A 57,671-nucleotide genomic window follows, 5' to 3' on the forward strand; every position below is an offset into this window, starting at 1 on the left:
GATAGTTCTATCGGCAGATTTTTGTAAAAGCTACTGTAGTCGGAAGCCTCGATTGAGGTTGCAAAACCTGAAAGCGAAAGGATAGCCCCGGCAAGCAGAGTGCAGCTTGAACAGATTTTCATGTTTTAAGGATTTAATTTATTAAATTGTTAATTGTTTTTTATTGTCACTTTTGAAAAGTCGTATAAGTGCAAAGATACGAAAAATCCTTGTTAATCCTTATCACTCCTTGTAGCTTCTGGCCGGAAGATAACAGAAAAGCGCAAAGAGAGCTGCGGCGAGAGCAATCGTTCCGCCTACGTAACCGATATCGGCCATCATCCCGTGTTCACAGACGATGCCACCTGCAAACGCGCCCGCACCGATGCCAAGATTGAATATACCGGAATATATGCTCATGGCCACTGCCGAATTGTGGGGAGAAAGCACAATGATTTCATTCTGAAATGCGATATTGTAGACAGTGATCGCAAGTCCCCACAAAACACATATCAGCGAAAGGGCCACCAGACCAAGCCGCGCGCCCGGAAGCAGAAAAAGCATAATCACCGGCAATGATATGCAGGCGGCGGAAATTATGAAACGCGGATGGCGGGGAAAATAGCGTGTCATAAGGAAACTGCCCGCAAGCCCGGCGATGCCAAAAAGACATAGCGTAAAAGTAATCGCCTTGGCCTCGATGTGCAGAATACTGTCCATGAACGGCTCGATGTAGCTGTAGCCGGTGTAGTGGCCTGTAACAATCACAGCCGTGATAAAGTAGACCATCAGAAGTGGACGCGACTTAAGAATATCTTTGAGCATCCGGCCTCGGGATTCATCCTGACCGCTGCGTGCAATCCTTGGGAAAAAGAAATAAAGCCCTATAAGTATCAGAAAAGAGAGCAAGCCGAGAAATCCGAGTGTCACTCTCCAACCGGCAAGCAGACCCAGCACACGACCGAGAGGAAGACCGATGACGAGAGCCACACCTCCGCCGGCGACAAGGGCACTCAACGCTGTCGAACGACGGCCGTCAGGACTTACTGCTACAGCCATAGTCGGAGCGATAGACCAGAACAGGGAATGAGCCGTAGCGACACCGATGCGCGACAACATGAGAGTCCAGAAACCGATGGATAATACCGAGCCGATGTGACTGACGAAAAACAATGCCACTACGTAGAGAAGCAGCCGACGAAAATCCATCCTCGCACACCAAAGCATCAAGGGCAATGACAGACAGGCAACAACCCAAGCATAGATGGTTATCAATAACCCGGCGTGAGCCTCGGTCACACCGAAGTCTGTTGCAATATCACTGAGAAGTCCGATAGGTGTAAGTTCGGATGTGTTGAAAGTAAAACCTGCGATAGTCAGCAGAATCAAGGGGAGAAAACGTTTCACAATTTGCTACCTTAGAAATTTTAGATCTTTTTCCTTAAAAAATTTGAGGTGCAAAAATACAAAAAAATCCACACCCGACGACTCTAATTTTATTATAGAAATCATCGGATGCGGATTCAGGTTCTTACGATTAGTTCTATATCACATTTTATAGTTCGGAAGGCGGGTGAGCAGAGAAATAATATTGGTGAGAATCTGTCGCAGATCGCCTTTTTCATCCGAACGTTCGCAAATGCTTTTTACTTCAATCAATGCGAGTGAAAGCGCTCCGCAGGATGTCAGATAAGGAAAGACCGGGACAATCATGATGCCGGATTCCTTTAGGAAATCAAGCGAAAATAAGAGCATGATATCGATGACGGTCATGGAGAACAATGCAAGGTAGTAACGGCCGATTTTATCAACCGTTCGTCTAAGGCCGGAGGAAGTGCATTTTTCACCGCGCAGTCTTGCTTTACGCAGACCGCTGATGAGATCGGCTATGACGGAAGCCAAAACACAGAGATAGTCAATAAGCAGGAGAAAAAACATGTTGAGTGGAGAATTGGGAGATTGAAATTTCAAGGAGACAGGAGAGAAAATTTTATGGCATGGGCATGGAAAAGGGATGCTGCAAAGTTAGTGATTGCAACATCCCTTTTTGGTGCGATAATACAAAAGATAATCTCAATTCTCGTCAACAGCATGGAGCGCGCCATAGACTATCGAAGCTTTGGCCGGTCCGATAAGTTCGGCTATAGTGTCGAGATCAGCCTCGCGCAGACGCTTGACACTTTTGAAATGTGTCAGCAAAGCAGTACGTGTCTTCTCGCCGACACCCTTTATCCCGTCAAGCTCCGACACGGCCTGCGACTTGCTGCGACGGTTGCGATGGTGTGTTATGCCGAAGCGGTGAGCTTCGTCGCGCAGATGCTGGACGACACGCAGAGTCTCGCTGTTCTTGTCAATGTAGAGGGGTATGCTGTCACCGGGGAAATAGATTTCTTCAAGACGCTTGGCTATGCCCACGACGGCAATTCTACCACGCAGTCCCATGTCATCGAGCGCTTCGACGGCTGCCGACAACTGTCCCTTGCCACCATCGACCACTATAAGCTGTGGAAGCGGTTTGTCCTCGCTTACCAGACGTGAATAACGACGCGTCAGAACCTCTTTCATGGAAGCGAAATCGTCAGGTCCGACAACCGTCTTGATATTGAAATGACGGTAGTCTTTCTTGCTCGGCTTTGCATCCTTGAAAACGACACACGATGCCACAGGATTCGTACCCTGTATGTTCGAGTTATCGAAACACTCTATATGGTGAGGAAGCTCGGAGAGATGAAAATCGGACTGCATACGTTGGAGTATTCGCTCGGTTCTTGTCTCAGGGTTTCTCTTCTCCATAGTATTGATACGGTCGACACGATGCTGGCGTGCATTCTTCTGAGAAACTTCCAGCAGCTTTGCCTTGTCGCCACGCTGTGGAATGACAAACTTGACCGAAGGCATCTCGACATCCGGCTCTTCGGCAACAATCACTTCATCGAATTTCACACCAAGCGACTCGGCGATCTCCGACATCGCATATCCCAGAAGCTGTGCCCGCGATTCATCGAGACGGCGTTTGAATTCCAATGTGACAGATTTCACGACTGCTCCGCGACGGACGTGCATATAGTTAATGTAGACATCGGAATCCTCGTCGTCAATGCCAAAAACATCAATATCCTCTATGGTCTGTGAGACAATCACGCTCTTGGCCTGATAACGCTTTATGAGGTCATACTGCTCCTTCAGTTCCTGTGCCTCCTCAAAGCGGAGCTCCATGGAAAGTTTCTCCATTTCGCCGCGCAGATAAGCGAGCAGTTCGCCAGTCTCACCGCGCAGGATCGCACGTATCCTGTCAATGTCGCGGTTATATTCTTCAGAGGAAACAAGCCCGTTGCAGCAGCCTTTGCAGCGCTTCAGATGATAGTCGAGACACAGACGCCCCTTGCCGGCCTTTATCCAGTCAAGGGTCATCGGCTGACGGCAGGAGCGCACACAATATATTTTTCTGACAAGTTCGAGTATTGCGCGTGCGGAACCCGAGTCAGTGTAAGGTCCATAATATTTCGAGCCATCCTTGATACGCTGACGGGTCATGAAAACTTTAGGAAAAGGCTCGTTTGTCACCACTATCCAAGGGTAGGATTTATCATCTTTAAGAAGGACATTGTAGCGAGGCTGATATTCCTTTATCATGGATGCTTCCAGATTAAGCGCATCCTGCTCGGTCGGGACTACAATGTAGCTCATGTCGACAATCGCACGGACAAGGAGATTTGTGCGCAGACTGTCATGAGTCCTGTTGAAATAGGAGCTGACACGTCTTTTCAGATTCTTGGCCTTGCCGACATAGATGACTGTACCCTCGGAGTCATAATACATGTAGACACCGGGAGTATCGGGAAGTATTGAAATTTTTTCTGTAAGGGAAGCTGATTTCTTATGCTTGGCCATAATCAAAAAGAGTGTTTATATACGAGGCAAAATGAGAATCATCCCGATGAATGATCTCACTTATACCTTACATCATAATATTATTTACCCCACACCTTGCGACACTACAGACCGAAAATCTGTACCACTCGCTAATTGTGGGGTTATAATCGCACATAGTCTCAAAAGACTATGCAGGGAAATAAAGTCGGAAGAAATCTTGGAAACGAAGTAAATCAATATGTAATCAAAGATGTCACCTCGGCTTCTGCCGGAAGATTTTCGCGACCTTTAAGGTCGAGCAGCTCAATGATAAAATTGATGTAAATTTTCTTCGGATTCATTGACTTCACAAGCTCATAGGCAGCCGCCATCGTACCGCCTGTGGCAAGGACGTCGTCATGAATCACAACCACATCGTCGGGGGTGATGGCATCACGATGAATCTCTATCACGTCTTTGCCATATTCCTTGTCGTAGGAAGTGCTGATAGTATCGGCAGGAAGCTTGCCGGGCTTACGTACGGGGACAAATCCGGCACCAAGTTCGAAGGCAAGAATCGAACCGCCGATAAAACCACGGGACTCAATTCCGACTACTTTAGTAACGCCTTTGTCGCGGTAAAGTTGAGAAAGATCCCACCCGATGATATGAAGACCGCGCGGATCTTTAAGAAGAGTTGTGATGTCGCGGAATATGACTCCTTTCTGCGGGAAATCATAGACATCACGAATGCGTCGCTTTAAATATTCCATATATTATATAAGTATTAAGTTTTAAGTATTAAGCAGCAGGTATTAAATAGAAAGGATAGAAGAATATCGCTTTGTATTATCACAGTTTTCTACGGGAAATCTCACGCGATTTTACCCGTTTTGTTTCACGTGAAACAATGATTTTATCGCCCTAACATAAGCAACAGAATGTTTATATCCGCCGGGGAGATACCGGGAATACGGGAAGCCTGAGCGATTGTTTCGGGATTGATTTTTTCAAGTTTCTGGCGTGCCTCAGTCGACAGGGTGGTAAGTTTCGAATAGTCAATCTTACCTCGGAGAGCAAGGTTTTCAAGACGACGAAGTTTGTCGGCAATCTGGCTTTCGCGCTGAATGTATCCCTGATATTTTATAAGGATTTCGGCAGCTTCGATAATTTCCTCCCGACGGCTTTCCTCTATATTTTCAGCAATGAAGTCACCTAAGGGTGTTATCACTTCCGATAGCTTCTGAATGTTCAGCGCAGGACGCAGGATAAGGTCATAAAGTTTCACACCCTGCTTCAACGGCTGCTCACCGATTGATTCAAGATATGGATTTACAAACGCGCTTTTCACCGAAAAGTCTTTGCAGAACTCAATCAGAGCATCGCGCTGACGACGTTTGCTCTCCATGATTTCAAAGCGGTAATCGGTAGCCAGTCCGATGGCGTGACCACGCGGAGTCAGGCGCATATCTGCATCATCCTGACGGAGAAGAATGCGATATTCTGCACGCGAAGTAAACATGCGATAAGGTTCGTCGACTCCCTTTGTGACAAGGTCGTCGATAAGCACTCCGATATAAGCTTCATCGCGCGCAAGAGTGAAGGGGGCTTCTCCTTTGACCTTCAACGCAGCGTTGATTCCGGCAACCAGCCCCTGTCCGGCAGCTTCTTCATAGCCGGTCGTTCCGTTGACCTGTCCGGCAAAATATAAGCCTGAAATGAGCTTTGTCTCTAATGTGTGATAGAGCTGCGTGGGATCAAAAAAGTCATATTCGATAGCGTAGCCCGGACGGTAGATCTGCACATTTTTGAGAGCCGGTACAGTCTCAAGCGCCCGGATCTGTATGTCGACAGGAAGAGAGGAAGAGAATCCGTTTAGATAGTATTCATTGGTCACTTCTCCTTCGGGTTCGAGGAAAAGCTGATGTTCGTTCTTGTCGGCAAAGGTGACAATCTTGGTCTCGATGCTGGGACAGTAGCGAGGCCCGATGCTCTTGATCTGACCGTTGTAGAGCGGAGAATCAGGAAGCCCCTCACGCAAAATCCGATGTGTCTCGGGATTTGTATAGACAGTGTGACACGGACGCTGATGCAGTCTGCGACGGACATTCGAGAGATAAGAGAATTTGTGGAAATCATCGTCACCCTCCTGAAGAGTCGTAAGACTCCAGTCAACCGAGCGGCCGTCAATGCGCACCGGTGTACCTGTCTTCATGCGGTCGGTTGCAAAACCGAGTTCGCGCAACTGCTCTGTGAGACCATATGATGCAGGTTCTGACACACGTCCGCCGGGAAGTTTCACCGGGCCTGTGTGCATTAGTCCGTTAAGAAAAGTACCGGCTGTCAGGACAACGGTTTTCGCATTGAAAGTCACTCCGAGACAAGTCCTGACACCAGCCACGCACCCGTCTTTTATAACAAGTTCATTGGCAGAATCCTGCCAGATGTCAAGGTTTGGAGTATTCTCAAGAATCTCGCGCCACAGACGGGAAAAAGCCATGCGGTCGCTCTGTGCACGCGGACTCCACATTGCCGGCCCTTTCGAGCGGTTAAGCATGCGGAACTGTATGGCACTTTCATCAGTGACAATGCCCATCATTCCGCCGAGCGCATCAATTTCTCTTACAATCTGTCCTTTTGCAATGCCCCCGACGGCCGGATTACAACTCATCTGGGCAATCTTGTTCATGTCAATAGTCATAAGAAGGGTGCTGACACCAAGACGTGCAGCAGCGTGAGCAGCCTCACATCCGGCATGACCCGCTCCTATGACAATGAGGTCGTAGTCAAATCTCATCTAACTTTTTTAGTGCTTTATTTTCAAAAGATTCCATTATCTCACGTTCGCCCGGCCCTTTATCGTTTATGCCGCATAAATGGAGCACTCCATGAATAATCACCCGCAACAGTTCACGGGTATATGTCGCTCCGACTAAAACTGAATTGGACTCGACGGTGTCAAGTGAAATAAACATATCGCCTGAAATCATCCTTCCGCGAGAGTAGTCGAAAGTGATGATATCCGTAAAATAATCATGATTGAGAAACTGACGGTTGACCTCGATAATCTTGGGGTCATCGCAAAAGATATAGGTCAAGGGGCCGACAATACGATTGTGAGAAGCAGCCACCGCTACAATCCACTCTTCGAGCCGTGCGGTGTCAAAATCAGGCATTTTTGTAGTGCCGTCGGTCAGCCACTCTATTTTCTTCATGTTACAAAGTTAGTCAATTTTTCATTTAACGTCAAAATTTTTAGATTCGTCATTTTCCCGAACATAAAAATTGAGCTTATTTTACTAAATAAAAGCCTTTTACGCCAATTTTAAGGCTCTGAGATTTTAATATTTTCAATCGCCCGCATAAACGGGCACGAATTTTACAACCTCAAAAGGCAAAATCGACAATAACTAAAAATAAAGACACTAAATTTTAAATATTAGACAATATATTCTATATTTTAATTTTCAAAAACAGTCCCCCTCCCCTACCCTATCGTTGAAAGCAGAGTCGTATCCGAAGAAACATCAAGTGCTACTTCCGACGAACAGGTCATGGGGATGTTGTGGTCAACATGGCCAATCGGGAAACCGAATGCGACAGGGAAATCGAATGGCTCGACAATTCGTGAAATCATGGCCTCCATTGTCGGGGAATTGCGGTCAGGAGCATAATCGGTAAACTGTCCGACAATAAGTCCGCCCAACGAACCGAGCGCTCCGCTCAGTCGGAGAGTGTAGAGTATACGCTCCACCTTATATATAGGCTCGGCAATATCTTCAATGAAGAGGATAGTTCCGGGACGGATCACATCAAAGGGAGTCGAAACCAGTCCGGCAATCACTGCGAGATTTCCTCCCGCCAACAAACCTTCTGCTTTGCCGGGACGATTCAAGGGATGAGCCTCCACCTCCACTTCAGGTACCGCTCCTTCAAGTTTCTCAAAGAGCAACTGCGAATCACCGTCTTTGCCTGAAAACTGCGCTATGTGTTTTGTCATCGGAGCATGGAGCGATTTGATTCCTTTACGGGTCATCAGCGCATGGAGAGCAGAGATGTCACTGTAGCCGACAACCCATTTCGGATCGTCGCGCAACGGCAGGCGGTCAAGACGGTCGAGAAGATGCACAGCTCCATAGCCACCCCTCGCGCAGATGATGGCACGTGTATCAGGATCGAGAAAGGCTGTCTCCAGATCGGAATAGCGCTCGTCGTCAGTGCCGGCATAAGTACCTTCGCGATTAAAGGTGTTCTCGCCGACATAAGGAATCCATCCCCGGTCAGCAAGGACAGGGAGACAGTTGTAGACAATCTGCGGCTTGATGATTCCGGCTGGTGAGACTATGGCTATACGGTCACCGCGTCGAAGCGGACGGGGAGTCAGAATGGAAAGCTCTGCCATGAGAAAATATATTATTCACGAGGCCGTGACGGCCACTTGTTTTTTACATTACGCGACCTGAACCGGGATTCCTGTTTCAGACGCTATGCGCTCCCCTATCCTCTCAAGCTCCTGACGGTCGATTTTTTCAAGAGTCTCGGCCGGAGTCTTGCGGTCGATGGAGTAGATCATGATTTCACGGGGAGCTATGGTCGTGTAGGCTTTGACAAGGGCATCGACTTCCGCCGTGGTAGTGTTGTCGATTTTCACTCCGTCATATTCTCCACGCAGAAACATAGTCTGGACAATACACTGGCCGTGAAACTTGGCAATGTCAGCTATTGCTTTTTCAGATGTGAATGCCGGATTGTTCGGGCGGTCGATCACTTTCATTGTATCCGTAACAGCCGAATCGAGTTTAAGAATATTGTTGTCGACTTTCCTTAAAGCCTCCTCGACCGAGGGACGGTCAAGACGAGTGGAATTGCTCAGTACACTGACCTTGGCCGACGGATAATACTCGTCGCGGATGCGCAGAGTGTCGTCGATCACTCCTCCGAAATCAGGATGGAGCGTAGGCTCGCCATTACCCGAAAAGGTAATCACATCAAGCGGCTCTCCGGCAGCACTCATGTTTTTCAGACGCGATTCAAGCTGTCGTGCCACCTGCTCGCGTGGAGGAAAGCCTGTTGTCCCCTGTCCCTGCGCATTAAAACCGGCCTCACAATACAAGCAGTCGAACGAACATATCTTACCGTCATCGGGGGTGAGATTGACACCGAGCGACACACCAAGACGCCGCGAACGTATAGGGCCGAAAATAGTGGAATGGAAAAGTACAGTCTGCATGATCTTATATTATGAAACCATTGGTTGGACCTACCGATAATTATTTATAGAGAGTCTGCAAATATGGCTTCGCAGACACTTGAATAGCAAAATTAAGCATTTTTTTCGGGGCTCTCCTTTGTTTTCGGGATAAAAATCACCATCTTTGCATTTATTAAATCATCCAACTCTTTAACCAAACACCATATCCCATGAATTTCGCACGTGACTCTTTCAGAATTTTCGCTGACACGACAGCTCTCTACCACAAGACTGACGATGTTGATGCCCGCGTTGCAAACCCCTATCAGGATGGCACAATCGAAGCTACCCTCTTTGCCAAGAACTGGATTGATGCCGTGCAGTGGCATCTTGAAGATATAATCCGCGACCCCAACATTGATCCCGTCGCAGCGCTTGCCCTAAAACGCCGCATCGACAAGTCAAATCAGGACCGCACAGATATGGTAGAGGAGATAGACACTTATTTCCGCGAGAAATATGCCGATGTGACACCATTGGCCGATGCAACGATCAACACCGAAAGCCCGGCGTGGGCGCTTGACCGCCTGTCAATTCTCGCACTGAAAATCTATCACATGGCTCGCGAAGTAGAACGCACCGACGCTTCGCCCGAGCACATTGCCAAGTGTCAGGCTAAACTCAACGTGCTTCTCCAGCAGGAAAACGACCTGACAACTGCCATCGACCAGTTGCTCGATGACATCGCTGCAGGTCGCAAATACATGAAAGTATACCGCCAGATGAAAATGTATAACGATCCGTCGACCAATCCCGTCCTCTACAAAAAATAAATCCGAGATAGATGTGAAACACAAAAACAGCAGGAGCGACATTATGTCATTCCTGCTGTTTTTGTGTTTCACCGCTCCCATCCTCTCTCACAGAAAGAAGCAGAGGCGGAATACAATATTTTTACACAGTGAGGATTTCTTTTTCCTTAGCTGCGAAAAGTTCATCAATCTTCTTGAGATATTTATCGTGGAGTTTCTGGACATCGTTTTCTGCATCCTTTTCCACATCTTCGCTCATACCCTGCTTCACAGCCTTCTTAAGACCGTCGATAGCATCACGGCGTGCGTTACGCACACTAACTTTCGCAGTCTCGGCCTCGGCCTTGGACTGCTTTACGAGAGCGCGGCGGCGTTCCTCGGTCAGCGGGGGAATGGAAATACGAATAATTTCACCGTTGTTTTCAGGAGTAATGCCCAGTTCGGAATTTATGATGGCTTTTTCAATTTCCTTGAACATAGCCTTTTCCCACGGAGTGATGGTGATGGTACGAGCATCGGGAACAGCTACGTTGGCAACCTGAGATACAGGCACGTTTGAACCATAGTAGCTCACGCGTACTGAATCGAGAATCTTCGGATTAGCCTTGCCTGCACGGATGTGGGCAAGTGCCTCATCGAGATAAGCCACGGCCAACTCCATCTTTTCTTGGGCCGGATTTAAGTAATCAGAGGGTTCCATTTTATAAGTATTAAGTTTTAAGTGTCAAATATCGGGGTCATGGAGACTATCCTGTTAATAGACGAGTGTGCCGATCGGTTCGCCCTTGATGACTTTCAGGAGATTGCCGGGGGTATCCATGTCGAACACAACGATAGGAAGATGATTTTCCTTGCAGAGAGCAGTAGCCGTGAGATCCATCACTTTAAGTCCGCGGTTGTAGACTTCGTCATAAGTGATTTTATCAAATTTGGTTGCTGTGGGATCTTTTTCAGGATCGGCGGTATAGATGCCGTCGACACGTGTGCCCTTGAGCATGACATCAGCTTCGACTTCTATGCCTCGGAGCGCACTGCCGGTGTCGGTAGTGAAAAACGGATTGCCTGTTCCTCCGGCAATGACAGCGACCTCGCCGCGCTGGAGGGCTTCTATGGCCACGCGGTTTGAATAATAATCGCCGATCGGATACATGTTGAGAGCTGTGAAAACTTTTGCTGGCTGACCGATAGCATCGAGTGCCGACGAAAGGGCGAGCGAGTTGATGACAGTGGCAAGCATACCCATCTGGTCGCCCTTCACACGGTTGAAACCTTTGGCCGCACCTGAAACCCCACGGAAGATGTTACCTCCGCCGATTACGATAGCCACTTGAACACCCATCGAACAGATTTCCATAATCTGACGGGCATATTCATTCAGACGGTCAGTGTCGATGCCATAGCCCTGCTTTCCCATCAGCGATTCACCGCTGAGCTTGAGGAGGACTCTTCTGTATTTTGGTTCCATTGTTTTTAATGAATTTTATACCGTTGTTTATTGATGTTTCAACAAAGGTAATGATTATTCCCGCAATAACACAACCATTGGACGCTAAAAATTAAAATACACATATTTTATATGTGGAAAACGCCGCAATATTCATGACAATTTGATTTCAAACTTTACACAATTTGGTTACAAATTTTCTCAAAAGATAAATATCCCCTATTTTTGCATATAAAGTCAACCGTATACTATCAGTTATTCTTTCTCCTTACTACATTCGTGAGTAATTTTGAATCAAAAACCATACCCGCTATTCTGCTCATAGATGACGACAGAAACATCACAGCCCTGCTCGAAAGTAACCTTCAGAGCGAGGGTTATCGTGTCACATCTGTAGTCCGGGCGGAAGATGCGCTAACCCTGCCGCTTGACACATTCAATCTCGTCATAACAGAAGTCAGACTACCCGGAGAGATCGACGGACTTGAACTACTTGAAAGAATGAAGGACGACCGCATGACCCAACATATCCCGGTGGTCTTCTGTACAGTTCTTGACGGTGAAAACGACATTATAGCCGGACTCAATTCCGGAGCAGACGATTATGTAATCAAGCCATTCTCACTGCGTGAATTCATGGCAAGAGTCCGCTCAGTGCTGCGCCGGCACAGAAATTTCGCACCTGCTTCAAATGCCCGGACAATCGAATACCGCACGCTTATACTCAATGTCGATTCACGCGGACTTATCATCGACGGAGATTCCATTTCGCTCTCACCGACCGAATTTTCCATACTTACCCAGTTACTGCGCTCACGCAACAAGCTCTTCACACGTGAAGAAATATTCACGACCGCTTGGCCCGGCGAGGAAATGAACAATCCGCGTCTCGTTGATGTCAACATCTCCCGACTGCGTAAAAAGCTTGGCAGCTACGGTCAGAATATTGTCAACCGTTCGGGACTTGGCTACGGATTCATGGACATCTGACAACGGTAACGCACATCTGAATATGAAAAAATCAAGTGCCATAAATAAAAGTCAGTCCGCACCGCTTCCGTCATCGACAACGCCGTTCATCCTTGAGGCCGGATGTGATGAAGCCGGTCGCGGATGTCTCGCCGGACCTGTATTCGCTGCAGCCGTAATTCTTCCTGACGGTTATACAAACGAACTTCTCAACGACTCAAAAAAACTGACGGCCCGTCAGCGGGAACTTCTCCGCCCTATCATCGAGCGCGACGCTGTGGCTTGGGCTGTAGCGTCGTGTGACCACAGCGAGATTGACAGCATTAATATTCTCAATGCCTCCATACTGGCAATGCACCGTGCGCTCGACAAACTCGAAGTCGTTCCCGGCGCTATAGCTGTCGACGGCAACAGATTCAAAGCCTACAAGGATATCCCCCATGCCACAGTAGTGAAAGGTGATGCCAGATTCGGCAACATCGCTGCAGCATCAATTCTCGCGAAAACTTACCGCGACGAATTTATGGATAATGCAGCAAAGAAATATCCCGGCTACAACTGGGAAGTCAACAAGGGCTATCCGACACGTGACCACAGAGCGGCCATTGCAGAGTTAGGACCTACCCCAATCCACAGAATGACTTTCAGACTGCTCCCTGACGAAGCTGCCCAAAAGAAGAGCAAGAAAGAAATCTGATTTTTCAACAGCAGTTTCAATAAGCTGTCAATAACTTCCCACAGCACTTATTTCCGATCATCCTTGCTTTGGCCGTTACCGGCTTTCAGCTTTCTCGCGGTAGTGTAGGCAAGAAGTTCCGATCTGTAGGATTGCATTGAAATTTCACGGCCGACTTTACCTTCAAAAATACCCCCTTCTCTGACAAAACTGTGCCAGAATGCTTTAAGGCCGTGGATAAATGGCGAAACAACACTTATATTCTCATCGCGCACAGAAAGGACTTTGGCCTTCATTGCGGCGTGTGAAGCCACTACTCTTTCATATTGCTCGCGTGTGTCACAACGATGGTGAAGTATGTCGCCGTCAATAAACTCAGGTCTGACGGAATCACGGAAAATGACCGTCTCCGAAACATCACGCAAATTCCAGTTGGCATAACGCTTGTCAAAAAGTCTTATCTGACGGTCGGGATACCATCCGCAACGTCTCACAGGTATACCGCAATAAAAGTTCAAGCGGGAGATACTATAGACCCTGTGGCCGAAACCATCATCTTTCAACTTTTTTATCGACTCCTGAAGTGCCGGCGACAAAAGCTCGTCGGCATCAATAGAAAGTATATATTGATGTGTCGTAAGGGATGTCGCATACTGCCGCTGCGCACCGAAACCGTCAAACTTACGAGTGCTGACACGACAGCCGAATTTTTCACAGATCTCAACCGTATGGTCGGTAGAGCCGGAATCGACCACTATTATCTCATCAGCCACACCGCGCAATGATTCCAGACAAGCACCTATATGCTTCTCTTCATTATATGCAAGTATGGTAGCTGATATTTTATTCATTAATGACAAGTGCAAACTTACCAACCACAAATGTAAAATAAATATTTCAAACGAGAGATATTTTAGCTAAAAAAACGCATCTGTAACCGATAATAAATCTTTTTTCATTATTTAATCCGCATTACAGATAGCTGTATTTAAGATTTCGAAATCTATCGGATACATATTATCTAAAAAATTAACAATTTCTTTTTACGTATAAATCACCTGTTTAAAAACAAAAAGCTACAAAATCGACTCCTATTAACCTATTTTAACTTAACGGGGGGGGGGATTTTGATAATTACTTATTACCTTTGCATCACTTAATGTCAGTAGGCTTATAGCTACTATCAAAGCAACGCATAACACAAAGTCAACTAAAAAGTTAGGTTAAATGCGGTGAGGGGTCTGTGAAGTTCCCTCATCTTTTTTTATGTTCCTATTCGAACCGAGCGTGTCGCACTCACGGACAATATGCTTTTTCTTTGGCCTTCCGTTTGACATGGTCATTGATGCACAATAAAGTGGTAAAAAAAACAAAATGGCAAAATGCCAGCAAACGACACTTTATTAACAAAAATTAACTAATGGGGGGGGGTAGTTTCAAACTTTATTATTACCTTTGCATCACTTAATGTCAGTAGGCTTATAGCTACTATCAAAGCAACGCATAACACAAAGTCAACTAAAAAGTTAGGTTAAATGCGGTGAGGGGTCTGTGAAGTTCCCTCATCTTTTTTTATGTTCCTATTCGAACCGAGCGTGTCGCACTCACGGACAATATGCTTTTTCTTTGGCCTTCCGTTTGACATGGTCATTGATGCACAATAAAGTGGTAAAAAAAACAAAATGGCAAAATGCCAGCAAACGACACTTTATTAACAAAAATTAACTAATGGGGGGGTAGTTTCAAACTTTATTATTATATTTGCAACACTTAAAAGTCAGTAGTTTATAGCTACGACCAAAGCAAAGCAACGCATAACACAAAGTCAACTAAAAAGTTAGGTTAAATGTGATGAGGGGACTGTGAAGTTCTCTCATTTTTTTATCTATATTCTTAAAATTCACCAATATCGGCTGTTAAATTTAATATTCATCATCAGTTATTGACAACGGCGACAAGTGTTCAAAGCCTATTAGAAAAATATCTAAAGCTTATAGCCAACTCCAATCCAGACCGAATGTGTGTTGCCGGGATTATCCACATCTATTCCGTGATGGGTGTATGGATGACCGTCAAGAAGACTATAATTCGAATAGCTGTAACCGAGATAAAACACATACCTGTCAATGGTGGCATTGATTCCTGCGCTGACATTCCAATAGGCCCATGAAGCGTTCCGACTACCTAAAGCCGGGACGGCGAGAGTTAATCCCGGAGAGGCAAAAAGATGAATCCCGAGATCCTGCGACTCGAATCTTAACAGGGCCGGCGAACGGAATACCACCGACGGTTTAAGCAACAATCTTGTGCAGTAATCATAATCACTGTCATCTATGAAATCATAGTCCAAGACATCGCCGATACCGTTTCCCCACCAGTCGGAAAACTCATGAATTTCGGAGTCGAGGCCGAGTGTTGCGCTCAACCCAACGTAGGGTACAGGCATCCACATGACACCGCCGTGAGCCTCCCAGCCATTGGAGTTGAGCCCTCCTAAAAACAGCCCCTCCCATATGTAATTTTCCGAGCCGTCGCGGGCATCAGACACGCTCGGAAACAACAGGCAGACGAGAGCAGGAAGCGACCGCAAGATAGATGTTTTTTTCAGTTTTTCCATTGACGAAATCCGACTTGTTTTTTACAAACTAATAAAATAATGAAGGTTTTCAACACAAGCCTGACGACAGCCGGCGCAGCGTAGAGAAGCCCTTTTCATATATGACTTGACAACGCAAAAATAATACTATTCCAAGACCTGAAAAAATCTCATCCGATAGTTTTCAACACTGTTAAAAACAATGTTGAAAACTGTAAATAACAAATCAAAGACTTTTTAAAGAATAACCTTGCATATATTATCACCCTGCTGATATATGACTTATATCATTTCCTCAAAATAAGTTATATTGAATCTGTCAAACGGTTTTCAATACCCTTTTCAACATAAAACGGTTGGAAATGACATGAAAAGTTTTTAACTTTGCACATTATTAACACAATGTTAATAAACTCGGTAAGTAGCCGAAATCAAGAGAGTTAATATGTAGATAACTATGAATAAAATGTAAGTCAGACATCAATAACCCATAATAGCAAGAAAATGGCTTAAAAGTTATCAAGCTTATTAACATCAACTATATTTACTCTTTAGAAGTTTTGATAAAAAATTTTTTCCACAAAATAAAACATAGAAATAAATGAATGTTGAAAACGGGTTTGTAGATGTCCCGGTCAAAGCCGGTCTTGACCTCCCCGCCGAAATCAGGAAATTGAAGGAGGAAAAGAATGCAGCAATTCTGGCCCACTACTACACGGTTGGAGAGATTCAGGATCTGGCCGATTTCGTCGGCGACTCCCTTGCTCTCGCACGGATTGCCGAGACGCTCGACAATGACATAATAGTTATGTGTGGAGTCCACTTCATGGGAGAGACTGTTAAGATTCTCTGCCCCGGAAAAAAGGTGCTTGTTCCCGACCTCAATGCCGGATGTTCGCTTGCCGACAGCTGCCCCGCCGACGAGTTCGAAAAGTTTGTCAGGTCTCATCCCGACCACACCGTAGTCAGCTATGTCAACACCTCTGCGGCGGTGAAGGCTCTCACGGATATAGTCGTGACTTCGGGCAATGCGATGAAGGTTGTCTCGTCGCTTCCGGCCGATGAAAAAATCATCTTCGGTCCAGACCGTAATCTCGGCAATTACATCAATTCGCAGACCGGACGCGAGATGTTGCTTTGGAGGGCGCTTGCCATGTCCACGAACAGTTCTCGCTCGAAAAGATTCTTGAACTTAAAAAAGAACATCCGCAGGCGAAGATTCTCGTTCACCCGGAATGTCCGAAGCCTATCCGGCTCGTGGCCGATAAACTCGGCTCGACAGCCGTGTTGCTCGAATATGCGGTCAACGATGATGCCGATGAATTTTATAGTTGCCACCGAAAGCGGCATTCTGCATGAAATGCGCCGCCGTTGTCCTGAGAAAACATTCATCCCTGCTCCGCCCAACGATTCGACCTGTGCCTGCAACGACTGTTCGTTCATGAAGCTCAATACTCTTGAGAAGCTCTACAATACGCTTGTCTACGAGCAGCCTGAGGTTCACGTCGACGAGAGCATCATTGACGAAGCCCGCAAACCGATCACCCGGATGCTTCAGCTCAGCTAACCATCATTATCCACGCAATCATGGAATACAATCATAAAGACATCGAGTCACGTTGGCAGAATTACTGGCGTGACAATAAGGTCTACAAGACCTCAATTGATCAGTCGCGCCCGAAATACTATGTGCTCGACATGTTCCCCTACCCTTCAGGCGCAGGTCTGCATGTCGGTCATCCCTTAGGCTACATCGCGTCTGACATCTATTCGCGTTACAAACGTCTCCGTGGATTCAACGTTCTCCACCCGATGGGTTATGATGCCTACGGTCTGCCCGCCGAGCAATATGCGATCCAGACCGGACAGCATCCCGAAAAGACCACCACAGAAAATATCGCGCGCTATCGTCAGCAGCTCGACCGCATCGGTTTCTGCTATGACTGGGACCGTGAGGTGCGCACATGTGATCCCAAGTTCTACAAATGGACTCAGTGGGCTTTCATGAAGATGGTCGAAAGCTACTATGACACCGAGCTTAACAAGGCTCAGCCCATTGCCAAGCTCGTGGAACATTTCGAAAAGGATGGCAGCAAGGGAATCCACGCAGCCTGCTCAGAGGAACTCGATTTCACAGCCGACCAGTGGAAGGCTATGTCGGAAAAAGAGAAAAGCGATGTGCTCATGAACTATCGCATCGCCTATCTTGGCAATACGATGGTCAACTGGTGTCCGCAGCTCGGAACAGTGCTTGCCAACGATGAAGTCAGCGAGGGGCTTTCAATCCGAGGCGGCTATCCTGTTGAACAGAAACTGATGTATCAATGGTGTCTCCGTGTCTCAGCATACGCACAGCGTCTGCTTGACGGTCTTGACGATCTTGACTGGACCGATTCGCTCAAGGAGACCCAGCGCAACTGGATCGGACGCTCCGAGGGCGCTGAGATGCGCTTCCCGATTGTAGGCTCTGACATCGAGCTTGAAATATTCACTACCCGCGCAGACACCGTATTCGGTGTGACTTTCATGGTCATGGCACCCGAAAGCGAATATGTCGACATGGTGACCACTCCCGAACAGCGTAAGGCTGTCGATGAATATCTCGAAAGCATCAAGCACAAGACCGAGCGTGAACGCATGATCGACAAGAAGGTGTCAGGTGTGTTTACAGGCAGTTATGCCGTGAATCCGCTTACGGGCAAGGAAATACCCATCTGGATCAGTGATTATGTACTTGCCGGCTACGGAACCGGAGCTATCATGGCTGTACCTGCCCACGATAGCCGCGACTATGCTTTCGCCCGTCATTTCAATCTTCCTATTATACCTCTTATAGAGGGATGTGATGTTTCAGAACAGAGTTTCGAGGCGAAGAGCGGCAAGATGATCAACTCAGCTTCAGCGGACTTCTCGCTCAACGGTCTTGAAGTGCCTGAAGCTATCGCCGCAACGAAGAAGTATATTGCAGAGAAGGGAATCGGCAAAGTGAAAGTCAATTATCGTCTGCGCGATGCTATTTTCAGCCGTCAGCGTTATTGGGGAGAGCCTTTCCCTGTGTATTACAAGGACGGCATACCTCATCTGATGGACGAATCGGCTCTTCCTGTCCTTCTTCCTGAAGTTGATAAGTATCTTCCAACAGAAACAGGCGAACCGCCGTTAGGACGCGCTAAAAACTGGGTGACACCCGATGGATATCCTATCGAACTTAACACAATGCCCGGTTTCGCCGGCTCGTCGGCATATTATCTCCGCTACATGGATCCCGACAACAACGAGGCTCTCGTATCGAAGGAAGCTGATGAATACTGGCGTAATGTTGACCTCTATATCGGAGGAACAGAGCATGCTACCGGCCACCTCATCTATTCGCGTTTCTGGAACAAGTTCCTCTATGATCTCGGCTATGTCGTGGAACACGAGCCTTTCAAGAAGCTTATCAACCAAGGTATGATTCAGGGCCGTACAAACTTCGTGTACCGCATAAAGGATACCAATACATTCGTTTCGCTCGGTCTCAAGGATCAGTATGACACCACACCTATCCGTGTCGACGTTAACCGTGTCAGCAACGATGTGCTTGACCTCGATGCTTTCCGTGCATGGCGTCCTGAATTCAAGGATGCGGAGTTTATACTCGAAGACGGCAAGTACATCTGTGGATGGGCTGTTGAAAAAATGTCGAAATCTATGTTCAATGTTGTCAATCCCGATGATATCGTGGAGCGTTACGGCGCTGACACATTGCGTCTCTATGAGATGTTCCTCGGCCCTATCGAGCAGAGCAAGCCTTGGGATACAAACGGTATCGACGGCGTGAACCGCTTTATAAAGAAACTGTGGGGACTTTTCTACAAGGGCGATAGCTGCCTCGTGGACGATAGCAAGGCTTCTCCCGATGCACTCAAGGCCGTCCACAAGCTTATCAAGAAAGTTACAGGCGACATTGAGAATTTCTCTTACAACACATCTGTCGCAGCTTTCATGATCTGTGTCAACGAACTTTCTTCGCTCAAATGCCACAGTCGCGAGGTTCTTGAACCGCTTGTAATACTCCTTGCTCCGTTTGCTCCCCACGTAGCAGAAGAGCTCTGGCACAGCGCTCTCGGTCACGACACTACTGTCAACGATGCTAAGTGGCCGGAATGGAATGAGGAATATCTGAAAGAGAACACTGCCAATTATGCCGTTTCTTTCAACGGTAAGGCTCGTTTCACCATTCAGGTACCTGCCGATATGCCCAAGGAAGAAGTAGAGAAACTCGCGCTCTCACACGAATCCTCGGCCAAGTGGCTTGACGGAAAGACTGTCCGCAAGATAATCGTCGTCCCCAACAAGATTGTCAATATAGTAATCGGATAATATATTAACCTGACGAAAGACAGGTAAAGGGTACAAAAATTCAGAAATGCCATAAATTACATATTTTTATTAGCCTGAAACTAATAATAAGTGTATGTAATTTATGGCATTTCTGAATTTTTGTACCCTTTATTCCTATACCCTTTATTAACGAGAATCAAAGCACGATTCTCTGAGGGCACGATATGTATTAGAGTTCCAGTGGATTCCAGCCGTCCTCGCCGGCGAGGACGGTGGTTATTGCGTATGGTGTCGGGTCGGAGAGCTGACGTGAGTATGATACGCGGGCCGATGGGTTTGCACCCTCGCCTGTGCTGTTGTATTCGGCGTAAGTGACAGTCTTTTCGTTGGATTCCTTGCCCCAGTTGTTCCAGCCTGCGGGTGAGATGTGCTTGCCTAACTCACAATTGATGAATATAGCCTGTGCGTATGGTCTCCACGGGCGCGAAAGAGGCACGTTTGTCACTCCATTTTCAGCGGTCAGCTTGCAGTCGTGGAACACATAGCCATATTTGCTGTCTTCGGGGGTTGCGGGAGCTGTCACATATCCTTTTCCACGGCTGTGGATCTGACAGCGGTTGAAGACAGCTGTCGCCTTACCGAAAATAAAGTCTACAGTGCCCTCTATGTAGCAGTCCTCGTAGTATTGACGTGTAGGATAGCCGTAGGTGTAAAGAGTGTCCTGACAGCCGAGGAAACGGCATTTACGAAAGATTGCACGGTCGCCGCTGACAAAGCATGCCACAGCCTGCCCTACAGGTCCGGAGCTGTTTTCGAAAGTGAGGTTCTCAGCGATGAAATCGGGTGCATAGATATAGCATGATGCAGAGCCTGAGGTCGATTTTTCCTCGCCGAAACGATTGGGTTTCGAGGCATAGTCATCGTAAGTGATGACCGCACCGTCTTCTCCTGTGAGAGTAAGATTGATCTTGCATTCAGGAATGATAAGTTTTTCCTTGTAGCTGCCCTTTTTGATGAGTATGTTCGTACGGTTAGCCTTCCGGAAATCAGGCACTGCGTTTATTGCCTCCTGTATGGTTGTGAAGTCGCCGCTGCCGTCCTGAGCTACTACAAAATCATATTTGCGTTCGGTTGCACAGGCGGAAACGATGCTTACGAGAAGCATCAGTAGGGATAATGATTTTCTTAACATGGGATGAAGTAAGGTTAAAAATATTGTTTATAAGTTATTCGATACCTTTGAGGAGGTCGGGACGGAGGCGGCGTGTGCGTTCGAGAGCCTGTTCGTGCTTCCAGTCGTCAATCTTGGCCTTGTGACCTGACAGGAGTATGTCGGGGACGCGCCATCCTTTGTATTCTGCCGGACGAGTGTAGACCGGCGGAGCGAGGAGATTGTCCTGATAGGAATCACTAAGGGCACTCTGTTCGTCGCCTATAGCGCCGGGAATCAGTCTGATAACGGCATCGGCGATGACTACTGCAGGAATTTCTCCGCCTGTCAGCACATAGTCTCCGATAGAGATTTCCTTTGTAATCAGGTGTTCGCGTATGCGGTAGTCGATTCCTTTGTAGTGACCGCAGAGTATAATAAGATTTTGTGCAAGAGATAGGTAATTGGCCATCGGCTGGTCAAACTGTTCGCCATCAGGTGATGTGAAAATTACCTCGTCATAGTCGCGCTGCGATTTCAGGTCGGCAATGGCACGGTCGACGGGTTCAATCTGCATAACCATTCCGGCCTCTCCACCGAAAGGATAGTCGTCGACTTTGCGATGTTTGTTGGTTGTGTATTCACGGAGATTGTGAACCACGATTTCAGCCAGACCCTTGTCCTGTGCGCGCTTTAATATCGAACAGTTAAGGGGAGATTCAATCATCTCGGGGAGTACGGTGAGGATATCGATTCTCATATTTCAATCTATCGTTTGATTCAGTTAATCTTTGATTTGATGCGCCAAGGTGTTGGATAGAGGTTATTGGAACGGTTGCCGATGTTCTTGACGAAGCCGAGTGGACGGTCTCGGTGGGTGAGCAGGATGAATCCGCGCGGAGTGCCGTCAGGAAGTGTGATGGCATCACCAGAAAGATGGGAAATGGCTGTCTGACTGTCGATTTCTACTGTAGGGAAGGCATCTTTACGCAGACAAGGTGATAATGCCAGTGATTGCGAAGGGATGAGGTCGCGGCCTTTGACATTGCCCATAAGTATTCCTTCGTGGATGACATCAAGCTCTTTTTTTATTTTTCGGAGAGTGTCGGCATGCAGACTTGGAAAAGCATTGATGCGGTCCTCATCAGCATATATTTCCATCTCTGCGGCGGCTTCGTCTGTCAGCCATGATTTGGCAGACGTGAGCTGCGGTGTGGATTTGGCGTTTTTTGTCTTGTTTTTGCCTTTCTGTCTTTCACAGCGCATTTCGCCGGGCTTGCGGAGTATTGCGACAAAAAGTCCCTCGCCGCGAAGACGATGTGGCATAAAACGGTAGCAGTTTGCATCTGTACCTATTCCGCCGGCTATCCCCCATTCGGGGGCAATGTCAATAGCGATGCTTTCAGCTCCGAACTCATTGATGATTCTTTCGACCATTTCTTCATTCTCGCTGCGGTTGAAGGTGCATGTGCTGTAAATCATGATTCCGCCCGGTTTCAGGGATGACCAAAGATTGTTGACTATATCCCATTGGCGTTCGGTGCATTCGTGGATCAGACCTGCCGACCATTGCGATATGGCATCGGCATCTTTTCTCATCATACCTTCTCCCGAACATGGGACATCGGCTACGATGAGGTCGAAAGTATCTTTGAGACGGCGGAATGCAGCTGTGTCTCCCGGGTTACGACACACGACGGATAGGACCATTTTATAAGATTCTCACGCAGCACAGCAGCCCGCGAGGGAACATATTCATTTGCCACCACCAGTGAGCCGGCCGGTAGTGAGTCAATGACACCTGTCGTTTTGCCTCCGGGGGCAGCACACGAATCAAGGACGCGGACAGGAGAACCGGCATTACCGAACATTTTTTTCACAATGTAGCCGTGAAACATCGATGAAGCCTCCTGAACGTAGTAGCATCCCTGATGTAAGGCAGGGTCAAATGTGAATCGCGGGCGTTGGTCAAGATACAATCCGGCTTCACACCAAGGAATTCTGCTTCCTTTAAACAGGATATCTTCCTCGGTTACATTCTTGATGACGTTGAGCCTCACTGACGTGCATGGTTCACCTTCGGTGAGAGCAGCCTTTAGCTCGTCAAGACCAAGATCGGCAAGAATTGCAAGAAATTGTTCAGGTAGAATGCGTGAAGGCATAAGAACAGTGTTATTGGATAGCTTATTTTTTAAGTTTTACCAGTTGACGGCCTTCGTATGACTCGAATTTTTTAACCCATTCCTCTGAAATCGGCATTGATGTGTTGGTCTTTATATCGAATCCGGCCATGATGGTGCGACAGGAGCATTTGACCTGATGGTCAGGAACGGAATAGATGCGTTGTTCGAGGGTTATGCTTTTTTCGCCGATAGCCACGGCCGCTGTCTCGACTGCGATTTCCTCATTAAAAAATGTCGGGACACAGAAATTGGCGTTAATATTGACAATCACCACCCCCATCTTACGTATATCGACTTCCTTGTCGCCGTTGACGGCCTTGAAATAACGGGCTTTTGCAAGATCCATAAAGGTCAGGTAGACGCTGTTGTTGAGATGGCCAAGCATATCAATGTCATTGAATCTCATCTGGAGAGGCATGTGGTGTCGGAATGTCTCGATACCTGCTTCACATCGGTTTGTGCTCATTGTTATGATTAATGAAATTAGTGAAACTGAACATCATTGATAACATCGGCACCTACCATACGGTTGATAGCCGATATAAGTCTGTCGCGATTGAAGGAGAGTTCGTTTTTGAGAGGTGCTGAAGTCATGTAGACATGGAGCACGCCATGATCCACGAAACGGCGTGTGGTATAGCGGTTTATTGACGGCCCAACAACGTCGACCCACGCAGCAGCCGCACGCTGTTCGTTGAGAGAATCGGTCAGACCTGCGCGTGCCATAGCTTCGTCGATTATTCCGGCTATATGTTTGGGATAGGTACGTTTCATGATTCTGTCGGGGTGAAAATACCGTTTTCGACACTCCACATGCGGTAGTCGCCGCCTGTGCGGTGCATTATTTCGTCGAGATGTGTGCGGTTGGTATCGGTTATGAATATCTGGCCGAATGAATCGGAGGTGACAAGTTCCATTATCCGTTCGACACGCGAGGCATCGAGTTTGTCGAATATGTCGTCGAGCAGTAATATTGGGCGCATACCTGTTGCAGAATGGAGGAAATCGTATTGTGCGAGGCGCAAAGCTATGGTGAATGTCTTGCATTGCCCCTGTGAACCTATTCGTCTCATAGGCATTCCTTCAAGTTCCATGCCTATATCGTCGCGGTGAATGCCGACCGAGGTGTGTTTCACAATCTCGTCATGCCGGCGTGCTTCGTCAAGAAGTGTCTGCATTGTCGCACCCTCACGGTTAAGTCCGCTCTGATAACTGAGCGTCACAGTCTCTGAGCTTCCGGCGATTGCCTTGTAGTAACGGTCGAAAATTTCGGTCAGGGCGGCTATACGTTCTCTGCGCACCTCATGGATATAGCTTGCCGACATGTCCATGACTATCTCGACGGCAGCGTAGAGATTGGCATCTACCACGCCTTCACGCAAGAGTTTATTGCGTTGTTCGAGAGCGCGGGTATATCGGATAAGATTGTCAAGATATATCGGGTCGCTCTGCGAGATTACAACATCCATCCAGTGACGGCGTTCCTCTCCGCTTTCGCGTATAAGGTCAATATCCTGTGGTGCTACCATCACGAGAGGAAAGCAGCCTATGTGTGAGCTAAGGCGGTCATATTCTTTCCCTCCGCGTTTGAGGGTCTTCCGACGCGATGAGGAGAGTCCGAGGACCAGTTCTTCGTCAATGCCTTTGCGGACGTAGCGCCCGCGCGCGATTGCAAAATCTTCATCACGTCTGATAAGCATTTTATCAGGCACTCGCGAAAAGCTTTTGCAGAAGCTGAGAAAATATATGGCATCGAGCATGTTGCTTTTGCCCATGCCGTTGTTGCCAAGAAAACAGTTGACTTTACCCGAAAACTCCAGCCGGGCTTCAGGTATGTTCTTAAAATTGGTAAGTGATAGTTCCTCCAGCCTCATATTGCTACAAAAATACTCATTTTCCGCGTGACGGATATAAAAATAGAACCTAAAAATTCAGAAATAACAAAAATTACAGATTTACAGTCCGCTTTTATTTATTACGGAAGTAAATCTGTAATTTTTGTATCTCAAATATGGATATTTAATAATTAGCTATGTGAGTTGATTATTTCCCGTTGACGATTTCCATGATTATTTTGGGAAGGTCTGTGTTATCGTTGAATGATGCGAATTTCTCAGCTCCCACGCCGACTGCGTAGACAGGTACGAGTCCTCCGCTGTGGCCATTGGTGGTCCATCCGAGACCGGTAAAGCTGTCGAGCACTCTGAACACCTTGACTGTGAATTCGTCAAAATTCTTGTAGAGCGTTTTCTGGTCAGATCCGCTTTGGTTGAGAATGCAGCGTTCGAAATCCTCCTTTAACATGGCGGTCTGTTCAGGTGTGACAGGGACATGTGACCAGAATCCGAGTTTATCTTTGAGGAATTCTTCCATGTCGTCCCAACGGTAGGCACGGCGACTGCGGGCGAGACTTCGGCAATAGTCAGAAAATTCATCCTTTGAAATCTTCTGATAGTCGTAGTAGTTGAGATGGAGGTCATAGCCGACGGCATTGTTTCCGAGCCCATACCGCCTGTCTCATGGTCGGCAGTCACGACTATAAGAGTCTCGTCGGGGTGAGCGAGATAGAAATCGTAGGCAATTTTGAGAGCCTCTTGAAAATTAAGCACTTCCTTAATGATTGTCCCGCCGTCGTTGGCATGTCCGGCATGATCGATATTACCGCCTTCGACCATCATGAAGAAGCGGTCACGGCCGTTGCGTTCGAGATGCTTTATGCAAGCTTCGGTCATTGCCGGGAGAGTGAGTGCGCCGGGAATGGAGTCGATGGTATAACCTATGTTTGAAGTACGGTCTTCGAATGGAGAAAGCATGAGTACACGGCGTGAAGTGATTGTGTCGAATCCCTCAGTCCCACGGATGACACGGACATTGTTTTCAGCAAATATGTCCATGAGATCTGTTTTTTCACCGGTCTTTTTGTTTTTTATTCCACGAAGATTCGAACCTCCGATAAAATCATATCCGCATGAGGCGGCATCCTTTCCGATTTCATAGTACATTGAACGTGATGGGACATGCGTATAGAATGCTCCCGGCGTTGCGTCATCGGGATAGACTGAGGTGACAAGACCTATTCCATATCCGTCATCGAAAAGAGTCTTGGCAATAGAGGTGACAGAAGTGGAGTCAGGGGTCATTCCGAGCATTCCGTTGTTTGTTTTATTGCCTGTTGCAAGAGCAGTTCCGGCAGCTGCGGAATCAGTGACAGGTGAGGATGCCGAAAATGTTGTAGATACGGCTGAGACAGGGAATTGCATCATCAGCAGATGGTCGTTATTGCCGAGTACGGTGCGGTTGTAGGCTTCCGCTCCCATCACCTGTCCCATACCCATGCCGTCACCGATATAGTAGAATATGTATTTCGGTGAGTTGGCGAACAGTGAACCTGCGACGAGAACTGACGCAAGGGCTGAAATAAATCTGTGTTTCATCAGTCGGTAATGATTAAATTTAAATATTGTTGAATTTTAGAATTTCGTCAATCGGATGGCGGGAATTTGACAGCCGTGGCACTTTGCGCTGGCCTCCGAGCTTGCCTGTCGAAGCAAGCCATGCCTCGAACACCCCGGGTCGGCCTTTAACAACTGTCAGCGGATCAAGAAATATGCCGTGGCTACGTTTGGCCTCATAATCGCTGTTCTCATGTTGCAAGGCAATATCGAGTTTTGACGCGAACTCATTCATTGACACGGGTTCGCGGTTGAATTCAATGAGCCATTCGTGCCGTCCGCGTGAATGGTCTGAGGCATAGACCGGAGCTGCCGTATAGTTTGCAATATCGCAGTCAAGTTCCCGGCACACTTTAGTCAGAGCCGCCTCTGCATTCTGTACCATAAGTTCCTCACCAAATGCGTTGATATAGCTTTTGGTGCGTCCTGAGATAGTGATTTTAAGAGGATTGGCCGATTCTATTCTGACGGTATCGCCTATCGGATAGCGCCATAGGCCGTTGCATGAACTGATGACCATTGCATAGTTCTCACCTTCCTCAACCTCCCATGACGGTATGATTTCGGGCCGGTCGCTTTCGGCATCGTCGACATGGATAAATTCAAAGAACGTCCCGCAATCGAGCAATAAGAGGAGCGATGGGTCGTCGATGGCATTCTGAAGTGCAAAGAAGCCCTCCGAGGCGTTGTAACATTCAAGATACCTCATCTTCGGAGATGTGATGTGGCTATATTGCTCATGATACGGTCCCATTGAGATGCCTCCGTGAAAAAAGACTTCGAGATTCGGCCAGACATCATGGATGCTTGAGACACCTTCCTGTGCGATAATCTGTTTCAGGACTGTGAGAAACCACGACGGGACTCCGGATATGTTAGTTATGTTCTTGGCCGCCGCAGCTTTGACCAAAGCGGGGAGTTTTACGGACCAGTCTTCGAGAAGCGCCACCTGCTTCGACGGAATACGGAATAGGTTGGCGACAGGATTTATATTGTCAATGAGGTTGGCTGAAAGATCACCGACTTTTACACCCGCTCTGAGATTAAGCTCGTTGGCAAAACTGCCGCCGAGAATGAAACTCTTACCTGAAAATATGCGGCTGTCGGGGTAGAGACTGAGATAATGAGCCACCACGTCTGCTCCGCCTTTGTAGTGCGATCTTGCAAATGACTCACGTGTTACCGGGATATATTTGCTTTTTCCGTCGGATGTGCCGGATGATTGTGCGAAATTGCGGGTCGTTCCGGGCCATAAGACATCTTTCTCTCCCTCGATCATTCTCATAATCCAAGGACGTAGCTCCGAATAGGGGACAGTTGCCGGCAATGCCGTACGGTACTCGTCGTATGTTCTCACTTCAGAGAGTCCCTTCCCGGCTGCCCACTTTGTTTTTCTTAGGGAGCTTAGCAGCCGTTCAAGTTCTGATAGCTGTACCTCCCGCGTGTGGCCTGTCCATGACCGGGAAGCGTTGACACGCCTGCCAAACAGCGCACGTGCAAAGGGTGTGAAGTCCATTTCGTGAGTTTTTATCGTTAAGGATTGATAGATTAGTGGCCGGTTTGGTATTCGTCTGCAGTAAGACTAAAGTTCGTCGGGATGTTTCCGATAATATTCCTTCAGCAACGGCCCTATGTTGAAATAAAATCCGCCTTTAGGCTTACCTTCTGAGTCTTTGACCGTTATATATTCGTATGACGGATCGTAGAACACGTGGTCAGCGACAGTATAGTCCATCATGTTGAGCAATACATATTCGTGTTGAGGTTCTATGACATACCATGCGTTTTCTTCATCCTCGCCTGTTCCGGTCGACACGATGGCCATAAGGAGATAGTTGAGTTTATATTGCCATATATTTGCAAGATTGGTTTTGCCTTTTTCGCGGAGAGCGTTTATTAGCATCACCATTTCTCCGAGATTGAATGGATTGTCGGCGAGAGCCTTTTCGGCATAAGCTATCACAGAGTCGCACTCCTGACGTGTGAGTTTTGATGAACGGTTAAGTACGTTGTAGTGTATGTCGCGCTGCGATGAGCGATACGGGTTGTAATCTTCCTGAAAAATGTAGCCGAGATAAAGGTGACGGTATTTGTCAATCTTCATCAGCGTGTCGTTGCGTTGGAACTCCTGCATGAGCCTTGGATAATAGTAGGGTGATTTAGTGTCGAGAGTTTCCATTCTTATTTTCTCAAGATCAGGCTTTTCGCGTTTGAGCTTGTTTATCTGGGCAGAAGCGCCTGTGATAAGGAATAGTGAGAATATGATTGAGATAAGAGTTCGCATATCGGAGAAACAGTTGTTGTTTGTTGGGAGAATTGGAGATTATTACTGATTGAGGATTGCCGCAAGCCAGAGGACTGAAGTCCCGACCATGCACATGGTGACCACGGCAGGAAGTCCTTTGGCACAAAGATAGTTTAAAAATTTGGAAGATGGAAATTCCATAATCCTTCCTGCCGGTGTACGGCTATATGCTATACCGCCGAGCGTCGCACCGGCTACCGCCCCTATAATCATCCATTCATGGGACATTGCCAGCCCTACGAACGTTCCTGCAAGAGCTGCTCCGGCTATATAGCCTACTCCCCGGCGCGATGATGTGATCTTTTTAGGCAGCATGTATTCGAGGCACATGACTATACCTGTGGATATTCCCCAGAATGCAAGAGGCGTAGCAGAAATATTGACTACCGTCAGTCCGATGCCGAGAAGACCGAGATATGTAGTTACACAAGCCAGACGGCTTGACATGAAAGTTAGTATTATTCCTGCTATCAGCAGAAGAATACACACCACTGTGATGGCTATTATAACAGTTGCGGCAGTTCCCATAAGGCGTATAGTTGAAATATGAGTGTAAGGGATTGATGATGTCATCATCCTTTCAGTTTTTTAACGTTGATTCTATGCTTATTGTTGCTTCTTTCAATTGCTATTGTTTAAAATTTGTTTGTTAAAGTAACGGTCTGATTTTTGCATGACAAGTATTTTTATGTAAATTTGTAGGTTGAAGGATAATTTTGTAAATCCGCTGCAATTTCTTTGGTTGATAAAAATGGATAGCAAGACCGACGATAGTTCTTTGTTGAGTCCCGGAACGGCTAAAAAACGTCTTGGGTCATATTTGCTGAAATACGGTGTGCCACTTGTTATTTCAGTTGGCTTGTGTTGGCTATTGTTTCATAACGAAGATATTAATCCATCTAAGATGTGGAACATTATCCGGCGTGATTGTGATTTCAGGTGGATTGTACTGAATATATTTTTCGGGATTATGGCTCAGGTTTTTCGTGCGGCCCGCTGGCAGATACAATTGCGTGCCCTCGGAATCCGTCCGTCTTTCTGGCAGTTGGTTCTGAGTATTCTCGGTACTTATTCCGTCAATCTTGTCTTTCCTCGTCTTGGTGAAGTATGGCGTACAGGTTATATAGCCAATAAGGAAAAAGCACCCTTCACGACTGTTTTCGGATCAATGGTCGCTGACCGTCTGGCTGATACGTTGGCTGTGTTCATTCTGCTCCTGCTTACTTTCATTCCGGCCGGAACACAGCTCAGATCCTATCTCAGTCAGGATGGAGGAATGCTGTCAAAACTCTTTGATCTTCTTGAATCTCCCGTGCTTTGGGGGCGCTGATTGCTACTCTTGTAGTCTGCGTATGGATTTTTGTCCGTTATCCCGAGCAGAAAATCATGATGAGAATCAAGGGGATATGGGCAGGTCTGTGGAAGGGCTTTGCTGTGATTGTGAAGATGCGCGGCAAGGGACTTTGGCTATGTTACACAATTTTGCTCTGGGGTTCGTATATCACGGCTCTATACTGTGCTTTCTTGTCTTTTCCGCTGACAGCCGAGATGATGGCGCGTTACGGAATTGCAGCCCTTGCGGTATGTTTCGTGTTTACAAGTATCTCGATGGGAGTGCCTTCAAACGGCGGTATCGGCCCTTATCAGTGGGCCATGATGTTTGGAATAACTCTTTTTTCAGGAGGCATTTCGGGGCTTACACGTGAATATGCCCTGACATTTGCAAATATGCTGATGGGAGTGCAGACTCTCGTGCTTATCATACAGGGATTGCTTACATTCGGATGTATTGCACTATCTAAACGACATAAATAATTGAAGATTAGGAATGAAATTTAACGATAGCGACAAGGATTATTTCCTGCATGACTTTTCAAAAGATAACGGAAGCGACGGCGGAAGTCCTGACACGTCCGGCCGGAACGTAATGGATGATTCAACCGATTCACGGTCGCCGGCTTTTGACTTCGGGGAAAATGCCGGCCATGATTACGAATCGATGTCGGTGAAGCCGCGCCGCCGTGGCAGACGCATATTGATATGGTTTTTCATCATAGTCATATGCGCGTTGGGGCTGACGGTATGGATAAGATATTTCGTCCCTTATGTGACCGAATCACAGACGACCGGTTTTGTCACGCTTGTGGAGAAAAGAGGCATTATATTCCATACGTTTGAAGGAGAGATGGTTAGCGAATCGCAACTTGCCGATACACAGCGTGTCTATTCCCGTGACGTATATTTCAGCATTCCCGATGACAATCTTGCACGCCGACTGCAGCAATATCAGGGTAGCGGTACGCCGGTCAAACTGACTTTCAAACGTTATTACGGCACTCTCCCTTGGCGTGGTGCCTCAAACAATATACTGGTTTCCTTTACTCCTGTGCAATGACACAGGCCACAGATATAACTAATACATTATCTAAAAAAGATTTTTCCATTGGATTATAGAATATTACCTCCCGACGGTTTCTTGGAAACCAGACTCAGTCTTCCGCTTTCAAAAAGCATGAGTAACCGAGCCTTGATAATCAACGCTCTTACTCCCGGAGCTGCAAAGCTTGAAAAAGTGGCTGAATGTGACGATACGGATGCCATGCGCGAGGCTTTGGACTCGCTTGACGCTGACGTGATAAATATAGGCGCAGCGGGGACTACAATGCGTTTTCTTACGGCTTATTTTGCTGCGAAGGAAGGTGTTGATTTAGTCCTTGACGGTAGCGAACGTATGCGCCACCGTCCGATTAAGGTGCTTGTCGAAGCGCTCCGCGCTCTTGGTGCCGACATTGACTATGCGGGCGAAGAAGGCTTCCCCCCTCTTCGTATCCGCGGACGCAGGCTGAAGGGTGGTGATCTGACGCTCGATTCGTCGGTAAGCTCGCAGTATATATCCGCGTTGCTGATGGTAGCGCCCACAATGACAGAAGGCTTGAAACTTACTTTTACCGGCGAGACCGTTTCGCGTCCATATATCCTCATGACGCTCAAGATGATGGAAGATGCTGGAGTTGAAAGCGAATTTTTTGACGGAGTTGTCACTGTCCGCCCTCAGTCATACCGTCCGTTTGATTTCATTATTGAAGGTGACTGGAGCGCTGCAGCTGCATGGTATGAAATAGAGGCTCTGTCGTCGGGGGCTGTGACGATAGATAATCTTTCGTGCGAATCCTGTCAGGGTGACCGAAAGCTTGCCGACATATTTGCACGTCTCGGAGTCGACACTCAATGGGAAGGTGAGGAAGGTGGCTCAGACCTTATACCATCTCCTGATCAGGATGCCAGACTCCGTGTCGATTTCTCTGATACTCCTGATCTTGCACAATATGTCATCGTGACATGTGTCATGCTCGGAATCCCGTTTCATTTCACAGGACTTTCAACACTTGCCATAAAGGAGACAGACCGCGTCAGTGCATTGAAAACCGAACTGGCTAAAATCGGGGTTTTCATTCAGCCTGAGGGGAACGATGTGGTGTCATGGGAAGGACAGCGCCGTCCGATTGACGCTCTGCCCGTGTTTGATACATACGATGACCATCGCATGGCTATGTGTCTCGCTCCTGTTTCGCTCTTCCTGCCCGGAATAATCATCAAGGATGTCGAGGTTGTCGCTAAATCTTATCCCGGATTCTGGGATGCACTCCGTGAAGCCGGATTTACGCTTCTTGACGGTGACGCACCGCTCCCCGATCCTGTGGAAGAATAAATAAAATCTGCTTTATTCCAATGACAGGCACTCTGATTATACTTGCCGTGACATTAGTCACAGGGCTGATACTGTATCTCACACATCGTCCCGACAAGGATGATGGAAGCAGTGAGGGCATAAATGAATCTTCCGCTGGGCCGGAGGAATGTTGCGGACTTCATGCCGTGTGCGAGAAAGGTCTTTCGGCAGACGGCACACCGGTTTATTATGACGATGAGGAACTTGATCGTTTCGCAGGCCGTCAGCCCGACGAATATTCCGATGAAGAGGAAGAGGAATTTCGTGAAGTGCTCTACACATTGCTTCCTGCCGACATCTATCCGTGGGGAGTGTCGCTCACTCAGCGCAACGTGGCTCTGCCCTCTTCTTTGCGGGACGAGTGGCTGCTCATGGTTGACGACGTTGTGAAAAATAATAATTTAAAAGCTTGATTGATAAGTGGAAATATTCGGCTATGACTTCTTTCGTAATGCCCTTGTCGGTATTCTGTTACTGAGTGTGGCATCGGCTGTTATAGGCACATATATAGTCACGCGACGTCTTGTGTCGATTTCTGGAGGTGTGACCCATGCCTGTTTCGGAGGACTTGGATTAGGTTATTTTATTGGCTGTAACCCTGTGGTCATGGCCGGAGTGTTTGCAGTGGCTTCATCGCTTGGTGTACAGTGGATGTCTAAGCGTCATCGTGTCCGCGAAGATTCGGCTATAGCTGTCGTGTGGGCTCTCGGCATGGCTTTGGGTACACTGTTCATATTCCTGACACCGGGTTATGTGCCTGAACTTAATGCTTTTCTTTTCGGTAATGTCCTGACTATCACGAGTGGCGATTTGTGGTCTTTTGGAATTTATACGGCTCTTCTGCTCATATTCTTTGCTTGTTTCTTCCGCAAGATTGTCGTATGTACCTTTGACCCGGATTTTGCCAGAGTCCGTCACCTGCCTGTCACTTTTATCACTACAGCGATGACTGTTTTTGTGGCTGTGTGCATTGTTCTGACCATACGTCTTGTCGGTGTGATGCTCCTCATGTCGATGCTTGCCCTGCCACAGATGATTTCAGAGACTTTCTGTCACAGATTCAAGTCGATGATGCTTCTTTCGATTGTAATATCGGTTGTCTGTTGTATTTCAGGCTTGTTGCTCGGGACTGTAATTGATGTGCCTTGTTCAGCACTCATAGTCCTGACAATGACCGCTGTCTATGTTGTGACACGTGTCTATGCTCTGTTGAGATTCAACTGACCGGCTGCTAACTTTTTTTGCTGCGAGATGTTTTATAAGAAATTATAAAACACTTCTCTGTTATGAAAAACGCACACAAATTCTGTATCATGCTCGCTTTAGGAGCTGGAGGCATATTGGCAGGAGCGCTTAGCGGCTGTGTCGGTATGTGGTTAGGCACGGATACGGATTGGAATTTTACTCAACCCGGAGGTTTCGGTGTTGATATCGGCGTGTCAACTCCTCCTATACATATCGGTGGCCCTGTCGGTGGGCCGGGATTTTTAGGTCCGGGCGGTCCACCACCACCTCCACCACCATATTTAAGGTAAAAAGGCTATTTTGCAATCCTCTTCATAACCATGTCACAGGGCTTCCGGATTTTCGGTAGTCCTGTGATTTTTGTATATGTCCGGGGAAATGATGAATGTATGTTTATTATATTTATTCGTTTATTTAAAATATAGTTTTATTCTTTGATTAATAATTTTAAGGATTAATTTGGAAATATATAACCTATATAGTATATTTGCGAACTAAAAGTAATATTTAAGGCAAATTGTCATTTTGTCTGTCTCAACAAGACTTTAAATCAGGTTTAGTTTATCTATAAGTCTATTTCCATGAAACAATTGATCGGGAGGCTTTTGCTCGTGCTATTTTTTTCATCGGTGACCATGTCGCTTTCAGCAAAAGACGATTTATTATATCTTTCAGGCCGAGTCAGAGATGCCATAACGAAGGCAGACCTGACAGATTCACATGTCCTTTTGTATGATTCTATGGGAAATTTAAGGGATTCTATTAAGGCAGACAGAGGGTCAAGATTTACGGGCGGCGAGGTAATAGCTATGGCTTATTTCGGATTTGCCGTGCCTCGTGTGGATTCGACTTATGTGTTTGATGTTGTTTGTCCCGGATATATGACTGAAACGATAAGTTATCGTGTGGAGAAAATAGGCAAGAGAGAAACTTCCCGCTCTCTTCCACCAATCTATCTCAAGCGCGAGCCTCGTAAGCTTGGCGAAGTGACGGTGACCGCCTCCAAAATTAAATTCTACAACAAGGGTGACACTTTGGTATTTAATGCGGATGCCTTCCAGCTTGCCGAAGGTTCTATGCTCGATGCGCTGATAGCACAGCTTCCGGGCGTGGAACTCAATGACAACGGACAGATTAAGGTTAACGGACAGTATGTAGAGTCACTGTTGCTCAACGGTAAGGAGTTTCTCGATGGCAACAATCAGCTCATGCTTGAAAATATAGGTGCATATACCGTCAAGAATATAGAGGTCTACGAAGGGCAGACAAAACTTGAGAAGTGGCGTGGCGATCCGGATGCAGAGAAGCATCTGACAATGGATGTCAAGCTTAAAAAAGAATACAATATCGGTCTCATACTCAATGCGCAGGGTGGATATGGAACTGAAGACCGCTACATGGGACGTCTGTTTGCCTCATGGTTCTTCCCTACTACCAAGCTGACTCTTATAGGAAATATAAACAACCTGAATGATAACCGAAAGCCGGGAAAGAGTGACACATGGACACCTGAAATGATGCCATCCGGCACACGGGAATATAAAATGGGCGCATTTAACTATGATTATGAGAATCCTGAGCAGACGCGCAGCTTCAACGGATATGTAAACGTGGAGGAAAATTCCACAGACAACCGCACTACTCTCGCACGCACAAATTTCCTTAGCGGAGGCAATACGTTTGACAATTCGTTCAGCCGTGGCAAAAACTGTCAGTTGAAAGTTGAAACCCGAAATTATTATAACAGTTTCACTGAAAAATTCTATTATGGGGGAATGCTTCTCGGACGCTACATAAAGCGTGAAAACAATTCGTCGTCGATTTCAGCCACTTTTGACAAAGAGCAGACCGACCTTACCTATAAAGCACTTGAAGCACTATATAGCGACGGCTCTCCAGAAAGACTTGACGCTGTGATCAACCGTTCAATAACCCGAAGTGATGGCAGCCGGCATGAGAGCGAGGTGCAATTCTATCCCACGTTCGAATATAAAATTCCACAGACCGATGACCGCCTGCGTTTTCAGGTCGGTGTGAAATACAAGGATGAAAAAGAGGAGCGCTGGCGGGACTACAACATCAACTATGGGGAAGATCCGAATCCGGCTGTCACACGCCGTCAGTATTTCGACAATTCACCTAACCAGACGTTTACGCTTGACGCTACGGCAGAATACAGGACATTCGTAAGCAAGGTGAATCTTGGCTTTACTTACAGCTACCGCTTCCTGAACCGAGACCGTGACTCATACATGTATGCTCTTGACCAGTTGACTGACATGGGAATCTACGGTACTCTGCCGGGGGGATATCTCGACTCGTTTGATCCTGATAACAGCTATACTTCCCGCCTTATTGAAAACAAGCATGATTTTAGCCCGGAGCTGGTGTTTCGCAGACCGTTACGCGAAAACACGCTGTTGGTTTGTGTGAATCCTACCATATCACTGCTGCATCAACATTTCGACTACTGGCGTGCAAACCGTTCGTATCTGGTCAGCAGAAGCTCGATGCTATACGCGGTGGGACGCTATTCAGCAAGGATCGATTTCTCTATGGATAGAAAACCGGGTAAAGACCGTCGGTCTTTTTACCGTCATCAGTTCATCTATGAATACAGGCTTGATACTAAGACTCCTGATCTTGTCCATCTGATTGACATCGTGAATGATTCCGATCCTCTTAACATATCTCTCGGCAATCCGGATCTGAAAAACGCCTATGTCCATAATCAGACACTGACATGGAACTATAAAGCTCACGACCATCCTGTCAACAATACATTGCTGCTTGGGTATGAACTGACCTCGCGTGCTCTTGTGCGCGGCTATACTTATGACACATCGACAGGTGTACGCCGTAACCGCACATATAATGTCGACGGAAACAATGTGTTTTCCGCACGCAATAACTTCAATCTTCAGTTCGGTGCGAAACAGGAGTTTATGCTGAGCTCATCGACAGACGGACAGATCATTAACTCTGCCGATATGATAGGTGTCAATCTTGAGGCACCCGAGGAGTCAAAGGTTTCTACGAGAGCACTGACTCAGGGGCTTAAGTTCGGATGGCAGATCGGCAAGCAGAGTTTGCAGTTTGGCGGGAAATATACCAACCGCCACACTACTTCGTCGCGCGAAGATTTCAACACTATCAACGCCAACCACTACAACTATGGAATTATAGGCCAGTTTATCCTGCCCGGAGGGTTCGGTATAAATACTGATTTCATGCTCTACACGCGCAGCGGTTACGGTGTCAGGGTACTGGATACGACAGATGCTATCTGGAATTTACGTATGACCTATACCCCCAAGGGTGGCAGATGGGTGTTTATGGTCGACGGTTTCGACATGCTTCGCCAGCTATCGAATGTCAATTATGCTGTCAATGCGCAGGGCCGCACGGTCTCTTACACCAATGCGCTTCCGCGCTACATTCTATTCTCTGTCCAGTATCGTATCAATAAGCAACCCAAAAAACGATAATCCGGGTTGACCGAAAAAATCAGGAGTTTCAGAAATAATGAATTTCTGAAACTCCTGATTTTTATACTTATACAATCTCTATGACAGTGCCTTTTTTGCGCTCTGGGTATCGCGTTCAAGCTGTTCACGTAGCTTTTCGGTTGATGAGAAGTGCTTTTCCGGGCGCAGGAAGCTGATTAATTCAACAGTCACTTCTTCATCATAAAGATAGCCGGTGTAGTCAAATATATGTGCTTCAATGGATATTTCACCTTGTCCTTCTGTTTCCGAGACTGTAGGCCGGAAGCCAATGTTGACCATTGCCTGACGGCGTTTTCCGTCAGGAGTAATGACATAGGCTGCATACACCCCGGGTTTTGGAATAAGAATATTTTTGTCACCGACATTAAGATTGGCTGTCGGAAATCCGATTGTCCGTCCGAGTTTCTGCCCTGAGGTCACGATTCCACGCAGTCCGTAGGGATAGCCAAGTGCTTCAGCCGCTTTTTCAGGATTGCCTGTGAGTAGATGATGGCGTATGACCGAAGAACTGACAGGGGAGGCTGCACCTCTGTATTCCGGCGCAGGTATTACCTCCACTCCCACTTCTTTACCGATGGCGCGATATTCTTCAAGTGTCTTCGGACGGTCGTGTCCGAAACGGTTATTGAATCCTAACACGAGTGTATCGATACCAAATGACTTATGGAGCATATTTAGAAATTCGCGGGCGCTCTTGTAGCGCAGACGGTCATTGAAGGTGAGGATTACGATATCCTCGACTCCGGCGTTTCCGAGACGGAGCAGACGGTCCTCAAGCGATGTCAGCAATCCGGGTGTCTCGAGAGGTCTGACGACGGAGAGTGGATGTCGTGAGAAAGTGATGACAGCAGGCGTTAGCTTCCGGCTATCCGCTTCAAGACGCAGGTAGTCAATCAGAAATTTGTGTCCCGTATGGACTCCGTCATACATACCTACGGCTGCTATCCGTCGGCGCGAAGTGTCGCTTTTGGTTATAATTTTCATGATTGCTTGATTGATGGAGAGGTCTGATTGAGAGTCTCTGTTTGATTAACGCCTCCGGACATCGAGGTGTTCTGTCGTCAATTCAAAAACTCATCGAGGAGATTTTTGAATTCGTCACCCGGCTTCACGAGTACGGCATTGAATCCATAGGAGCGGGCGGCATCGACATTCGCCTGTGAATCATCGAAAAATAGTGTTTCATCAGGCTTGATATGGCCTTCTCGCTCGGTGTAGTCGAAAATTTCCTTGCCGGGCTTGCAGCATCCTGCTTCGTATGAGGTGAATATTCCGTCGAAGTAATCGGCCATTTCAAATCCCTCCTTGCGGAATTCTTCAGCGATGCGGCTGTTGATCATTATGGGATTTGTGTTTGACAGCAGATATATCTTATAATCCTTGCGCAGAGCGCGGAGCGCTTCAAGACGTGCGACAGGGATGCCGACGAGAAATTCATTGAAGGCATTGTCTATTTCCTCGTCGCTGACCTTGGGTCGGTCAATCATCGGACGTACCTGCCGGTGAAACTCATCGGCATCGATTTTTCCTGATTCGAGGGCAAGAAAAGCACCCTTCTGGCCATACACGCCGAGAAAATCGTCGGCATCTTTCATTCCAAGTCGCTCGAAGGCTCTGACACAGCGGTCGCGGTCGAGATCCATGATGACTCCTCCGAGGTCGAAAAGCAGATTTTTTATCATTTTGCCTTATATGTCAATAAATTCTGTTAAGTGAAGGCAAATTTAAGAAAATATCCCCGATTTTTTTGTAAATTTGCGCCTTAATTATCATCGACACGTAATTGAAGTATCTCTATCACATCATAAAGCGTGGAAACTAAGTACATTTTTGTCACAGGTGGCGTAGTGTCGTCACTCGGCAAGGGAATCATCTCTTCTTCGTTGGCATGTCTTTTAAAGGCACGCGGTTTCAGGGTCACCATACAGAAATTTGACCCCTATATCAACATCGACCCCGGAACTCTCAATCCCTATGAGCATGGCGAATGCTATGTGACAGTTGACGGACACGAGGCTGATCTTGATCTCGGACATTACGAGCGTTTTACAAATATCCAGACCACAAGGGCCAATAATGTTACGACGGGACGGATATATAAAAGTGTCATTGAGAAGGAGCGTCGCGGCGACTATCTCGGCAAGACAGTCCAGATTATTCCACACATCACAGATGAAATCAAACGTAATGTGATGGCTCTCGGCAAGACAGGGAACTTTGATTTCGTCATCACTGAAATCGGTGGTGTTGTCGGTGATATCGAGTCGCTTCCATTCCTTGAGGCTGTGCGTCAGTTGCGCTGGGAACTCGAAGGCAACTGTATTTGCGTACATCTTACCTACGTCCCTTATATAGCTGCCGCTAAAGAACTTAAGACAAAGCCTACCCAACACTCTGTAAAGCAGCTACAGCAGCTTGGCATCCAGCCGGATGTACTTGTGTTGCGTACAGAGCATGACATACCGCAGTCTATGCGAAAGAAAATCGCACAGTTCTGTAATGTCGCTCCCGATGCTGTTATACAGAGCGTTGACGCGAAAAGTATCTACGATGTGCCCATTCTTATGCACGAACAGCATCTTGATGAAATTGTGATGCGTAAGCTGGACATGAATCCGGCAGGGCAGCCGGATATGGCACCGTGGAAAGAATTCCTGACAAAAATGCGTACAGCCGATAAGAAAGTGCGTATCGGTCTCGTCGGTAAATACGTAGAGCTTCAGGATGCCTATAAGTCGATTTCCGAAGCATTGTTCCAATGCGCCACATACTCGGACCGTCAGCTCGACCTTGTGTATATCCATTCAGAGCGTGTCACTCCCGACAATGTTGACTCACAGTTGCGCGATCTTGACGGAGTCATCATAGCTCCGGGATTCGGACAGCGAGGCATTGAAGGTAAGTTTGTCGCGCTTAAATGGTGTCGCGAGCATGATGTACCCACATTCGGCATCTGTCTTGGCATGCAGTGTATGGTAATCGAGTTTGCACGTGATGTCCTCGGGCTTCCACAGGCCAATTCGACCGAGATGCAGCCTCATACTCCCGACAATGTCATCGACCTAATGGAAGAGCAGAAATCCATATCCAATATGGGTGGCACAATGCGTCTGGGAGCGTATGACTGCGAACTTTTACCCGGTTCGCGTGCAGCCGAAGCCTATGGCTCTACTCATGTGAAAGAGCGTCACCGTCATCGTTTCGAGTTCAACAATGACTATCGTGAGCGCTTCGAGGCCGCAGGCATGAAGTGTGTCGGCGAGAATCCTGCAACGCATCTTGTCGAAGTCGTGGAGCTTCCCGACCACAGATGGTTCATAGGCACTCAGTATCATCCTGAGTACTCATCGACAGTCCTTTCGCCTTCTCCCCTATTCATGGACTTCATCAAGGCAGCCATAGCCTACAAGGAGGAGCGTGAAAATAATTAAAATGAAGAAATAAAACCCCAATTTTCTATCCCGTAAATCCGACTCATGGACAGAAACTCAATCATCGGGCTCTTATTGATGGGCCTAATCATCTTTGGTTTCACCTACATCAACCGCCCGTCGGCCGAGGAGCTTGAGCGACAGCGCATAGAGCGTGAGCAGATGCAGGCTCAGGAGGCTGAAAAGGCCACCGATAGCGGTGCCTTGAAATTCGATTCAATAACTCCGGCTGAAATAGCTACAATCAAGAGCACTGTCCGTGAACTCGGCGTGACTGATTCGCTTACAGGTGTCTCTACCCTGCGTGTAGATAAAGTAGACCTCCGTCTCAGTGCTGATGGAGACCTTCAGGGTACGGTCGATGCCGACGGACGTGTTGTCCCGGTTGCCGATATTATCGGTAACTCCGCCTCGCTTCCTGTGACAGTAGGCGTTCCTGCAACCAAAAATCTCCGTAACGCGCTTGCTACGGTTGCCCGTTATCGCGGATTTGCCCGTCATATTTCAGGTGACAGTACAACAGTCAAGCTTGAAAACAAGCTTCTGAGTCTTGAACTTTCGAACAAGGGCGGTGTCATATCGTGTGCCACACTCAAGAACTATGAAAGCTATGATTCAACAAAGGTCAAACTGCTCTCTCCTGAGACTGATACGTATAGCTTTACGCTAACATCTGCAACCCAGCGCTTTGAGACACGCGAATTCTATTTTACCCCCGTACAGCTGAGCGATTCATCCGTGTTGATGAAACTCGACCTTGGTGACGGAGCTGTCTGGGGTATAAAGTACACGCTTCCTGAGGACAGCTATCTTGTCGACATTGACATCGTGCAGCAGGGAATGCAGTCCATTATCCCCTCTTCGGTTGCTTCGATGGACTTTACATGGCATCAGAAGATGCGTCGCAATGAGGCCGGACGTGTGTTTGAGGAACGTAATTCAGCTTTGTACTACATGTTCATTGACGGAGATGTCGATAATCTCAGCGAAAGTGGCGATGACAAGGAGGAAATCAATCAGCGACTCAAATGGGTCAGCTGCAAGAACCAGTTCTTCTCGGCGGTGCTTATGGCCCGTACAAATTTCAACGGTGGAGAACTTTCAAGCGTTGAGCTGAAAGATAATCCTGACTTTATCAAGGAAATGCAGGCCGACATGTCGGTTGAATACTCCGCTTCAGTTGCCAATCCGGCATCGTTTGTCATGTATCTCGGTCCGAACTCCTACCCTGTCATGAGTTCTCTTGAAAAGGAAATATTCCCTGATGAAAACATGCACCTTACGAAGATAATTCCTCTTGGATGGCCGTTGTTCCGCTGGATAAACACCTTGATTATAATACCGGTGTTCACCACTCTCGGTTCGTTTATCTCTAATTATGGTATTATAATTCTGCTTCTCACCATTTTTATAAAGCTGATACTTTTCCCCTTCACTTACAAGAGCATGATGTCGCAGGCCCGCATGCGTCTGCTTGCACCCGAAATCAAGGCTATAAACGATAAGTATCCCGGCAATGAGAACGCGATGAAGCGTCAGCAGGAAACGATGGCACTTTATTCACGTGCAGGGGCAAATCCGCTTTCGGGCTGTCTGCCAATGCTGTTGCAGATGCCTATACTTGTGGCTATGTTCTGGTTCTTCCCGTCGGCAATCGAGCTCCGCGGCGAGTCCTTCCTGTGGGCGAAAGACCTTTCGGCTCCTGATGCAATCATATCATGGACAGGGAATATTCCTTTCATATCAAGCACTTTCGGAAATCACGTCAGTCTCTTCTGTCTCCTGATGACAGTCACCAATATCATCTATACAAGAGTGACGATGCAGACTCAGAATTCGGCCGGAATGCCGGGTATGAAATGGATGATGTATCTCATGCCTGTGATGTTCCTGTTTATCTTTAACAATTATGCGGCAGGTCTGAGCTACTACTATTTCCTTTCACTGCTCATCACTATAGTCCAGACTTACATTTTCCGTAAGGTCGTGTCAGAAGAGAAGATGCGTGCCAAGATGGCTGAAGCTGCCAGAAAGCCTAAAAAGAAGTCAGGTTTCATGGCTCGTCTTGAAGAGGCTCAGCGCAAGCAGCAGCAGATGCTCCGCGAGCAGCAGAAGCGTCAGGGACGCAGATAATAAAATTGTTACAGACATATTCAAGGTCCGAAACTCGTATGAATTTAATGCGAGTTTCGGACCTTGATATTTTTATCAATAAAACAGGATAGTTGTTGGATAGTCTATTGTGTGTTTGTTTAGTATGCTGTAAATCAAATTGATGGGCTGATATAAGGTTCGTTTGCAAATCCTGATGTGTGTTATATTTTGACCAAAAAAACAGAGTTTTAGTAAAATTTTTCTGTTAAAAAGTGTGTATTTACTTGGGTATCTCATGGGTTAAGTCTACCTTTGCGGTCAATTTTAATAGTTTATAGGCAAGAATCTTATGTTGATGTAGCTATTCTTGCCGCCAATCATTAACTTTCTATATATGAAGAAATTTATTGTCGCAGCTTTGGCTGTAGCCTCCGTATGTGGAACAGCAAAAGCTGAAGGTTACCAGATCAATTCATTATCAGCGAAACAGATCGGGATGGGTCATACGGGTATTGCACTCAAGCTTGGAGCTGAAAGCATGTTTTTCAATCCGGCAGGTATGGCCTATATGGACAAGACTCTTGATTTATCAGGTTCAGTTACCGGCATAATGCCTACCTGTACAGCAACAGTCGATGGTGTGGACTATACTACCGACAATGGGGTCTCCACTCCTATCGGCGTACATGCGGCGTTTTCAATATATGATAATCTCAAGGGCGGCATCTCGTTCTATACGCCTTATGGATCATCAATCAACTGGACTGACAACTGGCCCGGTGCGGTGCTTAACCAGAATGTCAATCTTAAAGTGTTCACCATACAGCCTACTCTTGCATGGGCGATTACACCGAAGTTTTCAATCGGTGCGGGAGCTATGATCTCATGGGGTACAGTGGACCTTAACAAAGGACTTGTTACCTCCGAGACGACTGACAAGGCTATCGCAGCACTCAAGACTCTCGGTCAGCTTCCGGAAGAGACCCCTGCGTTTGGCTCGACAACTCCTGCATCAGTCAATCTTAACGGAAAGGCTGATATGGTTGTCGGTTTCAATGTCGGCGCTATGTATAATATTACTGAAAATCTCACCGTCGGCGCTTCATATCGCTCTCAGATGAAAATGAAGGTCAAAGCCGGTGATGCGCATGTCAGATATGCCAATGCCTTGGCTCAGGGCATACTTGGCGAGAGCCTTGATCTGATAAATGAGGCTAATTTTAAGGCCGAGATGCCTTGCCCTTGGGTTATGGGACTTGGTGTGTCATATAAGCCTGTCGACCGTCTCACTCTCGCTTTTGATGCCCGTCTTACAGGCTGGCATGCCTACAAACGTCTTGACATAGAGTTCCTTGCCGAGCAACTTACCCCTTATAACCAGAATATAGCCAAGAAGTATAAGAATTCATGGTGTTATTCACTCGGCGGACAGTATGCTGTGACCGACCGTTTTGATGCCCGTCTCGGACTTATGGTCGATACTTCGCCTGTCAACGACAAATACTACAATCCCGAGACACCGGGAATGACTAAAATCGAACCGACTGTCGGCCTTTCGTTCCGTCCAATCCCGTCACTGTCAATAGATCTTGCATTCATGTATGTGGCCGGTCTCGGTGTAGATAATGCCTCCTGTGAATATACGGACCTTCTTGGATCTACGATGATCAATAAACTTACAAATGCCGGAGTTCCCTCGTCTGTGATTGAGGGTATGGGATTCAGACCTACAGGAACGTTTACAGCTGACTATAAGCTCCATGCTTTCATCCCCTCGATAGGCATCAGCTACAGCTTCTGAATTCAGAAGGATTTTTAGCTACTCCTAAGACATAACTGACAGCTTCCATTCATGGATTACATATCCTATGAAAGGAAGCTGTCATTATTTTTACATTTTTTGTAGTTAAGGAATTTTTTGTGTAAATTTGCACATTATAACAAATCGGGTAATCAGACCCTGACGAGGGTCAAGAGTTTTCAATTTATTCAAGGACTTACCAATCATCATGTTTAGGACATTTCTATCCGGATTATTTTTAACTGTCTTAGGCCTTGTCTCAGGGTTTGGACAGACGGCTTCTGTTTTTGGAGCTCCTTTTACACGTTCTGAAATCTACAATTACCAGTTTCCGGCTGATCTCATGACCGACTCGCTTGAATTGCTGTCTCCGGCTGACGGTAAGATGCCTGTTATGTCCGCATTACCGGCTGATTCATTGGCTGCGGACTCTCTGAGATTTGGTCCGCTCCCTATTGACAGTCTTCTTAACACGATGTATGTGCCGACCACTCCCCTTCCGTCATATTATTTCCGCCCGGTGGTGTTTGATTCGTATCAGCTGCTTGACACTATCCGCATTGCCGATGCCGGAGGAGATGTGGCCTTGACTGATCCGGTCTATGGCTGGCTTGCGACAGATTTCTATCACAACAATCTTATCCGTCGCGCAAAGCAGTCGTTTATAGTGAATCTTCCGGCCGATGTGCGTTTCGACGAGGCATCATTGCCTGAACCACCCAAGAAGTTCGAGGCGACGGTCGATCCTAATACAGCCAAGATAGTCATAGCCGAACTGCCCGTTAAAGAAGCTCCTAAGAAACAGATGGAGGCGACGTTCGGACGCAGATACTGGCTGCGTACATTCAACAGTTCTGTCCAGTTCTCGCAGGCTTTTGTTTCGCCAAACTGGTATCAGGGTGGTAACAATAATATAAATGTACTTGTCAATCTGTTCTATAATGTAAAGCTTAATCCGGCTTTCCATAAAAAACTGCTTTTCGAGACTACTTTCCAGTATAAGCTCGGTATGAATGACGCTCCTAACGATTCGCTTAGAAATTATTCGATTTCCGAGGATCTTTTCCAGTTTAACTTGCTCGCCGGTTACAAAGCTTCGAAATACTGGTATTATTCAACGAATGTCTCGTTCAAGACTCAGTTCCTGCACAACTATAAGGCCAATACCCGTGACCTGAAAGGCGCCTTCCTTTCTCCCGGAGAGCTAAATGTCGGTGTCGGTATGACCTATAATTATGCAAATCCTAAAAAGACATTCACACTCGATGCTTCGATTTCACCGTTCTCTTGGAATATGAAGACCTGTGTCAATCATCGCATGGACGAAACCTCATATGGCATAAAGGAAGGTCGTAAGTCTGTGAGCCAGTATGGTTCTAACGCAGAAGCCAAACTTTTGTGGGTTATCCGGGACAATATCAGCCTTCGTTCGCGTGTGTTTGTCTTTACAGACTATGACTATGCTTATGGCGATTGGGAAAATACGCTCTCATTCAATATCAACCGCTTCCTGTCGACTCAGATTTATGTCCATATGCGCTATGACACATCAACACCTGACAGTGATGACGCAGATTGGCGTAAATTCCAGCTTAAAGAGATTCTTTCGTTCGGATTCGCATATAAATTCTCGTCAATATAAGGGTTGATTCTTACCGGCAACCATAACTCTCCACAATGTGTAAGATTCATTTATCCGCCATACTTCTTACGGTTGTCATGTCGCTCATGGCAACCGGTGCTTTCGCCTCGACTTCCCCTAAAGGAATCGAGGCGAAAGTGCTTGACACTGTGCCTCGTTTTTCGGAAACGCTTCAGGGTTACGACACGGCCGCAGAGGTGACCGATCGTCTTTCAACAATGCCCATGCACGCTATTGAAGGGGTGTGGCGTTTTGCCGCAGAAGGTACTCTGATGGCTGTTGAGCGAGAGGGCGACAGTGAACTTTCGGGTGACGATGCCGGGACAGTGACGTACAGAATGGTCATTGTGCGTGCGGCGGATCTGTCATTGCGTCCCGGCACGGTAATGGGCTATCTTTCGCCGACGGCCAAACGCGGTGTCTATGATGCAAGGATTTATACCGGCAGGACTGACGACGGGACGAAATTGTATTCCCCTCGTACTTTCACGCTGACACTGAGCGATAATGACAGCCGTATGGCAATAAACCGTTATGGCACAACGTTTAGTTTTAATTGGTGGAGACTGCTGCCGTATATGTATAGCCGTCTGATAAGTAGACGTGAGAAGAAAGCCGGTGACATAAATGGTTGTATACGTGTCTATCCGATGCCCGCTATACCGGTAGAACCGCGTTATCTGTGAAATTCAGATGTTTACAAACTAAAAGATATTTATTCGTGTATTCCGCTCTGCGCCTTCTGATAATAATTTTGGCAGTCTCGGCATTTATGCCGGGACATAAAGCATGTGCCGAGAAGACACTTCGTGGAAAATTAAAGGTAGAGAAGACGCGGAATAACGGGAACGGCCGGCAGTTTGCATTTGATACTATAACAGCAGTGTCGCAGACTGATGTCAGATTATCTGGATATGACAAACCGTTGAATTCACGCAAAGAAAGTCTTTTTATAAGTAATAAGACCGAAAGGGAAATCACAGCCGTTGAAGTCAGGATGACGTATAAAGACATGCAGGGACGCATGCTTCACGAAACGGAGTGGTTATTGCGGGCTGATATTCCCTCGGGAGCTACCCGACGGGTGGAATTCCCGTCATGGGACAGGCAGAACTCTTTTTATTATCATAAAGGACGACAGCCTCGTGTGGCGAATGTGACACCCTATCGTATTGAATGTTCGGTATTAAGATATGTCTCTCCTTCTGTTACGTCTGCCGGAGAAAAGCTATGAACAAACCATAAATAAACAATCCGATATATAATAATTCTTCCATGAGCGAAATTCTTTCAGAGTATCATTTGCTTGGTCTGACAATAGGTGTATGTACATTTATTATAATAGGTATTTTCCATCCCATAACCATTAAGTGTGAATATTATTTCGGGACACGCTGCTGGTGGTGGTTCCTGCTGCTTGGTATCATAGGTATAGGCGGGACTCTTCTTGTCGATGATGTATTCTGGTCATCATTGCTTGGAGTGTTTTCATTTTCGTCTTTCTGGACCATCGGAGAAATATTCGAGCAGGAAAAACGTGTGCAGCGCGGATGGTTTCCGGCTAATCCGGCTAAGAAGAATAAAAAAATCTGTAATCCGGCGGAGGATTAATCCTCCGATGATTGTTTAATTAGAGATTATATCAGACTATATTTATGAGAATGGTGAATAAAATGGTAAGAGGCGTGTTAGCGTCGCTTATGGTTATGATAACCGGCTTATCCCTTGCGGCTGCCGACAAAGAGATAACGGTGTTGAACAGACATGATGGAGTAAAGCTTGCCGGTACGCTCTCTGTCCCTGACAGCATGACTCCTAAAGCCGTTGTCGTAATGGCTACAGGGAGCGGGCAGCAGAACCGTGATGAGGAAATCATGGGTCATAAGCCGTTTAAAACCATTGCCAGACATTTAGTTGCCAACGGTTATGCCGTGTTGCGAATGGATGACAGAGGGATAGGGGGCAGCACTGGTAATTTTGCTGAATCTACCACTGATGATTTTGTCCGTGATATAGCTGCCGTCGTCTCTTTTGCTGATTCTTGCTTTTCAGAACTTCCTGTCGGTGTCATCGGACATTCGGAGGGTGGTACGATTGCTATAAGAAACGCAGCTCATAATCCGAAGTGCGATTTTATAGTCACGCTTGCAGCTCCTGCATGGTCAGGGGATTCTGTGATAATGTCCCAATGCCGGGCGATGGCTGTCAGGATGGCAGGTCGCTGGGACGGCGAAGCTCTTCAGCGTTCGCTCCTTGATGTAGCTAAGTCTGATATGCCGGATGCTCAGGCTAATACGCTTATCTATATGACACTGGCACAGAATCTTGGCGAGACTTCAAAGTTGACGGCTGTTCAACAGCAGATGGCAGCGCAGATTAAAATGCTACTTTCTCCGTGGTATAGGGAAATGCTTCGCTATGATCCGTCGGCTGATATAAGCGGGATTAACAAGCCTTGGCTTGCGCTAAACGGTGAACTTGACGTGCAGGTGCTTCCTGAGAATCTCAGCACTGTCTCCGAAAAGAATCCCGGGGCTATAACAAAACTGATGTCAGGACATAACCATCTGTTTCAGCGTGCCAAGACAGGACTCATTCAGGAATATGCTGCCATACAGGAAGATGTATCTCCTGAAACTCTTGATGTGATAACGAAATGGCTTGACGGTATTTTTGGCCGGTAATTATTTGATTCTCTCCCCTACCTGACGGGCTATTTCCTCCATACCTTTGACCGAAGGGTGATTGGCCTTCTTGGCAATATCTTTTAGCATGATGGTCTCGATGTCGTGTTTTCGACACAGAGTCTCGATTGATTCAGTTATCTCGGGGCGCAATTTTGTGTTCACTATAAAATATATATCTGTCCCGGGATAGTAGTCTTTCATTTCAGCAAGCATAATGTCGAGTGCCGGACGGAAAGTATAGAGGTCGGGAGCAGACCCATCGGCGGTTTTTCCTTCGGAATCAAGGTATTCGCCTACTTCAACGCCGGCCCATGAGTCATTTGTCCCTCCGAAGACAAGTATTATGTCGGGCGAACCCAATGCCTTCACGCGGGTGAGAAAGGAACGGTCTGAATAGTCTTCTCCCCTATATCCGCGGTTGCATATCGTCGCACCGGAAAAGGAATTGTTGACTTCCAGTCTGAGATTTTTGTCACGTATGAGTTGCTGCCACCATGTCTGACTGACATCGCTGACATCTGTTAATTCCGGCTTAGGAGTCTTGAAATACCATACGTAGTTGGTATCAGGAGTGACATGTCCTTCGAAAGTAGAATAGGAGTCGCCGAGTATTGATACACCTGCGCGCGGTGAGATGCCGGAGACTGAAAATGTTGTTGTCGAGAGGATGGTGAGAAGTAAAAGAAGGGTCTTACGCATGGTGCTGATTGTTAAATATAGGAAATTAGCCTGATGGCTGTATATTAATGGAAACGCATACATATAAAATAATATTACACCTAAAATAATATTACACCGTAGATAGGCATTTTTTTGTATTTTTTCACTCATTTTTGTCAGTATGGGGTGTGTTTTTCAATGCGTTCATTTTGAATTAAATGGAATTTATAGTACTTTTGTGCGTTAATTCCGCGCAGATTAGCCTTTGGATGTGAAACATTATGGCTGTCAGCGTGGCTTATCATCACTCTTAAATCAAAAATCATCTAAACATAAATGGCAACATTAGAAAAAATCCGTAGCAAGTCAGCCCTCTTGCTCATCTTCGTGGGAGCCGGTCTGCTGGCTTTTATCATCGGAGACTTCTTTACTTCCGGTCGCTCGCTTTTCGGGACCGGCACTACCATTGCAAAAGTCGATGACAGCAAAGTCGACATTCAGGAATTCCAGCGTCGCGTGCAGGATGCCTCACAGCAGGCTCAGGCACAGAATCAGCGCATGGATCAGGCTGTGCTCCAGCAGCAGGTTCTCAATGCTATGATCGCAGAGAAGCTTTTTGATCAGGAAGTCAAGGATCTCGGTCTTACCGTTACAGATCAGGAACTCACAGACATGATGGTCGGAAAGAATTCACAATACGTTGACCGCATGGTGCAGCAACAGCTTGGCGTGCCCGATGCGAAGACTGCACATGATATGGCTTTCAACCCTACGAAATATGGCATGCAGCAGGCTCAGGCCCAGCAGCTTCAGGCTTACTGGATTGACCTTGAGAAGTCGGTTGAACGTATGCTCCTCCAGCAGAAGTTCCAGAATCTTTTCACAGGTACGCTTGTAGCCAACGAGCTTGATGCAAAGGCTCTCTATGACGATAACGCCGCTACATCACATATAATTTACGCCAAGAAAGATTTCTCTACTCTCAATGACGATGATTTCGAGGTGAGCGAGAGCGACATCAATGCTCTTTATAATAAGGATAAGAACCGCTACGTTCTTGCAGAGCCTACACGCACTGTCAACTACATCGCAGTCAATATCGTTCCTTCGGAAGCCGATATGCTTGCCGGACAGAAGAAAGTCGAGGATGCTCTCTCGGCTCTCAACGCTACACCGGAGCTTCAGGGACTTTCTGATATGCCCGAATTTGTGGCTGACCGCCATAAACTGACTCAGGCCGATGTTAACAGACAGGCTCGTCTCAAGGCTGCTCTTGACTCGCTCTCAGTCGGCCGTGCCACACTGGTCAGCAAAACCGGTAACGATTATAATATTGTAAAGCTTTTCGGTAAAGGTCAGGAAGTTGCCAATGCCAAGATTGATTTCCTCGCTGTTCAGGGCACTAAGGCACAGGTCGATTCACTTGTAGCCAAGCTTAACTCAGGTGTGTCGTTCGACAGCATTTCCGCTTCTCCTCTTGTAGCCCAGTCTCAGAAGGACATGGCAGTCGCCCTGCTCGATCCCAATTATGCTCCTGTAAAGGAAATCATAGCAGGTCGTGCGACCGGTGTCTATTTTACTCCCGACACTCTTGCCGAAGGTGGACGCATCTTCCGTGTCAGCGAGCGTGAAGCTCCTGAAACTGTCTATGACGTTGCAACTGTGACATTTACTACTGAGCCGTCAAACGCTACAATCAATGAACTTGATGCTGCTCTCCGTAAATATGTCGATGAAAACAAGGATTCCAAGTCGTTTGCCGAGAATGCACAGGAAGCCGGTTATACCACTTTTCCTGCGACTGTCAGCGCTTCGACTCCTATGATCGGCAATCTTAATGACTCACACGGCGCTGTGGCATGGGTTATGGATGCCAAGAAAGGTCAGGTTTCACCCGTGTTCGGTGACGTACAGTCAGGACGTTTCCTTGCTGTAGCTGTCAACGATATCTATGACGGAGGCTTTGTCCCGGCTCGTGACGCGCAGATTCACGCACTTCTTGCTGCTCAGGCCCGTAACGATAAGAAAGCAGCCAAACTTATTGCCGACTATGAAGGCAAGGCAAAGGATGTGGCCGGCTATGCCAAACTTATGAGTGTGTCTGTCGATACTACTACCGTTAACTTCGGTCAGTACATGATTCCCGGACTCGGTATCAGCGAAAGTGCTGTTCAAGGCAAGGTTGCCAATGCCGCAAAGGGTGCTCTTGTCGGTCCTATGCAGGCAAACAACGCAGTCATTGTTCTTCAGGTGACAGATGTCGATAGCGAAGGACGTCCTTATGATTTTGAAGAAAATGCACTTCGTTTCAATCAGCAGCGTGGCGCAAGCCGAATGATGAATTCTCTTGACCGTATTCTTCTCGGTAACAAGAAAGTGACCAACAATATCAATACTTTCTACAAGTAATTGTAGAATTGCGATAAGATATAATAACAGATGACCGCCGGATTATCACTCATGGATAATCCGGCGGTCATCTGTTATTGTAGATAAAATTCTTCTTATTTACGGACTATTGCCCTACCCTATTGATTCTTATTGATTTAATTCGCGTCTTGAACCCATTCGACTTTTATGGGATATGCACCCAGTTCGAAATGTAGTCTGGCGATTCCAAGGTCCATTTTAGAGAAAAATCCCCATGAAGAATTTACTTCGACCCGATTTTCGCCTGACCATTTGAAACGGAATTTCTGTTGGTTGACAGCTGTCGGAGCAAGTAGAGCATATTCGACTCCACGTCTGAACCATTCGGGCGCGGAGTCTATCTCCGGGCAGATTTGTTTCGCAGTTTTTATTTTGTGTGCCACACCTTGTGTTGCTCCGTAACCGATTGCAATAACTGCATATAGCTTTTCGTCATGCCTTATATCTGCCGGGATCTTACCTTTCCTGAAGCTCATTCCAACCCAGCAGGTATTAAGTCCTGATTCCTGAGCTTTAAGCACGAGCTTCTCACCGTAATATCCAAGCAGCTCTTCTGTCTGGCTGCATTTTTTGCCAATCATACAGATGTAGTTGCAGACATTGCTGAACTTTCCGTAACGGGCAAGCAGTGAGCTTCCGAATGCCTTGGGTTCGTCACATACGAGCTGCATGTGGAGTCCTGAATTTGAATTGCATTCGTCGATAAGAGCGGTAAGAACATGGCGAATCTCAGTCGGGAGTGGTTGGTTCGTATATGAGCGCACTGAGTGTCTCGACTTTATAACTTCGTAATTCATAGAAAACTATGTGAATGAGGCTGGTGTTTTAACCCAATGTCAGCCCGAGATCGTCAATGAATCCTTTAAGAGTAGGAATACTCTCTATCATGTGTGAGAGCACTTCACGTTCGCTCCATGTGTGCGGCGATGCTGAGCCTTTGTTAAGCTCTACGGTCAGATTGAAATGGTCGTTTTCAAGAGCATTGCGCATGAAGCTGAGCAGTGACGGTGTCGCCTGTTCCATGACATTGAGCTGCATTTCGTTCTCGACCATTATCTTATATGTATGTCCCTCTATCTGAGCGGGGAAAGAGGCACGCATCGTATTGATAAGGATATGTTCGGTCGGACGGCTCTTGATGAAGTCCTGCCATGCTTTGTTAAGCTGGTCACGGTTATAAAGTCCGTTGCGCGGTTCGCGGACAGATGTCGTAGCCTGAGCCTGTCCGGGTGTTTGGGCGACATTTCTCGTCGGATTGATTGAGAAAGTTGATGTAGGACGTTTTACGGCTCGCTTAGGTGCCGCTGCCTGTGGTTGTTGAGCTCCGTATGGAGCAGCGGGCGACGCTACGATTGGAGGCTGTTGTGTCGGTGATGACGGGTATGAGACGGGGGCTGCCCCTTGTTGTTGCACAGGTTGAGCCGTCGTATTGTTTTGAGCCTGATTATTTCCTCCGTAATTGTTTGTATACTGAGGAGTTGACTGAGCGGTTTGTGGTTCGGCCGGGCGGCTTTGAGCTTGAACGGGAGTAGGGGTTGCGATGCTTGAGCGGTCGCTGGTGAAGTAGTGGCGGGCTGTATTTTTTGTAACCGCCCCTCTCCTGTGCCACTGTTATCGGGGGAGGGGCTTGACAATTGGCATATTTTGGCCAGTGTCAGCTCTATGAGGAACTGTTTGTTGGATGCTGTGCGGTAGTTTAGATCTGCTTCGTTGCAGAGGTTCATGGCTCGGTAGATAAAGTCTGGAGAACACTTTGCTGAAGTTGCAGCCATTGCTTTCCGGGCTTCATCGTCGGCCTCAAGGAGGACTATGGTTGATGGGTCGCGGGCAACCATAAGGTCGCGCATATAGTCGGCCAGACCGTTGATGAAAAAGTGCGAGTCGAATCCTCTGTCGCGGATTTCCTTATAAATCAACCACGTGTCGAGCACTTTTCCTGAAAGGAAGCAGTCGAGGAGCCGGTTATAGTAGTTATAGTCAAGTACGTTAAGATTTTCAATCGTACTCTGATAGGTTATATTGCCCCTTGAAGATGCCGCCACCTGATCGAAGATCGAAAGTGCGTCGCGCATGGCTCCGTCAGCCTTCCGGGCTATTACGTTGAGCGCGGCCGGATCGGCAGTCATTCCCTCCTGCGATGCTACATAGGTCAGATGATCGATCATGTCCCTTACGGTTATACGCTTGAAATCATAAATCTGACAGCGTGACAGGATAGTAGGGATGATTTTGTGCTTCTCGGTGGTTGCGAGTATGAAGATTACATACGATGGAGGTTCTTCGAGTGTCTTCAGGAAGGCGTTGAACGCTGCTGCCGACAGCATGTGTACCTCATCGACGATAAACACACGGTAAGTGCCCTGAGAGGGCGGGATTTGCACCTGCTCGACGAGCTGGCGTATGTCATCCACGCCATTGTTTGATGCGGCGTCAAGTTCTATTATGTTGAGTGAGCTTCCCTCGTTGAACGCGCGGCAGCTGTCACACTCGTTGCAGGCTTCGCCGTCGGCGGTAGGGTTGGAGCAGTTGATTGTCTTGGCAAAAATACGTGCGCATGAAGTCTTGCCGACTCCTCGTGACCCGCAAAACAGATAGCTGTGGGCCAGTCGATGGGTAGCTATTGCATTCTTGAGCGTGGCCGTGAGAGCCTTCTGCCCGACAACGCTATTGAACGTCGACGGACGATATTTCCTTGCCGAGACAATATAATTTTCCATATACCTACAAATTTACACACAATTCCCCGGTTTTCCAAACAATGCTTGGAAAAGAAATAGCCGTTAAATTTTTTGGAATCTGCCAAGAGGGGGATTATATTTGTCATCGTAATTTTAAACCTTTATCCGATGTAAATGTCTTATAAAATAAATTAAACCCTGAACATTCGGGTATTGTTAATTTCAGATATACGGACTTATGTCTTATTTTTGTATCTGACAGTTTGACATGGGATATATGTGAAACTTAATAAGAAACGCAACACCTCTATTTATAATTGACTATGTATAAAACACTAAGACTTGTCGCATGTATGCTTGTCGGTCCGATGCTGATGATTTCGTGCCGGAAGGAGAAGGAAATCAACGTGTTCCATGAACTTCAGGATGTACAGAAACTTGTGTTGGCCGAGATGTCGCTCAACAAGGTCGGTACGATAAGTGATGTCGGGGCAAAAGGAGTCGATGCCTTCATAAACGGGATTAAATTCGGCGACCGCATCGCTGCTTACTCTTTTCAGACCTATATTGATGCCTACATAGACCTTTCGGAACTAAAATCGAGTGATGTTGAGGTCGATGAGAAGCGTAAATTCATCAAACTTACCCTTCCGGCAATACAGACGCAGTATATCGGCCGCGATCTCGGTGTGCAGGAAGAACACTACCGCGTCACGGGACTGCGGTCTGAAATAACCGCGCAGGAACGTGCGATGCTTAAAGACAAGATGAGCCTTGCTCTGAAGAAAGATGTAGAGAACAATGATGAATACCGATCGTTGCTTGTCAAGGAAGCACAGGCAAAAGCCAGAGGCTTTTTTACGATTCTTCTTAACGGCTATGGATATGATTGTGAGATAGATTTTCGCAACTGATCTGACCTAATCGTATTAATTTAAGTTTAACACAACTGATTATGATTAAGAAATATATAGGTATACATCTGTCAGGCATCATATTTATGGTGCTTGTCGTTGTCGGTGCAGGGATGTTGATCTGGCGCAGTGGCGAAGGTTCGACCAACATGACTGTGTCTGAGACAAAGCTCTCCGAGATAAAGGAAATGGTCAAACTTTGTTCGCTGGAAGTCCGCGATGATGTGCCCATAAAGGATTCAATCAACGGAAAATGGATTTTTGCCAAAAATACAATCAACGGCTATATCCGCTTTGATCTTGAAAAGCTTGACTATCAGCTAAGGAATGATTCCGTGTTCATATTTCTTCCTCCCGAAGAAATCGAGGTTTATGAGTCAAGTTCGCCCAATTCCTACGAAGTTATTGATACGTGGGACAATACGCTCTTTGGTCTGCGCAAGATGACATCAGACGAGGAAACGGCCATAAAGAAGCGCATGGCCGACAGTTATAAAGCGTCGTTCTATGAGAAAGGCTACGTAAGACGGGCACGTGAATCTGCTGTCAACACACTTAGCCGTATGCTTGGCATGATGGACGGCAATATAACCGTAGTTGACCTGAAGCCTGACGGCTATGGTTGGCACAGATAATTGTCTGAGAGCTAACTATATTCCAATAGTCCGGGTGACTTTTGCCTGTGTAGAAGGCTTGACTGACAACGGCTTTGACTATTGTATTGAAAACAAAAATAACAGACTCTCATTTTATCAGTCATTGATTCCTGCGAACCAAATGGCTTGAAATGGGAGTCTGTTATTTTTGTTTTCTATGAAATTCTGTGCCTTTACTAAGAAAGGCTGTGGTGCTTATTCCTGATTAGGAGCTTTGTCAATCAGGTCAAGGAACTGGTCGAGCTTGGGAGTTATGATGATTTCTGTACGGCGGTTACGCTGACGGCCTAATTCGGTGGAATTGTCGGCGATAGGATTGTATTCGCCTCTTCCGGCGGCGCTCAGGCGTGAAGGATTGATGTCGAAATCCTTTTGAAGTACCTGTACGATCGAACTTGCACGCAATGCACTGAGATCCCAGTTGTTGCGGATATTTGTGCGGTTGATGGGCACAGGATCGGTGTTACCTTCGACGAGCACGTCATAATCGTCATAGTCCTTGATGATTTTTGCGATTTTTGCCGAGAGTCTCCATCGCACGTTCGTTGACTTCATAGCTTCCTGACTGGAAGAGCATATTGTCGGCAAGTGAAATGTAGACCACCCCTTTGAGCACCTTCACGTTGACTTCCTGCATTTCGTTGGCATCGAGCGAACGGGTCAGCTTGGTGGTCAGAGCGAGGTTGAGCGAGTCGGATTTTGATTTAGCCTGTACGAGCTGCTTGATGTAGCGGTTGGAGGCATTGATCTCGTCGACAAGCTTGGAGATATTGACATTTCCCTGAGTATTCTGGCTGATACTGTTGTCAAGCGATTTCTGAAGCGCGGCATAGTTGCGTTTCAGTTCTTCATTGTTGGCTCTTGCCTGAGCGAGAAGGCTTTCAAGACTCTTGCCGTTGGCACGTGTTTCGGCGAGTTCAACCTGCGAAGCGTTGTAATCGCGTTTCAGAGAGTCGTGCTCTGTCTGGAGAGCCGCATACTTTTTGCTGCTGACACATCCCGAGAACGCCAGTAGCGCCACGGTTGCTGCGATTGTCAATGCACGTAGTCTCATAATTTTTTTGTGTTAGTGAGTTGAATTGATTATCGGATTATAATTATTTTGACTTGCCCAGTTGCAATAGGTTTAATTTTTATCTGAATATTCTCTTCAGAAGCTTATCTGGAGGGGCGGGGAGAGGTGTTCTCTTTTTTCTGCCGGACGGCGTTTCGCGAGATTGTCTGACAGGGTTCTGAGGTCGATCTGTCCGTTTTTGACAGCC

At 47.0% G+C, this 57,671-nt stretch carries 54 protein-coding genes and 3 pseudogenes (2 of these 57 cut by a window edge); 24 read left to right on the plus strand and 33 right to left on the minus strand.

Annotated features, from left to right (window positions below):
• The 9 genes from E7747_RS05280 to E7747_RS05320 form a co-directional block, all read right to left on the minus strand.
• Positions 1 to 122 carry the start of a glycoside hydrolase family 28 protein gene (locus E7747_RS05280; protein WP_136414553.1) on the minus strand. It extends 1,375 nt beyond the left edge of the window, so only the first 122 of its 1,497 coding nucleotides appear in the window; its start codon is at positions 120 to 122; the stop codon falls past the left edge of the window.
• 100 nt (positions 123 to 222) lie between these two features.
• Positions 223 to 1,386: an MFS transporter gene (locus tag E7747_RS05285; RefSeq protein WP_168185239.1), complete on the minus strand. Its 1,164-nt coding sequence runs from the start codon at positions 1,384 to 1,386 to the stop codon at positions 223 to 225.
• 141 nt (positions 1,387 to 1,527) lie between these two features.
• Positions 1,528 to 1,917: a hypothetical protein gene (locus E7747_RS05290; RefSeq protein WP_136414557.1), complete on the minus strand. Its 390-nt coding sequence runs from the start codon at positions 1,915 to 1,917 to the stop codon at positions 1,528 to 1,530.
• Positions 1,918 to 2,052: 135 nt separating this feature from the next.
• Positions 2,053 to 3,870 (minus strand): excinuclease ABC subunit UvrC, encoded by a 1,818-nt coding sequence (uvrC, locus tag E7747_RS05295; RefSeq protein ID WP_136414558.1) that lies wholly within the window; start codon positions 3,868 to 3,870, stop codon positions 2,053 to 2,055.
• A 215-nt stretch (positions 3,871 to 4,085) separates the two neighbouring features.
• Positions 4,086 to 4,604, minus strand: a complete 519-nt coding sequence (locus E7747_RS05300; protein WP_123613793.1) for an adenine phosphoribosyltransferase — start codon at positions 4,602 to 4,604, stop codon at positions 4,086 to 4,088.
• Positions 4,605 to 4,747: 143 nt separating this feature from the next.
• Complete coding sequence (gene mnmG, locus E7747_RS05305) at positions 4,748 to 6,628, minus strand: tRNA uridine-5-carboxymethylaminomethyl(34) synthesis enzyme MnmG (protein ID WP_136414560.1); 1,881 nt, start codon at positions 6,626 to 6,628, stop codon at positions 4,748 to 4,750.
• A complete protein-coding gene (ybeY, locus tag E7747_RS05310; RefSeq protein WP_394366320.1) occupies positions 6,618 to 7,046 on the minus strand; it encodes an rRNA maturation RNase YbeY in 429 nt (142 codons plus the stop codon). The genes mnmG and ybeY overlap by 11 nt, the downstream gene beginning before the upstream one ends.
• 272 nt (positions 7,047 to 7,318) lie before the next feature.
• Positions 7,319 to 8,233, minus strand: a complete 915-nt coding sequence (locus E7747_RS05315; RefSeq protein ID WP_136414562.1) for a S66 peptidase family protein — start codon at positions 8,231 to 8,233, stop codon at positions 7,319 to 7,321.
• Between the two features lie 48 nt (positions 8,234 to 8,281).
• Positions 8,282 to 9,061 carry a radical SAM protein gene (locus tag E7747_RS05320; protein WP_136414563.1) on the minus strand — a complete coding sequence of 260 codons (780 nt, stop codon included), beginning with the start codon at positions 9,059 to 9,061 and terminating at the stop codon, positions 8,282 to 8,284.
• A gap of 191 nt (positions 9,062 to 9,252) precedes the next feature.
• Here E7747_RS05320 and E7747_RS05325 point away from each other — a divergent pair, with 191 nt between their 5' ends.
• Entirely contained in the window at positions 9,253 to 9,855 is a 603-nt protein-coding gene (locus E7747_RS05325) for a DUF4254 domain-containing protein (protein WP_136414565.1), read from the plus strand.
• A 121-nt stretch (positions 9,856 to 9,976) separates the two neighbouring features.
• Here the strand turns inward: E7747_RS05325 and frr are convergent, their stop codons facing one another.
• Positions 9,977 to 10,534: a ribosome recycling factor gene (frr, locus tag E7747_RS05330; protein ID WP_123613787.1), complete on the minus strand. Its 558-nt coding sequence runs from the start codon at positions 10,532 to 10,534 to the stop codon at positions 9,977 to 9,979.
• Between the two features lie 54 nt (positions 10,535 to 10,588).
• The gene (pyrH, locus tag E7747_RS05335) at positions 10,589 to 11,299 is read right to left on the minus strand and encodes a UMP kinase (RefSeq protein WP_123613786.1); all 711 of its coding nucleotides are present in this window, start codon (positions 11,297 to 11,299) and stop codon (positions 10,589 to 10,591) included.
• A 258-nt stretch (positions 11,300 to 11,557) separates the two neighbouring features.
• Here pyrH and E7747_RS05340 point away from each other — a divergent pair, with 258 nt between their 5' ends.
• Together E7747_RS05340 and E7747_RS05345 are read left to right on the plus strand one after the other, a co-directional pair.
• Positions 11,558 to 12,268: a response regulator transcription factor gene (locus E7747_RS05340; RefSeq protein WP_136414567.1), complete on the plus strand. Its 711-nt coding sequence runs from the start codon at positions 11,558 to 11,560 to the stop codon at positions 12,266 to 12,268.
• A 22-nt stretch (positions 12,269 to 12,290) separates the two neighbouring features.
• The gene (locus E7747_RS05345; protein WP_136414568.1) at positions 12,291 to 12,944 is read left to right on the plus strand and encodes a ribonuclease HII; all 654 of its coding nucleotides are present in this window, start codon (positions 12,291 to 12,293) and stop codon (positions 12,942 to 12,944) included.
• 47 nt (positions 12,945 to 12,991) lie between these two features.
• On the opposite strand, the gene E7747_RS05350 is transcribed toward E7747_RS05345, so the two are convergent.
• Together E7747_RS05350 and E7747_RS05355 are read right to left on the minus strand one after the other, a co-directional pair.
• Positions 12,992 to 13,774, minus strand: coding sequence for a glycosyltransferase family 2 protein (locus E7747_RS05350; RefSeq protein WP_136414570.1), 783 nt, complete (start codon positions 13,772 to 13,774; stop codon positions 12,992 to 12,994).
• Between the two features lie 1,133 nt (positions 13,775 to 14,907).
• Entirely contained in the window at positions 14,908 to 15,540 is a 633-nt protein-coding gene (locus tag E7747_RS05355) for a hypothetical protein (RefSeq protein WP_136414572.1), read from the minus strand.
• A 580-nt stretch (positions 15,541 to 16,120) separates the two neighbouring features.
• On the opposite strand from E7747_RS05355, the gene nadA reads away from it, so the two are divergent.
• A complete protein-coding gene (nadA, locus tag E7747_RS05360; protein WP_228449262.1) occupies positions 16,121 to 17,086 on the plus strand; it encodes a quinolinate synthase NadA in 966 nt (321 codons plus the stop codon).
• Between the two features lie 20 nt (positions 17,087 to 17,106).
• Positions 17,107 to 19,881: a leucine--tRNA ligase gene (gene leuS / locus E7747_RS05365; protein WP_136414574.1), complete on the plus strand. Its 2,775-nt coding sequence runs from the start codon at positions 17,107 to 17,109 to the stop codon at positions 19,879 to 19,881.
• Between the two features lie 190 nt (positions 19,882 to 20,071).
• Here leuS and E7747_RS05370 read toward each other — a convergent pair.
• The 12 genes and pseudogenes from E7747_RS05370 to E7747_RS05420 all read right to left on the minus strand — a co-directional run.
• Positions 20,072 to 20,968 (minus strand): annotated as a pseudogene (locus tag E7747_RS05370) (pectinesterase family protein); the annotation flags it as partial.
• A gap of 100 nt (positions 20,969 to 21,068) precedes the next feature.
• A complete protein-coding gene (gene trmD, locus E7747_RS05375; RefSeq protein WP_136414578.1) occupies positions 21,069 to 21,752 on the minus strand; it encodes a tRNA (guanosine(37)-N1)-methyltransferase TrmD in 684 nt (227 codons plus the stop codon).
• A gap of 20 nt (positions 21,753 to 21,772) precedes the next feature.
• On the minus strand, positions 21,773 to 22,702 hold the full coding sequence (locus tag E7747_RS17235; RefSeq protein WP_262710064.1) for a methyltransferase RsmF C-terminal domain-like protein: 930 nt from the start codon (positions 22,700 to 22,702) through the stop codon (positions 21,773 to 21,775).
• Entirely contained in the window at positions 22,621 to 23,154 is a 534-nt protein-coding gene (locus E7747_RS17240; RefSeq protein ID WP_262710065.1) for a hypothetical protein, read from the minus strand. The genes E7747_RS17235 and E7747_RS17240 overlap by 82 nt, the downstream gene beginning before the upstream one ends.
• 22 nt (positions 23,155 to 23,176) lie before the next feature.
• A complete protein-coding gene (locus E7747_RS05385; RefSeq protein WP_136414580.1) occupies positions 23,177 to 23,641 on the minus strand; it encodes an acyl-CoA thioesterase in 465 nt (154 codons plus the stop codon).
• A 17-nt stretch (positions 23,642 to 23,658) separates the two neighbouring features.
• Positions 23,659 to 23,949 (minus strand): DUF721 domain-containing protein, encoded by a 291-nt coding sequence (locus tag E7747_RS05390; protein WP_123613775.1) that lies wholly within the window; start codon positions 23,947 to 23,949, stop codon positions 23,659 to 23,661.
• A complete protein-coding gene (gene recF, locus E7747_RS05395; protein ID WP_136414582.1) occupies positions 23,946 to 25,049 on the minus strand; it encodes a DNA replication/repair protein RecF in 1,104 nt (367 codons plus the stop codon). Before recF ends, E7747_RS05390 begins: the two co-directional genes overlap by 4 nt.
• A 169-nt stretch (positions 25,050 to 25,218) precedes the next feature.
• A complete protein-coding gene (locus tag E7747_RS05400) occupies positions 25,219 to 25,479 on the minus strand; it encodes an alkaline phosphatase (protein WP_168185240.1) in 261 nt (86 codons plus the stop codon).
• Entirely contained in the window at positions 25,473 to 26,609 is a 1,137-nt protein-coding gene (locus tag E7747_RS05405; RefSeq protein WP_136414586.1) for an alkaline phosphatase, read from the minus strand. The genes E7747_RS05400 and E7747_RS05405 overlap by 7 nt, the downstream gene beginning before the upstream one ends.
• A gap of 19 nt (positions 26,610 to 26,628) precedes the next feature.
• Positions 26,629 to 28,143 carry a GH3 auxin-responsive promoter family protein gene (locus tag E7747_RS05410; protein WP_136414588.1) on the minus strand — a complete coding sequence of 505 codons (1,515 nt, stop codon included), beginning with the start codon at positions 28,141 to 28,143 and terminating at the stop codon, positions 26,629 to 26,631.
• Positions 28,144 to 28,209: 66 nt separating this feature from the next.
• The gene (locus E7747_RS05415; RefSeq protein ID WP_123613771.1) at positions 28,210 to 28,911 is read right to left on the minus strand and encodes a DUF4919 domain-containing protein; all 702 of its coding nucleotides are present in this window, start codon (positions 28,909 to 28,911) and stop codon (positions 28,210 to 28,212) included.
• A 42-nt stretch (positions 28,912 to 28,953) separates the two neighbouring features.
• Positions 28,954 to 29,508 (minus strand): hypothetical protein, encoded by a 555-nt coding sequence (locus E7747_RS05420; protein WP_136414590.1) that lies wholly within the window; start codon positions 29,506 to 29,508, stop codon positions 28,954 to 28,956.
• Positions 29,509 to 29,683: 175 nt separating this feature from the next.
• Between E7747_RS05420 and E7747_RS05425 the strand changes: the two genes are divergently transcribed.
• The 8 genes from E7747_RS05425 (at position 29,684) to E7747_RS05460 (ending at position 37,395) form a co-directional block, all read left to right on the plus strand.
• Positions 29,684 to 30,262: a lysylphosphatidylglycerol synthase transmembrane domain-containing protein gene (locus E7747_RS05425; RefSeq protein WP_136414591.1), complete on the plus strand. Its 579-nt coding sequence runs from the start codon at positions 29,684 to 29,686 to the stop codon at positions 30,260 to 30,262.
• A 56-nt stretch (positions 30,263 to 30,318) separates the two neighbouring features.
• On the plus strand, positions 30,319 to 30,747 hold the full coding sequence (locus E7747_RS05430; RefSeq protein WP_136414593.1) for a hypothetical protein: 429 nt from the start codon (positions 30,319 to 30,321) through the stop codon (positions 30,745 to 30,747).
• Positions 30,748 to 30,760: 13 nt separating this feature from the next.
• Positions 30,761 to 31,327 carry a hypothetical protein gene (locus tag E7747_RS05435; RefSeq protein WP_136414595.1) on the plus strand — a complete coding sequence of 189 codons (567 nt, stop codon included), beginning with the start codon at positions 30,761 to 30,763 and terminating at the stop codon, positions 31,325 to 31,327.
• A gap of 81 nt (positions 31,328 to 31,408) precedes the next feature.
• The gene (locus tag E7747_RS05440; RefSeq protein ID WP_287117554.1) at positions 31,409 to 32,641 is read left to right on the plus strand and encodes a 3-phosphoshikimate 1-carboxyvinyltransferase; all 1,233 of its coding nucleotides are present in this window, start codon (positions 31,409 to 31,411) and stop codon (positions 32,639 to 32,641) included.
• 20 nt (positions 32,642 to 32,661) lie between these two features.
• Positions 32,662 to 33,075 (plus strand): phospholipase, encoded by a 414-nt coding sequence (locus tag E7747_RS05445; RefSeq protein WP_136414596.1) that lies wholly within the window; start codon positions 32,662 to 32,664, stop codon positions 33,073 to 33,075.
• Positions 33,076 to 33,082: 7 nt separating this feature from the next.
• Positions 33,083 to 33,886 carry a metal ABC transporter permease gene (locus E7747_RS05450; protein WP_136414598.1) on the plus strand — a complete coding sequence of 268 codons (804 nt, stop codon included), beginning with the start codon at positions 33,083 to 33,085 and terminating at the stop codon, positions 33,884 to 33,886.
• 62 nt (positions 33,887 to 33,948) lie between these two features.
• Entirely contained in the window at positions 33,949 to 34,197 is a 249-nt protein-coding gene (locus E7747_RS05455; RefSeq protein WP_136414600.1) for a hypothetical protein, read from the plus strand.
• 291 nt (positions 34,198 to 34,488) lie between these two features.
• Positions 34,489 to 37,395, plus strand: a complete 2,907-nt coding sequence (locus E7747_RS05460; RefSeq protein ID WP_136414602.1) for an outer membrane beta-barrel protein — start codon at positions 34,489 to 34,491, stop codon at positions 37,393 to 37,395.
• A gap of 78 nt (positions 37,396 to 37,473) precedes the next feature.
• Here the strand turns inward: E7747_RS05460 and ribF are convergent, their stop codons facing one another.
• Both ribF and E7747_RS05470 read right to left on the minus strand, forming a co-directional pair.
• Positions 37,474 to 38,400 carry a riboflavin biosynthesis protein RibF gene (ribF, locus tag E7747_RS05465; protein ID WP_136414603.1) on the minus strand — a complete coding sequence of 309 codons (927 nt, stop codon included), beginning with the start codon at positions 38,398 to 38,400 and terminating at the stop codon, positions 37,474 to 37,476.
• A gap of 77 nt (positions 38,401 to 38,477) precedes the next feature.
• A complete protein-coding gene (locus tag E7747_RS05470) occupies positions 38,478 to 39,098 on the minus strand; it encodes an HAD family hydrolase (protein WP_136414605.1) in 621 nt (206 codons plus the stop codon).
• 129 nt (positions 39,099 to 39,227) lie between these two features.
• Between E7747_RS05470 and E7747_RS05475 the strand changes: the two genes are divergently transcribed.
• The 8 genes from E7747_RS05475 to E7747_RS05510 all read left to right on the plus strand — a co-directional run bounded on the left by E7747_RS05475 (position 39,228) and on the right by E7747_RS05510 (position 49,068).
• On the plus strand, positions 39,228 to 40,847 hold the full coding sequence (locus tag E7747_RS05475) for a CTP synthase (RefSeq protein ID WP_123613762.1): 1,620 nt from the start codon (positions 39,228 to 39,230) through the stop codon (positions 40,845 to 40,847).
• A gap of 45 nt (positions 40,848 to 40,892) precedes the next feature.
• Positions 40,893 to 42,980 carry a membrane protein insertase YidC gene (gene yidC, locus E7747_RS05480; RefSeq protein WP_136414607.1) on the plus strand — a complete coding sequence of 696 codons (2,088 nt, stop codon included), beginning with the start codon at positions 40,893 to 40,895 and terminating at the stop codon, positions 42,978 to 42,980.
• A gap of 355 nt (positions 42,981 to 43,335) precedes the next feature.
• Positions 43,336 to 44,742, plus strand: a complete 1,407-nt coding sequence (locus tag E7747_RS05485; protein WP_123613760.1) for an OmpP1/FadL family transporter — start codon at positions 43,336 to 43,338, stop codon at positions 44,740 to 44,742.
• Positions 44,743 to 45,085: 343 nt separating this feature from the next.
• The gene (locus E7747_RS05490) at positions 45,086 to 46,384 is read left to right on the plus strand and encodes a DUF3078 domain-containing protein (protein ID WP_168185242.1); all 1,299 of its coding nucleotides are present in this window, start codon (positions 45,086 to 45,088) and stop codon (positions 46,382 to 46,384) included.
• Positions 46,385 to 46,419: 35 nt separating this feature from the next.
• Positions 46,420 to 47,070: a hypothetical protein gene (locus tag E7747_RS05495; protein WP_136414610.1), complete on the plus strand. Its 651-nt coding sequence runs from the start codon at positions 46,420 to 46,422 to the stop codon at positions 47,068 to 47,070.
• A gap of 86 nt (positions 47,071 to 47,156) precedes the next feature.
• Positions 47,157 to 47,618 carry a hypothetical protein gene (locus E7747_RS05500; RefSeq protein ID WP_136414612.1) on the plus strand — a complete coding sequence of 154 codons (462 nt, stop codon included), beginning with the start codon at positions 47,157 to 47,159 and terminating at the stop codon, positions 47,616 to 47,618.
• A gap of 41 nt (positions 47,619 to 47,659) precedes the next feature.
• On the plus strand, positions 47,660 to 47,995 hold the full coding sequence (locus E7747_RS05505; protein ID WP_123613756.1) for a DUF4491 family protein: 336 nt from the start codon (positions 47,660 to 47,662) through the stop codon (positions 47,993 to 47,995).
• Positions 47,996 to 48,039: 44 nt separating this feature from the next.
• Positions 48,040 to 49,068 carry an alpha/beta fold hydrolase gene (locus tag E7747_RS05510; RefSeq protein WP_136414614.1) on the plus strand — a complete coding sequence of 343 codons (1,029 nt, stop codon included), beginning with the start codon at positions 48,040 to 48,042 and terminating at the stop codon, positions 49,066 to 49,068.
• On the opposite strand, the gene E7747_RS05515 is transcribed toward E7747_RS05510, so the two are convergent.
• Positions 49,069 to 49,770: an SGNH/GDSL hydrolase family protein gene (locus tag E7747_RS05515; RefSeq protein WP_123613754.1), complete on the minus strand. Its 702-nt coding sequence runs from the start codon at positions 49,768 to 49,770 to the stop codon at positions 49,069 to 49,071.
• Between the two features lie 297 nt (positions 49,771 to 50,067).
• On the opposite strand from E7747_RS05515, the gene E7747_RS05520 reads away from it, so the two are divergent.
• The gene (locus tag E7747_RS05520) at positions 50,068 to 52,140 is read left to right on the plus strand and encodes a peptidylprolyl isomerase (RefSeq protein WP_123613753.1); all 2,073 of its coding nucleotides are present in this window, start codon (positions 50,068 to 50,070) and stop codon (positions 52,138 to 52,140) included.
• A 137-nt stretch (positions 52,141 to 52,277) separates the two neighbouring features.
• On the opposite strand, the gene E7747_RS05525 is transcribed toward E7747_RS05520, so the two are convergent.
• From E7747_RS05525 to E7747_RS05535, 3 genes and pseudogenes are all read right to left on the minus strand, one after another.
• Entirely contained in the window at positions 52,278 to 52,958 is a 681-nt protein-coding gene (locus E7747_RS05525) for a nitroreductase family protein (RefSeq protein WP_136414616.1), read from the minus strand.
• 28 nt (positions 52,959 to 52,986) lie between these two features.
• The gene (locus E7747_RS05530) at positions 52,987 to 53,574 is read right to left on the minus strand and encodes a hypothetical protein (RefSeq protein ID WP_136414617.1); all 588 of its coding nucleotides are present in this window, start codon (positions 53,572 to 53,574) and stop codon (positions 52,987 to 52,989) included.
• Positions 53,551 to 54,878: pseudogene (locus tag E7747_RS05535) on the minus strand (DNA polymerase III subunit gamma/tau); the annotation flags it as partial. The gene E7747_RS05530 and the pseudogene E7747_RS05535, both read right to left, overlap by 24 nt.
• A gap of 284 nt (positions 54,879 to 55,162) precedes the next feature.
• Between E7747_RS05535 and E7747_RS05540 the strand changes: the two are divergent.
• Both E7747_RS05540 and E7747_RS05545 read left to right on the plus strand, forming a co-directional pair.
• Positions 55,163 to 55,753 carry a DUF4230 domain-containing protein gene (locus tag E7747_RS05540; protein WP_136414621.1) on the plus strand — a complete coding sequence of 197 codons (591 nt, stop codon included), beginning with the start codon at positions 55,163 to 55,165 and terminating at the stop codon, positions 55,751 to 55,753.
• Positions 55,754 to 55,794: 41 nt separating this feature from the next.
• Positions 55,795 to 56,388, plus strand: a complete 594-nt coding sequence (locus tag E7747_RS05545; RefSeq protein WP_136414623.1) for a DUF4230 domain-containing protein — start codon at positions 55,795 to 55,797, stop codon at positions 56,386 to 56,388.
• A gap of 216 nt (positions 56,389 to 56,604) precedes the next feature.
• Here the strand turns inward: E7747_RS05545 and E7747_RS05550 are convergent.
• Both E7747_RS05550 and E7747_RS05555 read right to left on the minus strand, forming a co-directional pair.
• Positions 56,605 to 57,463 (minus strand): annotated as a pseudogene (locus tag E7747_RS05550) (OmpA/MotB family protein).
• Positions 57,464 to 57,559: 96 nt separating this feature from the next.
• A protein-coding gene (locus tag E7747_RS05555) for a hypothetical protein (RefSeq protein WP_136414625.1) crosses the window boundary here: on the minus strand, positions 57,560 to 57,671 show its end. It continues 230 nt past the right edge of the window; 112 of the gene's 342 nt are visible here — the last part of the coding sequence; its start codon lies off the right edge, out of view — the gene reads right to left on this strand; it ends in the stop codon at positions 57,560 to 57,562.

It is taken from the genome of Duncaniella dubosii (genome assembly GCF_004803915.1).
In the GTDB taxonomy this organism is placed as follows: domain Bacteria; phylum Bacteroidota; class Bacteroidia; order Bacteroidales; family Muribaculaceae; genus Duncaniella; species Duncaniella dubosii.

Excerpts from the sequence above, each read along its gene's own strand:
- nadA (WP_228449262.1), top strand. The coding sequence starts at position 16,121 with ATGAATGTTGAAAACGGGTTTGTAGATGTCCCGGTCAAAGCCGGTCTT.
- E7747_RS05505 (WP_123613756.1), top strand. The coding sequence starts at position 47,660 with ATGAGCGAAATTCTTTCAGAGTATCATTTGCTTGGTCTGACAATAGGT.
- E7747_RS05540 (WP_136414621.1), top strand. The coding sequence starts at position 55,163 with ATGTATAAAACACTAAGACTTGTCGCATGTATGCTTGTCGGTCCGATG.
- E7747_RS05425 (WP_136414591.1), top strand. The coding sequence starts at position 29,684 with ATGGATAGCAAGACCGACGATAGTTCTTTGTTGAGTCCCGGAACGGCT.
- ybeY (WP_394366320.1), bottom strand. The coding sequence starts at position 7,046 with ATGAAGAAAATAGAGTGGCTGACCGACGGCACTACAAAAATGCCTGAT.
- trmD (WP_136414578.1), bottom strand. The coding sequence starts at position 21,752 with ATGAGAATCGATATCCTCACCGTACTCCCCGAGATGATTGAATCTCCC.
- frr (WP_123613787.1), bottom strand. The coding sequence starts at position 10,534 with ATGGAACCCTCTGATTACTTAAATCCGGCCCAAGAAAAGATGGAGTTG.
- E7747_RS17240 (WP_262710065.1), bottom strand. The coding sequence starts at position 23,154 with ATGCCTTCACGCATTCTACCTGAACAATTTCTTGCAATTCTTGCCGAT.
- mnmG (WP_136414560.1), bottom strand. The coding sequence starts at position 6,628 with ATGAGATTTGACTACGACCTCATTGTCATAGGAGCGGGTCATGCCGGA.
- yidC (WP_136414607.1), top strand. The coding sequence starts at position 40,893 with ATGGACAGAAACTCAATCATCGGGCTCTTATTGATGGGCCTAATCATC.
- E7747_RS05320 (WP_136414563.1), bottom strand. The coding sequence starts at position 9,061 with ATGCAGACTGTACTTTTCCATTCCACTATTTTCGGCCCTATACGTTCG.
- E7747_RS05350 (WP_136414570.1), bottom strand. The coding sequence starts at position 13,774 with ATGAATAAAATATCAGCTACCATACTTGCATATAATGAAGAGAAGCAT.
- E7747_RS05545 (WP_136414623.1), top strand. The coding sequence starts at position 55,795 with ATGATTAAGAAATATATAGGTATACATCTGTCAGGCATCATATTTATG.
- E7747_RS05325 (WP_136414565.1), top strand. The coding sequence starts at position 9,253 with ATGAATTTCGCACGTGACTCTTTCAGAATTTTCGCTGACACGACAGCT.
- E7747_RS05495 (WP_136414610.1), top strand. The coding sequence starts at position 46,420 with ATGTGTAAGATTCATTTATCCGCCATACTTCTTACGGTTGTCATGTCG.
- E7747_RS05500 (WP_136414612.1), top strand. The coding sequence starts at position 47,157 with ATGCCGGGACATAAAGCATGTGCCGAGAAGACACTTCGTGGAAAATTA.
- E7747_RS05435 (WP_136414595.1), top strand. The coding sequence starts at position 30,761 with ATGAAATTTAACGATAGCGACAAGGATTATTTCCTGCATGACTTTTCA.
- E7747_RS17235 (WP_262710064.1), bottom strand. The coding sequence starts at position 22,702 with ATGGTCCTATCCGTCGTGTGTCGTAACCCGGGAGACACAGCTGCATTC.
- E7747_RS05510 (WP_136414614.1), top strand. The coding sequence starts at position 48,040 with ATGAGAATGGTGAATAAAATGGTAAGAGGCGTGTTAGCGTCGCTTATG.
- E7747_RS05445 (WP_136414596.1), top strand. The coding sequence starts at position 32,662 with ATGACAGGCACTCTGATTATACTTGCCGTGACATTAGTCACAGGGCTG.
- E7747_RS05405 (WP_136414586.1), bottom strand. The coding sequence starts at position 26,609 with ATGAAACACAGATTTATTTCAGCCCTTGCGTCAGTTCTCGTCGCAGGT.
- uvrC (WP_136414558.1), bottom strand. The coding sequence starts at position 3,870 with ATGGCCAAGCATAAGAAATCAGCTTCCCTTACAGAAAAAATTTCAATA.
- E7747_RS05470 (WP_136414605.1), bottom strand. The coding sequence starts at position 39,098 with ATGATAAAAAATCTGCTTTTCGACCTCGGAGGAGTCATCATGGATCTC.
- E7747_RS05385 (WP_136414580.1), bottom strand. The coding sequence starts at position 23,641 with ATGAGCACAAACCGATGTGAAGCAGGTATCGAGACATTCCGACACCAC.
- E7747_RS05485 (WP_123613760.1), top strand. The coding sequence starts at position 43,336 with ATGAAGAAATTTATTGTCGCAGCTTTGGCTGTAGCCTCCGTATGTGGA.
- E7747_RS05345 (WP_136414568.1), top strand. The coding sequence starts at position 12,291 with ATGAAAAAATCAAGTGCCATAAATAAAAGTCAGTCCGCACCGCTTCCG.
- E7747_RS05525 (WP_136414616.1), bottom strand. The coding sequence starts at position 52,958 with ATGAATTACGAAGTTATAAAGTCGAGACACTCAGTGCGCTCATATACG.
- E7747_RS05300 (WP_123613793.1), bottom strand. The coding sequence starts at position 4,604 with ATGGAATATTTAAAGCGACGCATTCGTGATGTCTATGATTTCCCGCAG.
- E7747_RS05430 (WP_136414593.1), top strand. The coding sequence starts at position 30,319 with ATGATGAGAATCAAGGGGATATGGGCAGGTCTGTGGAAGGGCTTTGCT.
- pyrH (WP_123613786.1), bottom strand. The coding sequence starts at position 11,299 with ATGGAACCAAAATACAGAAGAGTCCTCCTCAAGCTCAGCGGTGAATCG.
- E7747_RS05420 (WP_136414590.1), bottom strand. The coding sequence starts at position 29,508 with ATGATGACATCATCAATCCCTTACACTCATATTTCAACTATACGCCTT.
- E7747_RS05355 (WP_136414572.1), bottom strand. The coding sequence starts at position 15,540 with ATGGAAAAACTGAAAAAAACATCTATCTTGCGGTCGCTTCCTGCTCTC.
- E7747_RS05520 (WP_123613753.1), top strand. The coding sequence starts at position 50,068 with ATGGCAACATTAGAAAAAATCCGTAGCAAGTCAGCCCTCTTGCTCATC.
- E7747_RS05415 (WP_123613771.1), bottom strand. The coding sequence starts at position 28,911 with ATGCGAACTCTTATCTCAATCATATTCTCACTATTCCTTATCACAGGC.
- E7747_RS05400 (WP_168185240.1), bottom strand. The coding sequence starts at position 25,479 with ATGTTAAAGGAGGATTTCGAACGCTGCATTCTCAACCAAAGCGGATCT.
- E7747_RS05390 (WP_123613775.1), bottom strand. The coding sequence starts at position 23,949 with ATGAAACGTACCTATCCCAAACATATAGCCGGAATAATCGACGAAGCT.
- E7747_RS05460 (WP_136414602.1), top strand. The coding sequence starts at position 34,489 with ATGAAACAATTGATCGGGAGGCTTTTGCTCGTGCTATTTTTTTCATCG.
- ribF (WP_136414603.1), bottom strand. The coding sequence starts at position 38,400 with ATGAAAATTATAACCAAAAGCGACACTTCGCGCCGACGGATAGCAGCC.
- E7747_RS05515 (WP_123613754.1), bottom strand. The coding sequence starts at position 49,770 with ATGCGTAAGACCCTTCTTTTACTTCTCACCATCCTCTCGACAACAACA.
- E7747_RS05315 (WP_136414562.1), bottom strand. The coding sequence starts at position 8,233 with ATGGCAGAGCTTTCCATTCTGACTCCCCGTCCGCTTCGACGCGGTGAC.
- leuS (WP_136414574.1), top strand. The coding sequence starts at position 17,107 with ATGGAATACAATCATAAAGACATCGAGTCACGTTGGCAGAATTACTGG.
- recF (WP_136414582.1), bottom strand. The coding sequence starts at position 25,049 with ATGAGGCTGGAGGAACTATCACTTACCAATTTTAAGAACATACCTGAA.
- E7747_RS05410 (WP_136414588.1), bottom strand. The coding sequence starts at position 28,143 with ATGGACTTCACACCCTTTGCACGTGCGCTGTTTGGCAGGCGTGTCAAC.
- E7747_RS05455 (WP_136414600.1), top strand. The coding sequence starts at position 33,949 with ATGAAAAACGCACACAAATTCTGTATCATGCTCGCTTTAGGAGCTGGA.
- E7747_RS05290 (WP_136414557.1), bottom strand. The coding sequence starts at position 1,917 with ATGTTTTTTCTCCTGCTTATTGACTATCTCTGTGTTTTGGCTTCCGTC.
- E7747_RS05490 (WP_168185242.1), top strand. The coding sequence starts at position 45,086 with ATGACCGACTCGCTTGAATTGCTGTCTCCGGCTGACGGTAAGATGCCT.